This window comes from Clostridioides sp. ZZV14-6153, from assembly GCF_020657855.1.
Classification (GTDB): domain Bacteria; phylum Bacillota; class Clostridia; order Peptostreptococcales; family Peptostreptococcaceae; genus Clostridioides.
On sequence record NZ_JAGWCZ010000008.1, the window covers coordinates 57,672 to 115,342 of the forward strand.

General features: G+C 26.8%; 46 protein-coding genes, 1 CRISPR repeat array and 1 other annotated feature (2 of these 48 cut by a window edge). Of the genes, 10 read left to right on the top strand and 36 right to left on the bottom strand.

The genetic code is table 11. The features are described from left to right. The 5 genes from KGF46_RS11430 to KGF46_RS11450 all read right to left on the bottom strand — a co-directional run. On the bottom strand, window positions 1–1,243 hold the 5' portion of the coding sequence (locus tag KGF46_RS11430) for a sensor histidine kinase (RefSeq protein ID WP_227829420.1). The gene continues 35 nt to the left of window position 1, outside the view; only the first 1,243 of its 1,278 coding nucleotides appear in the window; the start codon lies at window positions 1,241–1,243; its stop codon lies beyond the left edge, outside the window. Next, window positions 1,227–1,895: a response regulator transcription factor gene (locus KGF46_RS11435; RefSeq protein ID WP_227434765.1), complete on the bottom strand. Its 669-nt coding sequence runs from the start codon at window positions 1,893–1,895 to the stop codon at window positions 1,227–1,229. Before KGF46_RS11435 ends, KGF46_RS11430 begins: the two co-directional genes overlap by 17 nt. Window positions 1,896–2,050: 155 nt before the next feature. After that, window positions 2,051–4,549: a heavy metal translocating P-type ATPase gene (locus KGF46_RS11440; RefSeq protein ID WP_227829421.1), complete on the bottom strand. Its 2,499-nt coding sequence runs from the start codon at window positions 4,547–4,549 to the stop codon at window positions 2,051–2,053. A 310-nt stretch (window positions 4,550–4,859) separates the two neighbouring features. Next, window positions 4,860–5,051 (bottom strand): DUF1450 domain-containing protein, encoded by a 192-nt coding sequence (locus tag KGF46_RS11445; RefSeq protein ID WP_227829422.1) that lies wholly within the window; start codon window positions 5,049–5,051, stop codon window positions 4,860–4,862. A 118-nt stretch (window positions 5,052–5,169) separates the two neighbouring features. Further along, the gene (locus KGF46_RS11450; protein WP_227829423.1) at window positions 5,170–5,412 is read right to left on the bottom strand and encodes a hypothetical protein; all 243 of its coding nucleotides are present in this window, start codon (window positions 5,410–5,412) and stop codon (window positions 5,170–5,172) included. A gap of 214 nt (window positions 5,413–5,626) precedes the next feature. Here KGF46_RS11450 and typA point away from each other — a divergent pair, with 214 nt between their 5' ends. Further along, window positions 5,627–7,450: a translational GTPase TypA gene (gene typA / locus KGF46_RS11455; protein ID WP_227829424.1), complete on the top strand. Its 1,824-nt coding sequence runs from the start codon at window positions 5,627–5,629 to the stop codon at window positions 7,448–7,450. A 93-nt stretch (window positions 7,451–7,543) separates the two neighbouring features. Here the strand turns inward: typA and trxB are convergent, their stop codons facing one another. Beyond that, window positions 7,544–8,452 (bottom strand): thioredoxin-disulfide reductase, encoded by a 909-nt coding sequence (gene trxB / locus KGF46_RS11460; RefSeq protein WP_227829425.1) that lies wholly within the window; start codon window positions 8,450–8,452, stop codon window positions 7,544–7,546. 855 nt (window positions 8,453–9,307) lie between these two features. Next, window positions 9,308–9,537: a binding site (T-box leader), on the top strand. A 106-nt stretch (window positions 9,538–9,643) separates the two neighbouring features. On the opposite strand from trxB, the gene thrC reads away from it, so the two are divergent. The 3 genes from thrC to KGF46_RS11475 all read left to right on the top strand — a co-directional run bounded on the left by thrC (window position 9,644) and on the right by KGF46_RS11475 (window position 13,213). Further along, a complete protein-coding gene (gene thrC, locus KGF46_RS11465; protein WP_227850299.1) occupies window positions 9,644–11,125 on the top strand; it encodes a threonine synthase in 1,482 nt (493 codons plus the stop codon). A gap of 9 nt (window positions 11,126–11,134) precedes the next feature. Then, on the top strand, window positions 11,135–12,028 hold the full coding sequence (thrB, locus tag KGF46_RS11470) for a homoserine kinase (RefSeq protein ID WP_227829427.1): 894 nt from the start codon (window positions 11,135–11,137) through the stop codon (window positions 12,026–12,028). 126 nt (window positions 12,029–12,154) lie between these two features. Next, window positions 12,155–13,213, top strand: a complete 1,059-nt coding sequence (locus tag KGF46_RS11475) for an NAD(P)H-dependent flavin oxidoreductase (protein ID WP_413840491.1) — start codon at window positions 12,155–12,157, stop codon at window positions 13,211–13,213. Between the two features lie 306 nt (window positions 13,214–13,519). Here the strand turns inward: KGF46_RS11475 and KGF46_RS11480 are convergent, their stop codons facing one another. Next, window positions 13,520–14,032: a flavin reductase family protein gene (locus tag KGF46_RS11480; RefSeq protein ID WP_227829428.1), complete on the bottom strand. Its 513-nt coding sequence runs from the start codon at window positions 14,030–14,032 to the stop codon at window positions 13,520–13,522. A gap of 518 nt (window positions 14,033–14,550) precedes the next feature. On the opposite strand from KGF46_RS11480, the gene KGF46_RS11485 reads away from it, so the two are divergent. After that, entirely contained in the window at window positions 14,551–15,486 is a 936-nt protein-coding gene (locus KGF46_RS11485) for a magnesium transporter CorA family protein (protein WP_227434774.1), read from the top strand. Between the two features lie 92 nt (window positions 15,487–15,578). Here the strand turns inward: KGF46_RS11485 and KGF46_RS11490 are convergent, their stop codons facing one another. Further along, entirely contained in the window at window positions 15,579–17,450 is a 1,872-nt protein-coding gene (locus KGF46_RS11490; protein ID WP_227829429.1) for a tetratricopeptide repeat protein, read from the bottom strand. Between the two features lie 191 nt (window positions 17,451–17,641). On the opposite strand from KGF46_RS11490, the gene KGF46_RS11495 reads away from it, so the two are divergent. Both KGF46_RS11495 and KGF46_RS11500 read left to right on the top strand, forming a co-directional pair. Next, window positions 17,642–18,568, top strand: a complete 927-nt coding sequence (locus KGF46_RS11495; RefSeq protein ID WP_227840082.1) for an AEC family transporter — start codon at window positions 17,642–17,644, stop codon at window positions 18,566–18,568. Between the two features lie 138 nt (window positions 18,569–18,706). Continuing rightward, on the top strand, window positions 18,707–18,853 hold the full coding sequence (locus KGF46_RS11500; protein ID WP_227829431.1) for a hypothetical protein: 147 nt from the start codon (window positions 18,707–18,709) through the stop codon (window positions 18,851–18,853). Window positions 18,854–18,968: 115 nt separating this feature from the next. Here the strand turns inward: KGF46_RS11500 and KGF46_RS11505 are convergent, their stop codons facing one another. Both KGF46_RS11505 and KGF46_RS11510 read right to left on the bottom strand, forming a co-directional pair. Beyond that, window positions 18,969–19,493 carry a GNAT family N-acetyltransferase gene (locus KGF46_RS11505; protein WP_227829432.1) on the bottom strand — a complete coding sequence of 175 codons (525 nt, stop codon included), beginning with the start codon at window positions 19,491–19,493 and terminating at the stop codon, window positions 18,969–18,971. A 49-nt stretch (window positions 19,494–19,542) separates the two neighbouring features. Then, entirely contained in the window at window positions 19,543–19,767 is a 225-nt protein-coding gene (locus tag KGF46_RS11510) for a hypothetical protein (protein ID WP_227829433.1), read from the bottom strand. Window positions 19,768–19,964: 197 nt separating this feature from the next. Between KGF46_RS11510 and KGF46_RS11515 the strand changes: the two genes are divergently transcribed. Beyond that, window positions 19,965–21,089 (top strand): DUF3810 domain-containing protein, encoded by a 1,125-nt coding sequence (locus KGF46_RS11515; protein ID WP_227850294.1) that lies wholly within the window; start codon window positions 19,965–19,967, stop codon window positions 21,087–21,089. 394 nt (window positions 21,090–21,483) lie between these two features. Here KGF46_RS11515 and KGF46_RS11520 read toward each other — a convergent pair whose 3' ends face one another. The 15 genes from KGF46_RS11520 to KGF46_RS11590 all read right to left on the bottom strand — a co-directional run bounded on the left by KGF46_RS11520 (window position 21,484) and on the right by KGF46_RS11590 (window position 43,597). After that, window positions 21,484–22,308: a DUF5780 domain-containing protein gene (locus tag KGF46_RS11520; protein ID WP_227829435.1), complete on the bottom strand. Its 825-nt coding sequence runs from the start codon at window positions 22,306–22,308 to the stop codon at window positions 21,484–21,486. A gap of 464 nt (window positions 22,309–22,772) precedes the next feature. Continuing rightward, window positions 22,773–23,063 carry a CRISPR-associated endonuclease Cas2 gene (cas2, locus tag KGF46_RS11525; RefSeq protein WP_227829436.1) on the bottom strand — a complete coding sequence of 97 codons (291 nt, stop codon included), beginning with the start codon at window positions 23,061–23,063 and terminating at the stop codon, window positions 22,773–22,775. 190 nt (window positions 23,064–23,253) lie between these two features. Continuing rightward, window positions 23,254–24,252, bottom strand: coding sequence for a type I-B CRISPR-associated endonuclease Cas1b (gene cas1b / locus KGF46_RS11530; RefSeq protein WP_227829437.1), 999 nt, complete (start codon window positions 24,250–24,252; stop codon window positions 23,254–23,256). Between the two features lie 33 nt (window positions 24,253–24,285). Further along, window positions 24,286–24,780 (bottom strand): CRISPR-associated protein Cas4, encoded by a 495-nt coding sequence (gene cas4 / locus KGF46_RS11535; protein ID WP_227829438.1) that lies wholly within the window; start codon window positions 24,778–24,780, stop codon window positions 24,286–24,288. 132 nt (window positions 24,781–24,912) lie between these two features. After that, a CRISPR array of direct repeats spans window positions 24,913–30,521; the repeat unit is 30 nt; unit sequence ATTTAAATACATCTCATGTTACTGTTTAAC. A 210-nt stretch (window positions 30,522–30,731) separates the two neighbouring features. After that, window positions 30,732–33,299 (bottom strand): CRISPR-associated helicase Cas3', encoded by a 2,568-nt coding sequence (gene cas3 / locus KGF46_RS11540; protein WP_227854554.1) that lies wholly within the window; start codon window positions 33,297–33,299, stop codon window positions 30,732–30,734. A 23-nt stretch (window positions 33,300–33,322) separates the two neighbouring features. Next, window positions 33,323–34,063 (bottom strand): type I-B CRISPR-associated protein Cas5b, encoded by a 741-nt coding sequence (gene cas5b / locus KGF46_RS11545; RefSeq protein ID WP_227830412.1) that lies wholly within the window; start codon window positions 34,061–34,063, stop codon window positions 33,323–33,325. Window position 34,064: 1 nt separating this feature from the next. Next, entirely contained in the window at window positions 34,065–35,054 is a 990-nt protein-coding gene (locus KGF46_RS11550; RefSeq protein ID WP_227830413.1) for a type I CRISPR-associated protein Cas7, read from the bottom strand. Further along, on the bottom strand, window positions 35,047–36,783 hold the full coding sequence (locus KGF46_RS11555; protein ID WP_227830414.1) for a CRISPR-associated protein Cse4: 1,737 nt from the start codon (window positions 36,781–36,783) through the stop codon (window positions 35,047–35,049). The genes KGF46_RS11550 and KGF46_RS11555 overlap by 8 nt, the downstream gene beginning before the upstream one ends. Window positions 36,784–36,794: 11 nt before the next feature. Further along, window positions 36,795–37,490 carry a CRISPR-associated endoribonuclease Cas6 gene (gene cas6 / locus KGF46_RS11560; RefSeq protein ID WP_227830415.1) on the bottom strand — a complete coding sequence of 232 codons (696 nt, stop codon included), beginning with the start codon at window positions 37,488–37,490 and terminating at the stop codon, window positions 36,795–36,797. 368 nt (window positions 37,491–37,858) lie between these two features. After that, on the bottom strand, window positions 37,859–38,914 hold the full coding sequence (ispG, locus tag KGF46_RS11565; RefSeq protein WP_227830416.1) for a flavodoxin-dependent (E)-4-hydroxy-3-methylbut-2-enyl-diphosphate synthase: 1,056 nt from the start codon (window positions 38,912–38,914) through the stop codon (window positions 37,859–37,861). A 176-nt stretch (window positions 38,915–39,090) separates the two neighbouring features. Beyond that, window positions 39,091–40,095: an RIP metalloprotease RseP gene (rseP, locus tag KGF46_RS11570; protein ID WP_227830417.1), complete on the bottom strand. Its 1,005-nt coding sequence runs from the start codon at window positions 40,093–40,095 to the stop codon at window positions 39,091–39,093. 12 nt (window positions 40,096–40,107) lie between these two features. Continuing rightward, a complete protein-coding gene (locus KGF46_RS11575) occupies window positions 40,108–41,262 on the bottom strand; it encodes a 1-deoxy-D-xylulose-5-phosphate reductoisomerase (RefSeq protein ID WP_227830418.1) in 1,155 nt (384 codons plus the stop codon). A 258-nt stretch (window positions 41,263–41,520) separates the two neighbouring features. Further along, complete coding sequence (locus tag KGF46_RS11580; RefSeq protein WP_227830419.1) at window positions 41,521–41,724, bottom strand: helix-turn-helix domain-containing protein; 204 nt, start codon at window positions 41,722–41,724, stop codon at window positions 41,521–41,523. 192 nt (window positions 41,725–41,916) lie between these two features. After that, complete coding sequence (locus KGF46_RS11585; RefSeq protein WP_227830420.1) at window positions 41,917–43,020, bottom strand: 4Fe-4S dicluster domain-containing protein; 1,104 nt, start codon at window positions 43,018–43,020, stop codon at window positions 41,917–41,919. Between the two features lies 1 nt (window position 43,021). Beyond that, window positions 43,022–43,597, bottom strand: coding sequence for a TetR/AcrR family transcriptional regulator (locus KGF46_RS11590; protein WP_227830421.1), 576 nt, complete (start codon window positions 43,595–43,597; stop codon window positions 43,022–43,024). Window positions 43,598–43,951: 354 nt separating this feature from the next. Here KGF46_RS11590 and KGF46_RS11595 point away from each other — a divergent pair, with 354 nt between their 5' ends. Continuing rightward, on the top strand, window positions 43,952–44,341 hold the full coding sequence (locus tag KGF46_RS11595) for a hypothetical protein (protein WP_227830422.1): 390 nt from the start codon (window positions 43,952–43,954) through the stop codon (window positions 44,339–44,341). 710 nt (window positions 44,342–45,051) lie between these two features. Here KGF46_RS11595 and KGF46_RS11600 read toward each other — a convergent pair. The 11 genes from KGF46_RS11600 to KGF46_RS11650 form a co-directional block, all read right to left on the bottom strand. Beyond that, entirely contained in the window at window positions 45,052–48,087 is a 3,036-nt protein-coding gene (locus KGF46_RS11600) for a diguanylate cyclase domain-containing protein (RefSeq protein WP_227861985.1), read from the bottom strand. A gap of 618 nt (window positions 48,088–48,705) precedes the next feature. Then, window positions 48,706–49,485 (bottom strand): phosphatidate cytidylyltransferase, encoded by a 780-nt coding sequence (locus KGF46_RS11605; RefSeq protein ID WP_227434788.1) that lies wholly within the window; start codon window positions 49,483–49,485, stop codon window positions 48,706–48,708. Between the two features lie 12 nt (window positions 49,486–49,497). After that, window positions 49,498–50,232: an isoprenyl transferase gene (locus KGF46_RS11610; RefSeq protein ID WP_227434789.1), complete on the bottom strand. Its 735-nt coding sequence runs from the start codon at window positions 50,230–50,232 to the stop codon at window positions 49,498–49,500. A gap of 28 nt (window positions 50,233–50,260) precedes the next feature. Beyond that, window positions 50,261–50,464: a hypothetical protein gene (locus KGF46_RS11615; protein WP_227829504.1), complete on the bottom strand. Its 204-nt coding sequence runs from the start codon at window positions 50,462–50,464 to the stop codon at window positions 50,261–50,263. A gap of 2 nt (window positions 50,465–50,466) precedes the next feature. After that, window positions 50,467–51,024, bottom strand: coding sequence for a ribosome recycling factor (gene frr / locus KGF46_RS11620; RefSeq protein ID WP_227829505.1), 558 nt, complete (start codon window positions 51,022–51,024; stop codon window positions 50,467–50,469). A 25-nt stretch (window positions 51,025–51,049) separates the two neighbouring features. Beyond that, a complete protein-coding gene (pyrH, locus tag KGF46_RS11625) occupies window positions 51,050–51,754 on the bottom strand; it encodes a UMP kinase (protein WP_227829506.1) in 705 nt (234 codons plus the stop codon). An 83-nt stretch (window positions 51,755–51,837) separates the two neighbouring features. After that, entirely contained in the window at window positions 51,838–52,749 is a 912-nt protein-coding gene (gene tsf / locus KGF46_RS11630; protein WP_021384993.1) for a translation elongation factor Ts, read from the bottom strand. Window positions 52,750–52,827: 78 nt separating this feature from the next. After that, window positions 52,828–53,541: a 30S ribosomal protein S2 gene (gene rpsB, locus KGF46_RS11635; protein WP_003424537.1), complete on the bottom strand. Its 714-nt coding sequence runs from the start codon at window positions 53,539–53,541 to the stop codon at window positions 52,828–52,830. Window positions 53,542–53,747: 206 nt separating this feature from the next. Next, window positions 53,748–54,932 (bottom strand): D-alanyl-D-alanine carboxypeptidase family protein, encoded by a 1,185-nt coding sequence (locus KGF46_RS11640; protein ID WP_227829563.1) that lies wholly within the window; start codon window positions 54,930–54,932, stop codon window positions 53,748–53,750. Window positions 54,933–55,035: 103 nt separating this feature from the next. Continuing rightward, window positions 55,036–56,094, bottom strand: coding sequence for a potassium channel family protein (locus KGF46_RS11645; RefSeq protein ID WP_227829507.1), 1,059 nt, complete (start codon window positions 56,092–56,094; stop codon window positions 55,036–55,038). 204 nt (window positions 56,095–56,298) lie between these two features. Continuing rightward, window positions 56,299–56,946, bottom strand: a complete 648-nt coding sequence (locus tag KGF46_RS11650; protein WP_227829508.1) for a helix-turn-helix domain-containing protein — start codon at window positions 56,944–56,946, stop codon at window positions 56,299–56,301. A 183-nt stretch (window positions 56,947–57,129) separates the two neighbouring features. On the opposite strand from KGF46_RS11650, the gene ytaF reads away from it, so the two are divergent. Further along, on the top strand, window positions 57,130–57,671 hold the 5' portion of the coding sequence (gene ytaF, locus KGF46_RS11655; RefSeq protein ID WP_227829509.1) for a sporulation membrane protein YtaF. It continues 82 nt past the right edge of the window; the window shows 542 of its 624 coding nt (coding positions 1–542); its start codon is at window positions 57,130–57,132; its stop codon lies beyond the right edge, outside the window.

A 57,671-nucleotide genomic window follows, 5' to 3' on the forward strand; every position in this document is an offset into this window, starting at 1 on the left:
TTTCCTTATTTTTTATACTATATTCAAACCCATGAGTTTTAAAAATTTGACTGACTATATAAAGACCCAGTCCACTTCCTCCAGTTTTTCTTGAACGAGATTTTTCTATTCTATAAAATGGATTAAATATCTCTTCTAAGTAACGTTTCTCTATAGTTACACCAGTATTTTCAATTTCTAAAATAACTCTTTGATTAGAAGTTTTTTTGTTTATTCGACTGTTTTTATCATAAAGTCTAATTATAAGCTCTGAGCCTTCAGGAGAATATTTTATAGCATTATTTATTATATTATTAATTGCTTTAGTTATTCTCTCTTGGTCTGCCTTAATTTCTAGGTTTTCTTCTATTTGCAAAATAGTTTTCATATGTTTTTCTTCTATTAAAAATACTTGTCTTTTTACCAATCTATTTAAAAGTTCACTTATATTTATAGATACTAGTTTTAAATCTTTTTCTAGTATTTCTGATTTTGAAACCTCTATCATCTCATTTACTAAATCTTTTAGCTCTTGTGTACATTCATATGATTTTTTCAAGTAAGTATCCCTATCTTTATACTTACCTACACTATAAATCATTCCTTCAATTTGACCACTTATTATGGTTATTGGAGTTTTTAATTCATGTGATATAGTTGCAACAAAATCCTTTCTTCTATATTCCTGTTCTCTTTCACTCTCTATTATATTTATAAGAGGTTTTGTTATTACGATTGAATATATATATGCTCCAATAATTGCTATTAATATCGCTATTGATATAATGTATGGCATTAACTTTCTTATGACTTCATTTGCTTCATCAATTGGCTGTAATGGCATAACAAGTTCTAAACTATATGGTCCGTCTTTTGAGTCTTTTGTATATATAGGTATAGATGTTCTATACTCATCTTCAATACTATTAATCATATACTTACTATATCTTAAAATAACTACTTCATTTTTACCATATACAATTTTTCCTTGGTTATCTTTTAATAAAATAGCAAGGTTTTGGTCTTTAGCCATATAATAAAGTCTTTCTTCTAAAGTATATGTATCAAAGTGAATTGAACTATCTACTAGAGACTTTAAGCTTTCTTGAAGAGACTCAATTTTATACTCATGATAATATGATGGCAATAAAAAATATAAAATTAGATATATTATTAAAGCTAATGCTATTAATAATGATGTTGTTATGGAAAATAATTTATACTTTATACTTAATTTTTCCCACTTATCAAATATCCTTCTCAAGTGTGTATCCTATTCCTTTTACAGTTTTAATATATGGTAATGATATTTTTTTTCTTATATTTTTTATATGTGCATCAACAATTCTAGTATCTCCATAATAATCATAACCCCATATACTATCTAAAAGACCTTCCCTAGTTATAACCTGTGGATATTTTTCTATCAAAGCTTTCAATATATTAAATTCTTTTAATGTAAGTTCTATAGGCTCTCCATCTATCTCAGCAATATATGTGTTTAAATCTAACTTTAATTTTTCAAAAACTATAAACTTATCATTTATCGTTTTGTTGCTTCTTCTCAAGATAGCTTCTACTCTTTTAATGAGAAGATTAAATGAAAATGGTTTTGTTATATAATCATCGCATTCTAAATCAAATCCCTTAAGTTGATCTCCTTCATCGTTTAAAGCAGTCAAAAATATAATTGGAACACTTGATGATTTTCTTATCATTTTACAAACTCCATAACCATCTAAGTTTGGCATCATTATATCTAATATTACTAAGTCATAACTTCCTTGCTTAAATTTTTGTATACCTTCTAATCCATCATTTGCTGACTCGACCTGATAGCCTTCTGCACTTAAAAACTCTGATATTAATTCTTGTATGTTTGAATCGTCTTCGATTACAAGTATTGACGAGTTCATCCTATCAATCCTTTCTATTTTAAAATTTCCTATATTACTTATATTTTATCTCATTGTTGTGAATTTTACATGAAAAAAGAGCTATCTTAATTTGTAAATTAATCCTTTTAATTAAAGATAGCTCTTTTAAATACATTTTTGCTTAATTTATTGTTCTAATTTTTTTTATATGCTTTGAAATTTTTAAGTCTAAGTGCATTTGAAACCACTGAAACTGAACTTAAACTCATAGCTGCTGCTGCAATCATTGGATTTAAAAGAGGTCCTCCAAAGATATACAATAATCCTGCTGCTACAGGTATACCAATTGTATTATATCCAAATGCCCAAAATAGGTTTTGCTTTATATTTTTTATAGTTTCATTACTAAGTTTAATCGCAGTTGGAACATCCATCAAATCACTCTTCATAAGCACTATATCTGCAGACTCAATTGCTACATCTGTTCCACTTCCTATTGCTATGCCTATATCAGCTTTTGCAAGAGCTGGTGCATCATTTATTCCATCTCCTACCATTGCAACAAACTTACCTTGATTTTGCAATTTTTCAACTTCTTTTGACTTATCTTCTGGTAAAACCTCTGCTAATACCATATCTATACCTACTTGACTTGCTATAGCATTTGCAGTCTTAACATTATCTCCAGTTACCATCGCAACTTTTATTCCCATATTATGAAGAATATCTATTGCCTTTTTACTACTTTCTTTAACCACATCTGCAACTGCAATTATTCCTGATAAATTTCCATCTACAGCAATATACATAGGTGTCTTACCTTGACTTGCCAGTATATTAGATTTTTCCTCTAAATCTTTAAGGTTGATATTATTGTCGTTCATAAGTTTTCTATTTCCAAGTAATATATTTTCATTATTTATAGTAACTTGTATACCAGCACCTGGTATAGCTTTAAAGTTATCAACTTTTTCAATCTGTATATTTTTATCTTCCCCATATCTAACTATTGCTTCTCCTAGAGGATGTTCTGAACCTTTCTCTGCACTTGAAGCAATCTTAATTAGGTATTCTTCTTTCACATTATTTAACACAATATCTGTTACTTTTGGTTTTCCTTCTGTTATTGTACCTGTTTTATCAAATATTACTGTATTTACTTTGTGAGCAGATTCTAGTGCTTCCCCACCTTTTATCAGTATCCCATTTTCTGCACCTTTTCCAGTTCCAACCATTATAGCAGTTGGTGTAGCCAATCCTAATGCACAAGGGCAAGCAATTACAAGTATTGATATGAATATAGTAAGTACAAATACTATGTCTTTTCCACCCACTAAAAACCACAGTAATGATGAGACTATAGCTATTGCAATTACTATTGGTACAAAATATCCAGAAACAGTATCAGCAAGTTTAGCAATAGGTGCTTTTGTCCCCTGTGCATCTTCAACTAATTTTATTATTTGAGCAAGAGCTGTATCTCCACCAATTTTTTCAGCTTTAAATTTAATAACACCATTTTTATTTATACTAGCACCTGTAACTTTACTTCCAATATTTTTTTCTACTGGTATACTTTCACCTGTAAGCATAGATTCATCAACTGATGTATATCCCTCTATTACAACTCCATCTACTGGTATTTTAGTCCCTGGTTTTACTAGTATTATATCTCCTATTTCAACTTCTTCTATAGGAGTCTCTATTTCTTTACCATCAACTATTACTATTGCAGTTTTAGGTTGTAGCCCCATAAGTTTTTTAATTGCTTCTGATGTTTTTCCTTTTGATTTTGATTCTAAATATTTACCAAGTAATATAAGTGCTATTATTATTCCTGCGCTTTCATAATACAACTGATGATGGTGCATACCCTGAATTTGTCCATTTGCTATTTGTATTGTTGTGTATAGACTATATAAAAATGCTGCCAATGTACCAATTGCAACTAAAGAATCCATATTAGGACTTAAAGAAAAAAGTGCTTTAAAGCCATTTATATAAAATTTATATCCAGCTATCATTACTGGTATTACTAAAATCAATTGGGCTAACGCATAATTTAGAGTATTTGTCATGGGATTTAGAATTTCTGGTAAAGGCCATGGTCCTATAGGTTTTATTATCATAGGACCCATTGCTATATAAAACAAAGGTACTGCAAATACTATTGCAACTATGAATTTAATAAATAAAGTATTCATTTCTTTTTCTTTTCTTACTTTATCTTCATCTACATCAACTTTGTTTTTTACTTCTTCTATTGGTTTATAACCAGCTTTTTCTATAGCTGCTTTTATCTGAGATAATTTTACTTTTGATGGATTATAGTCTATATTAGCTTTATCTGTTGCAATATTTACACTAATACTTTCTACTCCATCCAATTTTTTTACTACTCTCTCTACAGCTTTTGCACAAGCTGCACATGTCATTCCATCAATTTTCATATCAATTTTTTTATTACTTTCTTCCTTTATAATTCCATATCCAGCTTTTTCTACAACTTGTTTTATATCATCAAAGCTAACTTTAGAATTATCATATTCTATCTTAAGTTTTTCAGTAGCTATATTTACGCTTTGGTCATATACTCCATCTAATTTCTTAGTTACTCTTTCTACCGCCTTTGCACAAGCTGCACATGTCATACCTGTGATTTTATAATTTTCTACTATTTTATTTGAACTCATAATAAACTCTTCCTCTCTTTCAATATATTTTCAATTAATTTGTATGTTTTATCTTGATATGTAATATTGATAAATTCTTTATTTGGAAATCTATAGTATTTATTATACCCCCTATAGGTATATTTAATCAATATTTTTTTAATAAATAAATTTAATTTAGTTATATTTATTTGTATTTAATAGAAAAGTATACTCATAATTAAATATATACATAAAAAGAGAGCACATAAATTGCTAAATACTTACTCAATTTATATGCTCTCTTTTATATAATTTATTTTCTACTGTAGTTTTTTCTTACATGTATATTTTATTTCTTACATGCTTCAAAAAATTCTTCCTCTGTTTCTTTTATTTCAAGCTCATTATCTATTATTCCTACAGCTTCCTTTTTAAATGCTCTACATTGACCTATACAACCAGTCTTCACATTTTCTTCTCCAACTAAAGTTTTTAACTTATTTACATCCACATTTGAACAGTTTGGACATACTCTTATCATATTTAAGTTCCTCCTTAATTAATGTCTAATTAATACTGTTATACCCAAATATAAGTTTTATAAATTTTTTTTTATAATAAATTATTTCCATGTATTCCAATTTATATCAATTTTATTATTACATGTATGGAGGTATCTGTTGTTTTCTTACTATCTCCAATTCTTTAACTTCTATAAGCTTAACTACATTTACTTTATAGTTTTCTTTAGATTTTATATATAAAACATCTTCTTCTATTTTTTTACCCTCAATAAACTTTTTAGACCATCTTAAAAGTTCATCAAAATTATCTACTTCTTCTTTTATGAAAGTATCACTTTCACTGTTAAAATATTTAATGATTATTTTAGTTACTTCCAATATATATCATCCTCTACTTTTAAATTAGTATTTTCATTTATAAATTTATTATTTGTCTAAAAAAATTTTTTAAACAAAATAAATTTATATATTTGAAATCAACATTTTTACCTAATTTGAATTATATTAATGCATTTTAATCTATTTTTCCTTGTACCTAATAATATATTGTGATATAATTAATAAGTTATTTTAATCGAAGGGAGCAACAAAAATGTCACAAAAACATAAAATTATAAATATCGCAGTTATTGCCCACGTTGATGCAGGAAAATCAACACTAGTTGATGCTTTCCTTTCTCAAAGTGGTGTTTTTAGAGAAAATGAAGTAGTTAAAGACTGCGTTATGGACAGTAACGACCTTGAGAAAGAAAGAGGCATAACTATATATTCAAAAAACTGTGCAATAAACTATCAAGACTATAAAATAAATATAGTTGATACACCAGGACATAGCGACTTTTCTTCTGAAGTTGAACGTGTTATGAAAACTGTTGACACAGTTATTTTACTAGTTGATGCAAGCGAAGGCCCAATGCCTCAAACTAGATTTGTTTTACAAAAATCTTTAGAGTTCGGTTTAAAACCAATACTATTTATCAATAAGATTGATAAAAAAGACCAAAGAGCGGAAGAAGTAGTTAATGAAGTTTTCGATTTATTTGTAGACTTAAATGCAACAGACGAACAATGTGAGTTCCCTATAATATATGGAATAGCTAAACAAGGTATAGCTAAACTTGAAATGGATGATGACAGTGAAGACCTATCTCCACTATTTAAAACTATTGTAAATCATGTTGAAGCTTATCCTGATTACGACAATGAATCTCTACAATTCCAAATATCAGCTCTTGCATATGATGATTATGTAGGTAGACTTGGTATAGGTAGAATCTATAAAGGAACACTTAAAAACAATGAACAAGTTGCTATTTGTAGAGAAGGTTCTGTTGTATCTAGAGGAAAAGTATCAAGACTTTCTGTATATGAAGGTTTAAAACAAGTTGAAGTGAATGAAGCTACTAGCGGAGAAATAGTTGTTATATCTGGTATTCCTGATATATCTATAGGAGAAACTCTATGTGATTTAGATAATCCACTTCCTATGGAAATGATAAAAATAGAAGAACCTACTCTTTCTATGAACTTCTTAGTAAATGATTCTCCATTTGTTGGAAAAAGCGGAAAATTCGTTACAACTAGACATTTAAAAGACAGACTTGAAAAAGAACTTGAAGTAAATGTAGGACTTAAAGTTGAACCTCTTGATACTACTGATGGGTATAAAGTTTCTGGACGTGGAGAACTTCACTTATCTATACTTCTTGAAAATATGAGACGTGAAGGTTATGAAGTTGGTGTTTCTAAGCCTGAAGTTTTAATGCATAAAGAAGATGGAAAATTAATGGAACCAGTAGAAAGAGTTATTGTAAACTGTCCAGAAGTTTATTCAGGTACTATTATAAATGAATTGAACATGAGAAAAGGTATGATGGAGTCTATGTCAATAGAAGGAGACTATGTAAAAATAGAATTCTTAGCTCCTACTCGTGGTCTTTTAGGATATAGAAGTGAGTTTATAAATGCTACTCGTGGAGAAGGTACTCTAGTTCGTTCATTCGAAAAATTTGAAGAATTTAAGGGTGAAATACCTTCAAGAGGAAATGGTGTCTTAATAGCACAAGGACCTGGTGTTACTATGGGATATTCTCTTAATGCTTTAAGTGATAGAGCTACGATGTTTGTAGACCCTGGTGTAGAAGTTTATGAAGGTATGATAATTGGTATGAATTCTAGAAAAGATGACATGGTAGTTAATCCTTGTAAAAACAAGAAAATGAGTAACGTACGTGCTTCTGGTTCAGATGATGCTATAAAATTATCACCTCCTAGAATATTCACTCTTGAGGAAGCATTAGAATTTATAGAAGATGATGAATTAGTTGAAATTACACCAGATTCTATAAGACTTAGAAAAAGATTATTAAATGAACATGATAGATTGAGATATAATAAGTCTAGACAAGGTAAATAAATTATAATATCTATTTACTAAAATGGCCATATAATACTTAAAGATATATTTTCTTTATAGTGTTATATGGCTATTTTTATTTAAAAGCTATATTTATTCAATATTTATATAGTTAGCAGCTTGAACAGCTGCAATAGCACCATCTGAGGCTGCTGTTATTATTTGACGTAAAAACTTAGTTCTACTATCTCCTGCTACATATACACCTTCAACTGATGTTGTACAAGATTCATCTGAAACTATATACCCACCTTCATCTAACTCAAGAACATTTTCAAACATTTTATTGTTAGGCTTAAGTCCTATAGCAATGAAAATACCACTTACATCTATAGTTCTTTTCTCCTCAGTTTTTAAGTCTTTTACTTCTATTCTTGATACTGTCTTTTCACCTTCTATTTTTTCTACACCATGACTGTAAAGTATCTCAATATTTTTTCTTGCCTTTACTGACTTTTCTAATACTTCTTCACCTCTAAAATCATCTCTTCTGTGAATTAAGTACACTTTTGTACAATTATTAGCTAAAAATAAAGCATCTTCTAATGCAGTATTTCCTCCACCAACTATTGCAACTTCTTTATTCTTAAAAAAGGCTCCATCACATGTTGCACAATAAGATACTCCTCTACCTGTAAACTCTTTTTCTCCAACACATCCTAATTTACGTCTTTCGACTCCATTTGCAAGGATAACAGCCTTTGCTTTATGCTCTCCTGATGCTGTTTTAACAATTTTTACTTTACCTTCTAAATTTATCTCTTCTACTTCATCAAACTGAATATCAACACCCTGAGCGACTGCTTGATTATATATGTTAGTAGAAAACTCTATACCAGAAATTTTTTGAACTGCTGGATAATTTTCTACCTCAGATGTACTTGCAACTTGACCTCCATAAATATTTTTTTCAAAGACTGTTACACTTAAACCAGATCTCATAGCATAAATTGCTGAAGTTAAACCTGCTGGTCCAGCACCAATTACAATAATATCTACCATGACAATTTACCTCTCTTTATATTATTATTTCTTATATATTATTCTCATTATTATTATACTTTACTATTATTATCCATATATACTATAAACAAAACATTATTTTTTGTTAGTTTATAGAAAAGATTAATTTGAAAACTGATAGCTATAAATAAAACATCATTTTTTATATATTAACTTTATTTAATAAATATATAAAAAAACTGTAAATAAAAAGTAATTTTTACTTACAGTTCTACTTATTTATATAATTTAAAACCTTATTGGTTATCATTTACAGTGTCTTCTAATATATTGCTTTCTGATATATATGATAGAATTGAAAGTCCATACATAACCAAAACTAATGCTGCTGTTATAAGTACTATTCCCATATTTAATACCTCCTTTTGTTTACAGTATACTCTTATTATGTGAAATACTTGTGAATTTAATTTGAACATATTTGTAATTTTACAATAGTATTTTTTTCAAATTAAAAATTATATACTTTGATTAAGTCAATTACAATTAATTGTTTAAATATTAACGCTATTCATCTATATTTATATGATATACCATATAATTACATTTTTCAAATTAAAGTTTTGTAAACTTTTTTTGTAATATAGTGTAGTATGAAATTGTAATATTACAGATATGTAACTCTTATCTTCTAATTAGTTTTTATTAAAATCCCCTTCATTTCTATGAAAATCCAAGTTTTTATAGATTTAAAAAGGTTAAAAAAATATCCCATTAAAAGTCAATTTGATTACAATTTTTTTACATTTTAAAAAATAATTTTTCCAAATTTTTATATTAATACTTGACTTTGTCTGTTTTATATTCTAGAATAATTAATAATATTAAGAATATTGAAAGGCTTTGATTAGGAAGAGTAAATCTGAATCGGTTACCAGAGAAGGAAACTATTAGCTGAAAAGTTTCTTTAACTAGAAAGATTGAAAACTACCTAGGAGCTTCTATCTGAAGTTATCTTATGATTTTAGTAGGAATAGACGTTTTACTACTTACGTTAAAGTATCAAGTGGATTTTTTAAAATCAATTTGGGTGGAACCGCGGGAAACAGATTCTCGTCCCTTTTTTAGGGATGAGGGTCTTTTTTTATTACCTAAATTCAGTTTTTAAAATATTCTGTATCTAGTTTAATTAGCTAATTAAAAATTTAAAATATATGGAGGATTATAGAAATGTATTATTCAAGTACAAGAGGCACCAAAGAAAAAGTAACTGCATCACAAGCAATAATAAAAGGAATTTCAAACGATGGTGGTCTTTATGTTCCAAGTGAATTTCCAAATGTAAAAAATGAACTTATAGATTTAGTAAATTTAACTTATTCCCAAATAGCATTTTTTGTACTTAGCAAATTTTTATGCGATTTTACTGAATCTGAGATTAAGGATTGTATAACAAATGCATATGACGAAAAATTTGATTGTACTAGTATAGCTCCATTAAATAAAGTAAATGATGCTTATTTCTTGGAATTATATCATGGTCCAACTTTAGCATTTAAGGATATGGCACTTACTATAATGCCTCATCTTCTTAAAACATCTATTAAAAAAGATAATTTAGAAAAAGATGTTGTAATTCTTACTGCTACATCTGGAGATACAGGAAAAGCAGCACTTGAAGGTTTTAAAGACATAGACAAGATAAAAATAATTGTATTCTTTCCAGAAGATGGTGTAAGTGCAGTGCAAAAACTTCAGATGAAGACCCAAACTGGAAAAAATACATATGTAGTTGGCATAAAAGGAAATTTTGACGATGCACAATCTGGTGTAAAGAGAATTTTCTCTGATAAGGAATTTAATGAAAAACTATTAGATAGTAATTATATCTTATCTTCTGCTAATTCAATTAACATAGGAAGACTTCTTCCTCAAGTTGCATACTATTTTTATTCATATATGAAATTGGTAGATAGTGATGAAATAAAGTTAAATGACAAAATAAATTTTGTAGTCCCAACTGGTAACTTTGGTAATATTTTAGCTGGATATTATGCTAAACAAATGGGGCTTCCAATAAATAAATTGATATGTGCATCAAATGACAACAATGTGCTTTATGATTTCTTTAAAACTGGTATATATGATAAGAATAGAGCATTGAAATTGACTTCTTCACCTTCTATGGATATATTAATTTCAAGTAATTTAGAAAGATTATTATTTGAAATATCAAATAGAAATACTGAAATTGTAAGCAGACTTCTATCTGACCTTAATTACGATGGAGTTTATAAAATAAATGAAGATATGAAAAAGAATCTGACTTCATTCTATGGTGAATATTCTAATGAGGAAGAAGTTAAAAACACGATAAATAATGTCTTTAAAAATTACAATTATTTAATCGATACTCATACTGCTGTTGCATATAATTGTTATGAAAAATACAAAAAAGAAACTTCTGATGACACAAAAACTGTTGTTGTAAGTACTGCAAGCCCATTTAAGTTTTCTGAAGATGTTTTAAAATCTATAGACTCCAATTTTGGAAATCTTGATGATTTCGCCATAATAGATAGATTATCAAGTATTGCTAAGGTAGATATACCAAAACCTATTAGAAATCTTCAAAATGCAGAAATACTACATAAAGATATTTATGAAAAAGATGAATTAAAAATAGCTATAGCAAAATTCTTAAAGGTATAGGTGATTATTATGTTAGAAATTATAGTTCCTGCAACAAGTGCAAATATAGGTCCAGGATTTGATTGTCTTGGAATTGCTTTAAATATATATAATAAATTTTATGTTGAAGAAATTGAAAGCGGTCTTGAAATAGAAGGTTGTGAAGATGCCTACAAAAATGAAAATAATTTAGTTTATACATCTATGAAATACTTCTTTGATAGAGTTAAGCCAGCTAAAATACCTGCTGGTATCAAAATAAAAATCCAAAGTGATGTCCCTATATGTAGAGGTCTTGGTAGTAGTGCCTCTTGTATAGTTGCTGGTGTTATAGCTGCAAATGCTCTATCAAATGCTAATTTAGATAAATGCCAGTTGTTAAATATAGCTTCAGAAATAGAGGGACATCCAGATAATGTTGCTCCTGCTATTTTAGGTAATATGGTTGTTTCTGTTACTGATAATGACAATATACACTACGATATTATAGAAATCCCTAATGAACTCAAATTTTGTGCAATGATACCTAATTTCAAACTGTCAACTGAAAAAGCTAGAGGTGTTTTACCAAAAGAAATACCATATTCTGATGGAGTGTTTAATGTTAGTAGAGTCGCTTTACTCGTGTCTGCTCTGTTAAACAAAAACTTTGACCTTCTTAAAGTAGCTTGTCAAGATAAATTGCATCAAGATTATAGGGGTACTTTAATTGAAAACTACAGTGATATTGTTAAAAAATCTGAACAATTAAATAGTATTGGCGTATTCTTAAGTGGAGCTGGACCTACTATAATGGCTTTAATAAAAGAAAATGATGATAATTTCGTGCATAATATGAGAGATTATCTATCAAACTTAAACTCTAATTGGGAAATAAAAGAGTTGTGTTGTGATTCTAAAGGAGCAGTTTTAAATATTCTATAATTATTGTCTCACATATAAAATATAACTACTCTTTTATTATAATTTGTAGTATAATAATTAGGACTAGGTAATAATATTAAGTATTATAATCTAGTTCTTTAAACATGTTTACATTGAGGAGGGATTATCATAAAAGAGTTAATAATTGGAGATTTAGTTGCAAAAGTTCCTATAATTCAAGGTGGAATGGGCGTTGGTATATCTAGATCATCACTTGCTGGTGCTGTTGCTAAGCTTGGTGGTGTTGGTGTAGTTTCTGGAGTTCAAATTGGTTATGATGAGGAAGATTTTGAGACTAACACTATAAATGCAAATTTAAGAGCTATAAAAAAACATATTTCCAGAGCGAAAGAAATTTCAAATGGTGGCATTATTGGCATTAATTTCATGGTAGCTATGAAAGAATATGAAACATATGTAAAAGAAGCTGTTAAAGCTGGTGTAGACCTTATAATATCTGGGGCTGGACTTCCTAATAAACTACCATCTTTAGTAAAAGGAAGTAATGTAAAAATAGCACCTATAGTTTCTACTGCAAAAGCTGCTAGTGTAATCTTAAAAATGTGGGATAGAAAAGAGAAAACTACTGCTGACTTAATAGTTGTTGAAGGTCCAAAAGCTGGTGGTCATCTTGGATACTCTAATGAGGAGCTTGATAACATAGATTCTATAGACTATGATAAGGAATTTGTTGAGATATTAAAAGTTGCAAATAATTATGGAGAAAAATTTGGTAAGAACATTCCAGTTGTTGCTGCTGGTGGTATAACTTCTAGTAGTGATGTAAAAAAATATATCGATATGGGAGCAAGTGGTGTACAAGTTGGTACAAGATTTGTTGCTACTTATGAATGTGATGCACATGAAAACTTTAAAATGGCATATATAAATGCTACAGAAGAAGATGTACACATAGTTAAAAGCCCTGTAGGTCTTCCTGGACGTGCTATAAGAAATAAATTTATAGAAGAAGTTAAAACAAATCGTCCAGAGATAAAAAAATGTTACAACTGTTTGATTCCTTGCAATCCAAAAGAAACACCATACTGTATTTCTCAAGCATTAATTAATGCTGTTAAAGGAGATGTGGAAAATTCACTTTTATTCTGTGGAAATAATGCGTATAAAATTAATAAGTTAAGCTCTGTTGAAGATGTTATCAATGAATTAATTTCTGAATTATAATTTGAAAACTTACAAATTAAAATTTTATCAAGCTAAGGATTTTTAAATATGTTACTAATCAATCTATATTAACATATTTATATCCTTAGCTTCTTTATATTCTCATCTTTATTAGATACTATATAAATATAATTTACACCATTATTAATATTGTATTTAAAAATTTCACTTGCTCTTACTCAATTTATTTTCCATCAACTGTAGAAAATCTCATCTATAAAAACTCAATCACTTACATATCATAATTAAATTTTCTTTGCTTTCTATAATACTAATTACTGATATAATCCTATCATTACATATTATTTAATCTTCTTTTACAAGTACATTTGTTATCTCAGCTACATATAGAGTATGATAATCTTTTTTTGGATACCATCTTCCATCTATCTCTTCATCAATAAAACATTGTGGGTCAATTTTTTGGCAGTGCATTTTTTTACATATAATAGCCAACTTTGCCTCTTTAAAATAAGGTGTATCATTTAAATGTTCTACATTAAATCCTGTTTTAGATATTTTATCCTCTTCTCTACCAGACACTTTACCACAATAAGAAAGTTCTTTACGAAAATCTTCGTCAAAAAAAGTAAGAGAAAATGTATCTGTACTATCTATAAATTCTTTAGTATAACGTTGTGGTCTTATTACTACAAAAGCAACATTTTTACCCCACATAACTCCAAGTCCACCCCAACTAGCAGTCATTGTATTTACTTTACCTTCTTTTTCAGCTGTTATCAATGTCCAGTCTTTACCTATCAACTTAAATGGATTGCTTTTAATTTCCTCTGACATAATCTCTTTAAATTCACTCATATCTCTAATAACCTCTCATTCTCTTATATTGATAATACTTTTATTTTCATCATAAATTATTACTAGAATTTACTTTGGAAAATAAAGTATCTTCTATTAAAATATATTATAAAGGAGTAAGGATATAGATGCCTATTCATTTTCTAATATATTTAATATTTTCACTCAGAATATATATATACTTTATATAGTCTAAATATGACTATTACGTTTTACATGTAAATTATGTCAAAAATATCATTTAACTAAATCAAAACTTGATTTATATACCTGGAAAAGGTATTATATTAAAGAGTGCTTAAAATACTTCTTTTGTATATAGGCATGTATAAAATAATAAATAAGGAGAGTGATGAGCAATGGATACTAGTCCGTTGCGGAGAGAATTTTTTACAATTTCATCACTTAATAATATCTAAATTTAAAACTAATACGATATTCAGTTATATAAATTAGTTAATTAATAGATACTATTAAATGATGAGATTTATATAAAACTGAATAAAGGATGTGTTGCCATGATAAGATATTACAAAACTATAGATTCAAAATTAGAGAAACTTAGTTTTTTTGAAGATGGCTGTTGGATAAATCTTGTTGAACCTAATCATAGTGAAATCAACGAAATTTCTAATTTATTAAATATAGATGTAGAAAGTATAGAATCTGCACTAGATGAAGAAGAGCGCTCAAGAATAGATGTTGAAGACAATCATACTCTTATACTTATAGATATACCAGTAGACGAAAGTGACTCTAATTCTTCTCATTATACTACAATACCTTTAGGTATTATAATAACTCAAGAAGCTATTATAACAGTTTGTAATGCACAGACTAAGATTTTAAATGACTTTATAGTTGGTCATATTAAAGATTTTTTTACATTTAAAAAAACTCGCTTCTTGCTTCAAATTCTTCACAAAAATGCAGCTTATTACTTGCATTACTTAAGAAAAATAAATAAAATGACAATCATAATAGAGCGAGAAATTTACAAATCTATGAAAAACAAAGAACTAGTACAACTATTGGAATTAGAAAAGTCTTTGGTATACTTCTCTACCTCTTTAAAATCCAATGAGTTGGTCTTAAACAAGATGGTTAGAACTGCTGGTATAAAGAAATATCCAGATGATGAAGACCTCTTAGAAGATGTTATAGTCGAAAATAGACAGGCTCTTGATATGGCTAAAATATATGGAGATATATTGAGTAGAATTATGGATGCTTTCAGTGCAATTATAAGTAATAATCAAAATAATGTTATGCAATTTTTAACAGTAGTTACACTAATTTTCTCAATACCTACAATAATATCAGGATTCTTTGGTATGAATGTTATCAATATGCCATTTTCTGATAACCCAAATGGATTTTGGATAATTATGCTCATTACTTCTATAATATGCATAATAATTACATTTTTTATGTCAAGAAACAAGCTATTATAAAAATTAATAAGAGAAAGCCATTAGAGTTAATTAATTTACATTTACTCCAATGGCTTTTATTTATTTTAAAAACACTCTTTTTATCAGGTTTTTTAATTATCATATTCTTCATCTATACTCATTTCAGTTTCAAGACCTTCTAGCATTGAATCTAAGCTTTCTTTTATGTTCAATATATAAATTGGAACATACTCTTCTTCATCAACTATTTCTTCTTGTAATTTAAATGGTGGAATTAATACTTCATCAAAGTTTATATTTAGTTTAGGGAAATCTTCTATTATTTCTCCACAGTTATCATATTCTTCATCTGCTAGAGAAATATACATATCTAAACTTTTTTTGTAGTAAAGTCCTGCAAGCATATATTCACACTTCTTACTCCCAAATTTAATACCTTCTTTATAATATTTTTCAGCTTCTGCATCATCATTTAATTTTAAATAAATTTGCCCTAAATTATATATTGATTCGACACAACCTTGTGCTCTAGCCTTCTCATACCAGTATTTAGAATTAACATAATCTTTGTAAAACATATCATAAATAAGTCCTACCATGTGTTGAGCATATACATTATTTTCATTAGCAGGTGCGTCAAGCATCATTTTAGATTCTTCTAGTTTTCCTTCTCTAAAATAAATTCTACCTAAATGTATACGTGCATTCATATGATTTTTACTACTTGCCATCTCAAAGTACTTTCTAGCATTTTTAGTATTTCCTAAACTCTCATATATACATCCCAATCTATAGCTAGATTTGGTATCTCCATTTTCAGATGCTTTTTTATACCAACTTATAGCTTCTTCTATGTTATTTAAATCTTCATATATATTCCCTAATTTTATTTGACAAGATACATTATTTGGAATTCTAGAATAATACGAAACTGCTTTTTCTATATCTTGATTTTGATAATATAAGTCTCCAAGATTCTCAAGAGAACTTTTACATCCAACAGCTATAGCATCTTCATAGTACTTTATAGCATTTTCATAATCTTTTTCTTCAAAATATATACCTGCTAAATTGTTTTTAGCTTCTGTTATATCATCTTCTGCTGCCATTTTATAATAAGTCTTTGCTTTTTCTATCTCATTTTCTCTATTATATAAATTTGCAAGTCTATATTTAGAAAGTGTGTGATTTTTTTCTATTGCTTTTTCATAATAATAAATTGCGTCTCCTAATTCTTCTTTTCTATCATATACATATGCAAGTCTATACTCAGATTTTACATCTTCTCTATCTGCACTCTTTTTATAATATCTCTCTGCTTCTTCCAAATTATCATTGATTTCCATAATCATACCTAAGTTAAAACAACCCTTCATATGACCTGACTTATACAATTGCTTATATAGACTTACTGTGGACTTATTGTCCTTCTTCTTTCCATTTAATATTGCTAGATTATATTTCGCATCATCATCTAAAAGTACAGAACCTTTTTTATAATATTCATATGCCTCATCATCTTTTTCTAAAAATGTATACAATACTCCTAGGTTAAAACAAGCTTTCCCAAGATTATTATCTGCTGCTTCTTTTAACCACTTTTCGCATCTTATAAAATCTTTCATTTTAAAATGACATACACCTAAATTATTTTGTGCTTGTAAGTATCCTATAGTAGCTATTTTCTCATACCAGTATATAGCATACTCATATCCATCTAATCTATAATACATATTACCTAAATCAAATGCAGCATCTTCACTTCCATTCTTATATGCCATTGAATACCATTTTTCTGCTTCTTTAAATTGCTTTTTATTTTCATATATATTTCCCAAAGTATATTGAGATTTTACATAATTATCTAATGCTGCACTTTTATATAATTCTATTGCACTTTCTGTCTTTCCCATCTTTTCAAAAAGAGCTCCCTTAGTATGTATAACTTTTGGGTCACTAGATATATTTTTTATTTTTCTTATAGAAAATTTTGTGTTTTTCATTATTCGCTACCTACCCATTTTATAAAATATATTCTCTCAAACATTATTATACATTATAAACCATAATTAATGCTATAATATTGAATTTTTACCTTTTGTCACTATATTGTAATATTGAATTTTAAATTTTATAATCATTAGATTTTATTATTGAGTTGGTATATAATGTATATATAGGGGGGGGACATTTTATGAATTTCAGCAATATTTTTATTCAAGTTGCAGTTTTATTTATAATTATTTTAGTAGGATATTTTGTCAGAAAATTCAACTTATTAGATGAACACTGTACATCTAAACTTTCAAATTTGACAATGACTATTTTTTTACCATCTATGATAATTAGTTCTATGCAGATTAACTTTGATAATAAAATGATACAAAAAATACTACTATTATTATTTATATCTTTAGTTATGTATATAGTTTCTATTATAATTGCTTTTTTGTTAAAATACATTTTAAAATGTGAAGATGCAAAAGACCTGGGGATATATCAGTATATAGTCGTTTTTTCAAATGTAGCTTTCATGGGTTATCCTGTAATTGAAGCAGTTCTAGGCCATGAGGCTATATTCTACACTGCTATTTTTAATCTACCATTTAACTTGTTTTCTTTTACTTTGGGAATTTACTTATTATCTAAAGGGAGCACCACTAAAGGATTTTCAATGAAATCACTTATAAGCCCTGCTACAATAGCAGTAGTTATTGGTTTATTTTTATTTATAACAGGACTTAGATTACCTCAGTTTATAAATGATCCACTTAAGATGTTAGGAAACATGACTACACCAATATCGATGATTATTATTGGTAGTTTGCTTGCTAATTCTTCAGCAATAGATTGTTTTGTAAATAAAAGATTATATCTAGTTACTATTGTAAGATTATTAGTACTTCCTGTGATTATATACTTTATTCTAAAAGGGTGGGTTAATGATAAAATGATTTTAGCTATACCAGTAGTAATTTCTTCTATGCCTGCTGCTGCAAATACTGCTATATTTGCCAATCAATATGACTCTAATGTAACATTAGCCTCACAATGTGTATTTTTTACGACATTATTTTCAATTATATCAATACCTTTTATAAGTATTTTTTTACTATCTTGATTTATTCTTTTATGTATTATATAATAATAGACTCAATAAATTACAAATATAAACAATTTATTATAGTATATTGATGGAATTTTTTCCTAGATATTTGTCAATAATATCTATATGTATGATAGAATAGGAGGCTTAAATATGGATATAGATTTAATCTTTAAAGTAGTATTTGCTATAGTTGCTATAGGCGTTTCTGTAAAAATTATAAAAACCGTTGCTAGTCTAGCTTTTAAGGTAGCTTTGATATTGCTAATAATTCTATTTGTATATAGAATGTTTTTATAAATTTTCGATAATAACGTTTTTAAAATATAATAGGGAAGTAATATTAAATTATCTTTAATGAAAATTCTTTATTAATAGATAATCTACTACACTTCTCTATTTTTATTGGAATGAGTTAAATTAAATCTTTATTATATCTTCCCATCATATAAACATCTTCAAATTTTCCATCTCTAATTACAGCATATTTTTTAGTTCCTTCTATTTCAAATCCCAGTTTTTTGTATAAATTTAGCCCCTTTTCATTGTCTACAATTACCTCTAATCCTACTCTCATCAACTTAATCCAATTGTCTGCTATGTCTAAAAGTTGTTCCATAAGCTTTTGACCTACTCCCATACCATGATACTTTTCATCAACAGTTATTCCTAGTTCTGCACTATGTCTTAATCTTGGAGATGGATTCACATGTAAACCAGCAAAACCGATTACATTTTTTTCTCCATCATTATCAATTTCAGCCACAAGCATATAATCATTTTCACCTAGAGAATCTAGCATAGCTATAGTTTTATCCAGTCTATCACTCATTAATGCTAGTGTATTTCTCATAACATTATATGCTCTTCTCATTTCATTAATCGATTGTGCATCTTCCCTTCTTACTGGTCTTATTATTATATCTAATGCTTTACTCATACTGGATTCCCCCTTATATCCCTCATTTTAAATTAATACTTTATAATTTTTATTTTATACTGCTTAAATCTATGTATGCTTCTATCTGAGGTATATATATCATATTATCTTTTATATGTGTACTTCCAAACTCTTTTAGTTCAGTGCCTTCTTTATCTTTAGTTATTTTGTATTTAATTGATTCTTCTCCTTCGTTTACTTCAGCATGAAAAAACATCCCTTCATATTGTTTAAATCTAAAATTAAAATTATCTTTAGTAAGCTTTATTATCATAATATTTTTTACTCCTTATACAATTAATATTTTTAATTATTATTAGTTATACATAAATTGTTTATTCATATGAATATATTATAACTTATCATTTATTTAGTATAAAGCCATAAATATAAATAACTATACCTATGTTACAATCTAACTTTAATTGATATATAATATATTTATATAAATTAAAGTCTGTGAGGTGAAATATGAGTAAAAAAGTAAAATATTTTTCTTTAATCCTTTTTCCGATTGCTTTATTTTTAAATTTCATAGCAAGTAAAATTCCAAATATTGTTGAAAAATATTACTCTCAAGCCATAGATAAAAAAATTGTACAACTATTAAGTAAAGTTTCAGGAATATTTCCATTTTCTATCTACGAAATTACAATGTACATAATAGTTATATCTATTTTTTTATTTTTATGTTCTATCGTATTTACAATTTTCAAGAAGAATAGAAATTTAAAGACATTTTTAAAGAATTCTATTTTAAACATATTATCTATTTTATCAATAGTTTATTTTCTTTTCGTAGTACTTTGGGGTATAAACTACGATAGAGTTCCACTTGAGAGCACCCTTATCAACCAATATAATTTAAAAAACAACGATTCTGCCCAATCAAAGCAACATAGTACTAAAGAACTTTCTGAATTATATAAATTTTTGGTAACTAAAGCAAATGAAACTAGAAAACTTACACTACAAGATAAAAATGGAGTTGTAAAGTCTAATACAGATTATAAAGGTGTCATAAATAGAGCTCAATTAGGATATGATAAAATTTCAGATATTTTACCTAGTGTTAGTGGTAGTTACTCTAAGCCAAAGTATGTTATTTCATCACATCTTATGTGCTATACAGGAATAACTGGTATATATTTTCCATTTACAGGTGAGGCAAATGTTAATATTGCAATCCCTGACTTATATATTCCTTGTACAGTTGGTCATGAAATGGCACATCAGAGAGGATTTGCTAGTGAAGATGAAGCTAACTTTATAGGTTATCTTGCTTCCATAAAACACCCTGATATTGATTTTAATTATTCTGGCTATGTTTTGGCCTTAAATTATACAGCTTCTGCTTTAAGTAAAGTTGATTATAATGCTTATGTTGATATTTCTGCTGGCATTTCAGAGCTGGTTCGAAGGGATTTAAAAAATGAGAGTGAATTTTGGCAAAGATATGAAGGTAAAATTAATAAAATTTCCAATGGATTTAATAATTCTTATTTAAAAGCTAATGGTATCTCTGAAGGAACTCAAAGTTATGGCAAAATGGTTGATTTATTGCTAACTTATTATGAATTATATCCATATAATTAAAGATACTCATAAAGAATACTAAAATTGATAAAACATTGTTATTTATTATCTAATTTTCTATTATTTAATAGTTTATTTTTTTATAAATTCATTATAAAAAAATAAACTATTCTTAAGTATTTACTATATGTATACTTATAATACAAGGAAAATTTATAGTATATATTCTTAAGTATATTCTAAATTAAGTATCATTCATTATCTTTTTATCTAAAAAAAAGCATATACCAAAGTCTGATATATACCTATAATCTTATGTATATCTGTCTATAATATTTATTTTCACAATTAAAATACCTCTGTAAAAATATCTATTTACATTATAAAAATAAGTATTTAACTTTCTTAGAACCAACTAAGTGTATACCTAAATTTATCTTATTAGTTTTAAATATTACTTATAGTAATTTTCTAATACACTAGTAGAAACTGATTTTCCTTGAAAATCTTTCGCCCAACTCTCATATTCTGAATTTTTCCATACACTGCCATCACTAAATGTTACTTGTTTTACACATGATATGATATACTTCACATCATGCTTTCCAGTTGATTGGTTCCATTTATCAAATAATAGATTTTCATTATTTTGTGTCTTATTTGGAACTATTGCATTTTGCTTTGCATATTCTTTCTCCATTTGCTGCCACTCTTTCAACCATTTTTCTACCCATGCTTTACCTTGTTGCTTTTCAAACATACTTATTATATCCTTTGGTGGTGATTGTTGTATTCTTCTATAAGTATGTGCATATGCTTTCTTAGATACAGGAGATATTCCTGCCACAATACCATAATCTACACCATCTGTACTAAATCCAACACTTCCTACCTCTCCATTTGTCGCAACATTTTGAGCATCCCAATATAGTTCAAGTGGTTTTCCGTTTTTATCATATGCAAGACACACAATTTCATAATCCATGATTGCCTTTTTACTGTTGTTCTTAAAACTTATAACATTGCTAGGCCAATGATATGGACTATCATCAAATTGTATTTTGCTATTGTTTATGGCTAGTGGAAGATTTTTGTTATTGGCAATACCTTTGCTGTTTGAAGTGTCTAAAACTTTTTGTGTTGTAGTATTTTTTGCGTTTGCTAAGTATACACTTGATTTTTCTGAATTGGTTGTGTTAAGAGAAAAGGCTGTTGTCGTACCAGTAACCAATAAAGCAATAACCAAAATGGGCAAGCTAGATATTTTTTTATATCCCATAGTTTTTTCTCCTTTCTTAGATTAATTTTTACTAAAACATTTTATAAAATGCGTTAATATCTATGTTAACAGAATACATCAATAGCTTTAGTAACTAAGTACTACCATAAATAGTAATCATATTATAATACTACTGTTGTAATTTTCATTTTACTAAACACAATTTTATTATAATATATATAAAATAGATTTTTGTACTCACTTATATGATTGAATTAGAATATATAAAACTTATTGAAGAATATGCTGTTAAAAAACAAGGGATATTTAAAATATGGTAAAAAATTTACATACAAATACAATTTATGAAATATTAGAAGCGGAGCTTTATAATCATTTAGATGATAATAGCTATCACAATAAGAATAAATATTTCCAAGTTCAATACCCTTAACTATTATCTAAATTTACTATCCTTTAATAATTTATTATCTTTGTTTTTATGAATATAATAAGTAAATTATTTATAATATTAAATTTTCACAATTACTATTATTACCTATTATTTCTTCCTCAAATATATTAGAATTCATTAATTTTATTATACATACAAAGTCATTATCTTTATCTACAATATTTTCTAAATCATGTTTCAAGTTCATAATTTTAGATGGAGTTATTTCTCCTCTAAAAACTGATTTTTGAAAATGATAAAGATACTTTTTACATATTTTAAAAACTTTATTTACTCTTTTTTCTCCTACGTCATAAACTACAAATACATAATTATAATTTAAATTACTTTTCTTTTTCATATGTAATATATTATCTAAACTGAAAATATATAAAATGTCAATAACTCAAATTTTCAGCTTTTTCTCCTTTCATATTTTGGAATATCTTCAAAAGTTTCAATTTTTAATTTGTCTTGTTTTAATTATTATATAATGACATCACTATTATGGTTATATTTTTAATATATTAAAATTTTTTTCTTTTCTAAAATCATAGACTATCTTTTATATTGTAAGGAATAAAGTTTTTTTCTTCCATTATGCATTTCAACATTTTATAAGCATCTAATTTTATACAGGTTTTTAAACTTACTTTACGTTTTAATTTTGGATGCTCTTTTACAGATTCTAACCTTTCTTCTAAGGAATTTATAAAAAGCTGTTTTCCTTCATCATTTAAAATACAATAATTCAATTTTTTATCAAAATGTTTTTCAACATTTATTTTTCTATTATTAACTAGATCAAATATAGTTTTAAATGTTACTGCATGTTTAAAATTTTCACTTAAGTCTAGGCTTAAAGAAAATCTACTTTCACTTGGTTCATGTAAGAAACTTATACTTTGATTTAGATGGGTATTATATATAGCAGTTACAGTTTTAGCATATAATATACTATTTCCAAATGATATCATAGCATTTAGAGGATTATCTGGGGGTCTCTTAACTCTTTTATTAAAAATAAATTCCTCTCTTAAAATATACTTAAAAGAAGAGTAAAATGTTTGCCAAATATCTCCTTCAACTGATAATATTTCTTTTATATTATTCGATTTTTTTAATTTATTTAGAGAATCTTTTTTTAGATATGATAATAATGGTTGTATTTCTGAATTTCCATGTTTATAATAATGTGATAATGTATTTATTGTGTTAATCCTTATACCATTAACTATAGATTTTGCTATTTCTTCTCTTCTACTTTCAAAGGTTTTTACCTGAGCTACGGTTACCTTTCCACTTATCAAAAATTCTTTAGGATAAAAGGTTCCGCTATATCCACCATAGTAATTAAAAAAATGAACAACAATATTTGCTCTCGATAAAAAATCAAGTAACTTAGAATTTAATGATACTTCATTTAAACAAAATATTTCACTAGTATTTTCTACTGGTATGTACACATTCTTTCCATTTTTTCTAAAGCATATTGAATTGTCTTTTCTTGAAAGCTCTCCCATTGAGCCAATGTATTTTGTCTTTCCCAATAATAACACCTCCTTATATGTCATTATCTAATTTTATATATAACAATACTCATAATAAGCGCATTTTTTACACCCTTTTTTTAAATCTGGATATGGTGCTTTATCACTATTTATTAAATCGATAATTTCCTTTTCTATAGATACAAGCTGTTTTTCAGTTTCTTCACTCAAATCTACAAAAACTATTTTTTTGTCGGTTTTATTTTTTTCTATAAATTCAATTTTTCCTTTTCTAACAATTCCTTTTTCTTTTAATATTTTTAAATATAAAAGAACTTGCCATTTGACAGCTTCTACATCAGCATCAGACTTTTTAATCTCTACTAAATATTCTTTTGTTAATTTATCTATCTTTATATTTTCAATTGCAATTTCTTTATGTTTTGAATTTTTTTCTTTCAGTTCATGAAGAATCCTACCTATTTTTACATCTTCACTATTTTCTTCTAGGTTTATTCTATTGCCAAGTAGCCAACATTGTCTTTTACAATGGAAATAGTAATTTATTAAAGTTCCTGTAAGCTTCATAATATCACCTATTTATTTGATTATTTATATATAAGTATATCATATATTGTCTTATTCAGAATATTAAAATTTATAATTTTACAATATAATTTACTATAAAATTATTTTTATTTAATTTAATATTGTATAATAATTTAAATACATCTCATGTTACTGTTTAACCTAGGCAAAAGATATACAAGAGGTTTTATAATTAAATTTAAATACATCTCATGTTACTGTTTAACATTTAGTTTTGTCTGTTTTGCCAGATAGTCCTTTTTATTTAAATACATCTCATGTTACTATTTAACAGGACAAAGTTATAATACTTGGAGAAATGTTTATTGATTTAAATACATCTCATGTTACTGTTTAACACAATAATTTCGTTTTTCTTCTCTACCTGTTTTAGATTTAAATACATCTCATGTTACTGTTTAACTAAAAATCAATGGGTTTGGACTGGAATTAATATTTATTTAAATACATCTCATGTTACTGTTTAACGTTAGGCAAAATCATTGAAACTACATCTATAAAAATTTAAATACATCTCATGTTACTGTTTAACTTAATAGCTGGGCAGATATTTACCCATACAATAAAAATTTAAATACATCTCATGTTACTGTTTAACCGATTCACCTTTTCTATATCTTGAAAATTTTGTTGAATTTAAATACATCTCATGTTACTGTTTAACAAGTCAGAATTAATTATAATGAAATTTATTTGGAAATTTAAATACATCTCATGTTACTGTTTAACATGTATGGAAAATGTTAATAAGTAGGTGGTAAACCGATTTAAATACATCTCATGTTACTGTTTAACTAAACCATCATCATCTGTTTTTATTTTTACTCTGTATTTAAATACATCTCATGTTACTGTTTAACTAGTTCGAGAAATAGTATTTATAGCTTCATCAGCTATTTAAATACATCTCATGTTAATGTTTAACCATTTTCTGCATCTGTAGCAACTATTTTTAATGTGATTTAAATACATCTCATGTTACTGTTTAACAGCAATGGGACTCACTTCTGCGTCTGAACCATTGTAATTTAAATACATCTCATGTTACTGTTTAACTTCTTTAATATAAGAACATGAACAATACCGCAACCAGATTTAAATACATCTCATGTTACTGTTTAACGCTTGCGCTATGCTTGGTTTTAATGCATCGTATATTTATTTAAATACATCTCATGTTACTGTTTAACCCCCCCACAAATCAGGATAATATTTCCTTAAAGTTCATTTAAATACATCTCATGTTACTGTTTAACAGAAGCAAGTTTGAATAATACATTGGTGGAGTTATCATTTAAATACATCTCATGTTACTGTTTAACTGCAATATAATGAATAAGAAAGGTGGTAATTTGAAAATTTAAATACATCTCATGTTACTGTTTAACGGAATTGTGGTAATCAAATATATTTACTTACGAATGAATTTAAATACATCTCATGTTACTGTTTAACTAATTACAGCAATTTAGAATGTAGTTGATAGAAATGATTTAAATACATCTCATGTTACTGTTTAACTTTTGGTGGTGTTAATATAAAAAGTTTAAAAGATTGATTTAAATACATCTCATGTTACTGTTTAACATACCTTCTGCAATATAATCTTCTAATTCTAAAATTATTTAAATACATCTCATGTTACTGTTTAACCTTTCTTATATAATGAACCATTTCCAAGTTGTTTCATTTAAATACATCTCATGTTACTGTTTAACCTGCTTCGATTCCTTCAAATCTAGTAAACTTTAACAATTTAAATACATCTCATGTTACTGTTTAACTCCTATAGACAATATAAAAGAATTTATTCCATCAGAATTTAAATACATCTCATGTTACTGTTTAACAAACTATATGCAAATTTATACTTAGAATTTAACTGATTTAAATACATCTCATGTTACTGTTTAACAGGAGCAAATCAAGTTTATAAACAATTTAAGGATGGATTTAAATACATCTCATGTTACTGTTTAACCTTACTTGGTTCTTGCCTTACATCAAAATTTATAATATTTAAATACATCTCATGTTACTGTTTAACATGTCAAATTATATATAATCCTCGTTCAACTCTTTCATTTAAATACATCTCATGTTACTGTTTAACACTGAAACAATTAATTGTATTTAAATACATCTCATGTTACTGTTTAACCCTCTTATAAATAGTAAAAACTATGACCTAATAATATTTAAATACATCTCATGTTACTGTTTAACACTTTTGGACTTTTAGAAAAATTGTGTTTACTCCAGTATTTAAATACATCTCATGTTACTGTTTAACCATCTAAGATATGATATAATAAAAACAAGGAAATAAATTTAAATACATCTCATGTTACTGTTTAACGAGGATAATATAAAAGCTACTGTTTTGGTAGGCTTATTTAAATACATCTCATGTTACTGTTTAACAAAAGGTTTTATGTAAAATATATGGAGGAATAAATAATTTAAATACATCTCATGTTACTGTTTAACTTTAAAATATAACTTAAAAGACTATAGTAATTTAAATTTAAATACATCTCATGTTACTGTTTAACTGAATTTTTGGACAATCTTATTTTAAATTCTTTGAAATTTAAATACATCTCATGTTACTGTTTAACCTTAGAAAACAAGTTAGATGCACTTTTAAAATTGAAATTTAAATACATCTCATGTTACTGTTTAACACTTTATCCCCTCCTTTTTTATATTTGATAATATAATTTAAATACATCTCATGTTACTGTTTAACAGAAATAGAAATTTTAAAAAAACAAGATAACTATAGATTTAAATACATCTCATGTTACTGTTTAACCAAAAAAGCACCTCCTTTACAAACTTTTTATATTTAATTTAAATACATCTCATGTTACTGTTTAACTAAACAAGTCTAACGACATCATATATATCATCTTTAGATTTAAATACATCTCATGTTACTGTTTAACTTATTCATTTAATACTGAGGGAGATATGGAACTGGCGTATTTAAATACATCTCATGTTACTGTTTAACATAAAAAGTAATATCTAAAATAGTTTTATAACCTATTTAAATACATCTCATGTTACTGTTTAACAAGTTAATGATAAACCACTTTAAAAAATTTAACAACATTTAAATACATCTCATGTTACTGTTTAACGAATTTTATACAGCATATACTCCATATCAAGCAGAAATTTAAATACATCTCATGTTACTGTTTAACCTATTACTCCACCAATAATCGAAGGAGCAGGAGATAAATTTAAATACATCTCATGTTACTGTTTAACAAGTCATTCTGATCTAAAGTAAGTTATTATTTAAAAATTTAAATACATCTCATGTTACTGTTTAACAATTAAGAAACAAATTCAAAACTAGAGAAATAAGAGTATTTAAATACATCTCATGTTACTGTTTAACTCTTTATCCCAAGAAACGCCCCTAACTTTAGTTTTATTTAAATACATCTCATGTTACTGTTTAACTATCTCTATTTAAAGAAGCAACATAACCAGCACTTTATTTAAATACATCTCATGTTACTGTTTAACAGAGAATCAAGTTGAACGGAATCGAGGGTTAAACTTATTTAAATACATCTCATGTTACTGTTTAACTTAGCCAAATTACCACCCCCAAAGAAGTCAAAGCATATTTAAATACATCTCATGTTACTGTTTAACAGAGTTTGATTTTCGGGAGCATTAGAAGAAAAATCAATTTAAATACATCTCATGTTACTGTTTAACATATCAATAACTTGTTTAAAATGAATACTAGACTCAATTTAAATACATCTCATGTTACTGTTTAACGAGATAATAAAGACTATATCTTTATACATGTACATAAATTTAAATACATCTCATGTTACTGTTTAACGGAGGAGAATAATTCTTCAAATCAATAGTAGAACCTATTTAAATACATCTCATGTTACTGTTTAACTCGAAAACAATATTATCTTTAACAGAATTAATTAAAATTTAAATACATCTCATGTTACTGTTTAACTTTTATTTATTCAAATATCATAGCAGTATCATAAAGTATTTAAATACATCTCATGTTACTGTTTAACACTTCACTCATATTTTTATCAACTGTATCAAACATTATTTAAATACATCTCATGTTACTGTTTAACAGGAATCAATTTTACCCTATTTGGAACTATTGCTTCATTTAAATACATCTCATGTTACTGTTTAACGCATTGCAGCAGAATCTTTTCCTCCACTAAAACTTGATTTAAATACATCTCATGTTACTGTTTAACAGGTTTGGGTGTACAAATGTATTAAAACCAATAGAATTTAAATACATCTCATGTTACTGTTTAACTTATATCTCATCCTTTCTATCATCAATTAATATATATTTAAATACATCTCATGTTACTGTTTAACAAACTAAATTAGGCTTAAAGGCTAAAGAATCTACAGATTTAAATACATCTCATGTTACTGTTTAACATAATATTATAACACAAATAATTGATAGGAGTGTGTATTTAAATACATCTCATGTTACTGTTTAACGTCAGCTTTGAATGTTGCTTGTGTGGAGTTATAAGAATTTAAATACATCTCATGTTACTGTTTAACTAGTTGAATATTTCTCAAAATCATCACTGGTTACTATTTAAATACATCTCATGTTACTGTTTAACTGTTACAGAGAAACAAATAGAAGAAAATCAAGTTGAATTTAAATACATCTCATGTTACTGTTTAACGCGTTTGTAAAATAAACAATATAAGCAATATTACAAATTTAAATACATCTCATGTTACTGTTTAACTTTGTAACTAGGTAAGTCCAAACAGAAATACCCCAATTTAAATACATCTCATGTTACTGTTTAACTTTATTCGACAATAAAAAAAGAGACAGTTATCCTCAATTTAAATACATCTCATGTTACTGTTTAACCGGCAAAACAAATATGGTATAGATATACTTACTATAATTTAAATACATCTCATGTTACTGTTTAACACGTAAAAAAGTAAAGCTTATAAATGCAAAAACAGGATTTAAATACATCTCATGTTACTGTTTAACTTACCGAACATGTCAGCATCATTTGCAATGTCTATATTTAAATACATCTCATGTTACTGTTTAACAGTTGATAATTCTATTAAAGATAGTTTTAACGTTGTATTTAAATACATCTCATGTTACTGTTTAACTACAAGTTGTTTTGCAGATGCTCCTGCCGTTTTTGCATTTAAATACATCTCATGTTACTGTTTAACCATCTCCTAATCAACAATTACAAAGATTTAGAATCATTTAAATACATCTCATGTTACTGTTTAACCTTGTTCCACATTTGCCAATACCATCTGTCACCTCTATTTAAATACATCTCATGTTACTGTTTAACTGATGCAGATTGTACTGGTGCATTTGGATCATCAAAATTTAAATACATCTCATGTTACTGTTTAACCATTGCTTGGAGTAATGTTATTTTAGCTTTACCACTATTTAAATACATCTCATGTTACTGTTTAACTTTATATAGCCAGTAAAATGATACTTAACTTTAGATATTTAAATACATCTCATGTTACTGTTTAACGATATGCTAAAAAGAAAAAATATAGTAAAGAAGAATATTTAAATACATCTCATGTTACTGTTTAACTTTGTCAGTTGAATGTCAGTAATACCATGCTTTTACATTTAAATACATCTCATGTTACTGTTTAACCACTGTAAAAGCAATATCTCTTAAAAGTATATTGCTTTTAAACACATTGAAAAGACTGATATATAGATTTTTTATCCCAGCTAATCATAAAAAATCTATAAAAGTTGTAAAATATTTAAATTTCAATACTTATAAACTACTCTTCATTAATTAACTTGGGATAAATTTTAATTACACTATACTATATATCCTATTTATAATCTAAACCTACTATATATACTCATGTTCTACATTTTCATTAAATTTGCTTCTATCAAATTTACCATCTGTAAAATACTGTTCACCATCATCAATATAAAAAATATCTCCTATATAATCATTAAATGAATTATCAAATTTACGAAGTTTATACGTAAAATAATCTAATTTTTCCATAATGTCAGACATCTTTACTCTTTTTTCAGAATACTCAATATCATTATTTTTCAATAGAGAAACATAATCTTCCCAAACATCACTTCCTACAACTATATTTCCAGATTCATCTTCTACTTGAGTGTTCAAAAAAATTGTATAATCTCTTAATTTATCTATCAATGTCATCCTTTCATTTACTGATTTAAAATCTAATTTACCTACAATATCATTTGTAAAAACATCTATATTTTCGTCATTATGTTTATTTTTATTTTCTTCTATTCTAGCTATTATTTTGTCATAGTACTTTTCAAAATCTTTTTCTAAAATAATTTCTCTATTGCTCTCCTCATTCAGGGTTAAATTTTTCTCTTTTCTAATATCTTTCCTATATATCTCTTTTGCATCATCTAAATTAAAAAAATAAACTTTTGAATCTAATTTTTTACAAGACCTATTTATCCTTCCCAAAAATTGTTCGTCTGAATCAATTATAGATATATCTTTAAATCCCAAATCCATATCTATATCCACTCCAGCTTCTACAACTTGTGTAGCAACTAAGATTACAGATCCTATATCTTTAATTTTATTTATTATTTTTTTTCTCTCTAGTTTATTATCATCTCCTGTTATCAAATAAATGCTTTCTGACTTATCCTTCAGCTTTTCTTTAATATTCTTATAAAATTTTAATGCTGATGATTTCTTTATAAACTCTATTAGTATCTTATTATATCTTTCTGATTCCTCTACAACCTTTTTTACTATTTCTTCAATAGAATTAACTTCTGAATTTAACATTTCAAAACTTATATTTACTCTATCTTTAAAAAGTGGATTCTTAAAATACTTATCTCTGTACCTTACTAAATAAGCAAAATTATCATCATTACATCCTAATTTATTTAATCTAGGTAAAGTTGCAGACATTATAATAATTTTTATATTTAATATTTCAGCATACTTTTCTAAGAATAAAATAATCTCTTTCCATATCTCATTTTTATAACTTTGTATCTCATCTAATATAACTACACTATTTATCATATGTATCAATGGGAAACTTTCTTCTCTTGAAACTCCAAATAAATAATTAAAAAAACCTATGTTAGTAGTAAGTACTATAGGATAGTGTAAAAACTGTTTATTTAGCAAGGATTTTTCATAGTCAATTTTTTGTTTTGTGCTATACTCTTTAACATCTTTATTATCTTCTTCTTCATCATATGTCTGTATCGGAGTTATAGAATTTATAACCACAACATCCTTTTCTATATCTTTAACAGAATTAAACAAATCATTTATAAATATACTTTTAGTTTGTTCTATTAATGTATTAAATGGAAATATATAAAATATTTTAATTAATGATTGATTTAATTCTATAAATTTTAATGCTAAATTTATAGATGTAACAGTTTTTCCACTTCCAGTAGGTGCTTCTAAGTAAAATATATTTTTACTTAGATTATATGTCATTGTTTCTTCAGCTTCTATACTCATCTCTGTTCTCAATTTATTTATATCATTATCTTCATATGGACATTTTTCATCGTTATTTAGATATTCTCTGTACCTATTCATATTTTCATATATTTTAGATTTTTTAAATACATCATAATATTTATTATGATTATCAATAGTCCCAAAATCATCTATAGATTTTCCACTATTATATTCTGATGTGGCATAAAAGTCACAAGATGTAATAATTGCAAACATTAATTTTGAATATATATATAAGTCTATATCTAAACCATCTTTTATAAAACTATCATCCAAATACTTATATGTATCACTAATTATTTTTTTAATAGTTTTTGAAGTTGATTTAATCTCTAAATTATAATTATGTATAAATAAATCTTTAAAATTATCTTCAATATTTATAAATTCATTCTCAAAAGAAGATAAAAATTCCCTAAATGATTTCAAGACTCCATGGTGCTTTGATATTACATATGTATTTATCATTAAAAACAACTTCAATAGCTTTTTCTCTTCAACATCAGCTTTCTTTAACTTTTCAAAATAATAATCAAAATACAATATAGACGAAATAAAAGAATGTTTAGTATATCTTGTTGAAATACTTTTAAAATTTTTGTTGTTCATTTTTACAGATTGAAATGAAACATTAATTTTACCTAAATCATGCATGTAAACCATATTTAACATAAGTTCTCTATAAAAATCCTTACTTAAATAAGAGTTATTTTTAAAGAATTTATCTTCTATTCTTTTTAAACAAGATTCTAAATCTCTTTTGATACATAATTTCATAAAGTATGAGTATACCAAATCTGAATGTTCTTTCAAAGTTTCTGGAGATTTGTCCTTATTTATATGTGCATAAATATTTTGATAATTATTTACATTGCTATTTATATCAAATAATTCAACTTTTTCAAAATACATATATTCCTCCTAGATTCATAAATTTAAATAAACATTAAATTCATATCCCTTACTTCATATACATCTTTTTTACTAAGCAATTTAACTGGTATATTAGTAAATATTATGGTTTCTAAAATATATTGATTAGTTATTCTATCTAACTTACAAGGAAGCTTCTCTTGATACTTAAAAGGTTCTTCATAATCATCGTCATCATCAAAATCATATTTTTCAAATTCAAAATCTTCCCTTGTAAAAAAACTATCTATTCTATCAACACTTTCTGATTTATAAACATCAATAATTAGTTCAATTCCACTTATATTTGCTATATGGTCGTTTTTTCCTAAATAAGGTATGTAAACAAATTTATTAGATAAAAATCTATTTTTCAGATCTCTACAAATATCTGTATCTTCTAATTGTATATATATATCCCAACTAGGATTTTCAAGCCATTGCTCTTTTACTATTAGATTTCCCCCTTTTTCTTCTGAAGCATATCCTACAGAATTATTAAATCTCTGAATCTTTTTATCTATATATCCAAATTCATTTTTGGGAACTATCGATATTTTTATATTCTCAAGTTCAGAGTAGAATTCAGGATATTCATCATCTTTAGTCTGTTGATTATATCCCTTAAGTCCCAAGCAAGATCCCAAAATTCCCATAAGTGCGACTTTATGTATATTTCCATAAGTAAAACAGACTATACTATTTACATCTGGCTTTTTAAAAAATGCAGTTCTCCCACTTAAGTTAAACTTTAAGACTTCCATCTTATACCTCTTTTCTTGTAAATATGTTTATAAACTTTACTTTATCTAATTTTGATGCTATTTTCTCTTTTGAAGGTTTTATTTCTGTTTTATATGGATTGTAATATATTTCTATACTATTAATTTCTTCTCCTAAGTCAATCATTAAGTCAATCATATTTAAAGAAATCAAATCATTTTCACTTTCTTTCTTTTTAAATGCTATATATTGAGTTAAATCTGGTAAATATACTTCTTCATTTGTTTCAATAAATATTGCAAATTCATTTTCACATCCGATTTTTGAATTTGTATTAAATGCAGTCGCACTCACTAAAGCAACTTCTTTAAATTTTTTATAATCATTTTCAGTATACCCCTCAGTCACACCCATACTAACAAAAGCTTCATAGGCCTTTGGATTTATTGAAAAAGGATAAAAATAATGAGCTTCATCACTAACTATTTTTTTACCTAAAGTAGTTGAATTAGCATCTTCCTTTTCTTCTTCATTTGTCGATTTTTTCTTATCTTTGGCTTTCGGGTCTCTAAATGGAGAAAGTATTTGTTGCTCTTCAACATTGCTATCTTCATACTTATTAAATCCTTGACCAATTTGTACTGCTCCTGTAATTCCTATATTATTTCCTACTTCTGCAAATGTAGCTCCAAAGTTTTTGACATCAATAGCTTTAAATAAATTTTCTAACACATTTTGTTGATTTTTTTCTACCTTTAAATCTTCTATATCAAACAATTCTTCATATCTCTCTTTTAGCGACTTTGGTCTGACTTTGATTTCTCCTTTCTTAGATTCATCTATTTTTAATGACTTTATATATAATACTTTTTCACCTTCATTTTCCCACATTTTCTTCATGGGAAATTTAAGAGCTTTGTCACTTCCAAAAATTTCTCCTGTTGATATAGTTTTTGGATATCCAGAAAAATCAGCATTCCAATTTGACATTACAGATTTTATTCCTAACACCCCATATACTCTTTTATTCATCTTCTTTCTCCTCTCCTTTTGTATATATTAAATTAGAATATAGGTAACCACCTATTAATAAATCCCCATTAATTTTTTTATCTTCTACTTCATATCCTACAATCATAGCATATAAATTATCAACTCTCTTACTACCATAATCTATGGCATAATTATATTTTTTAAACAACTTCCTTATCTCTAGCATAAGCTTTTCCTTATTTCGTGCATTTAATATAGGATTAATTAGAGAATGATTCTTATTTTTTGATGATTTATTTTTAGATATAAGATATGAAGCTAATTGTCCAATTGCAAAATAGTATTCTTCATCACTTTGTATACATTGTGTTTGTTTAGAATTTATTTTTTCAAATAAAGATTCACTAATACATTTTATTTTATCTGCCATTTTATATCCTCCATAAAAATAATTTATTATAGCTATTCTTAAGTTATACTGTTCCTTGGCTCTTACATAGTTATTGTTTTTTATAGAATTTTTAATTATATCCATAGAATATTTTGAAAAAGTTTGTCTTACTATATTATCCCTACCTTTATAAAACCATGTATATAACCCGTCTCTATTTCTAACAAATATATCTCTTAGAATTAAATCATTTAAGTTTATTTCTTTAACTTCTCTGAAATAACTATTACACATAAATTTATTAAAATATATAGTATCAATAGTTTTTTCTAATTTTTTAAGATTATTAATATATCCTACTTCTAAACTTGGATTTAAACCATACTTGTCATATTCTATTGGTATTACAAACTTTACATTTATTTTTTTTATTTTAGTATTTAAATTTACCACAGTATCAAAATCATGTATCTCTAATTCTTTCTCTTTTTTTATTCTCAGTATATAGCCACTAAATTCGTTTGGTATATCAGTTTTCCTATGAATTCCTTTTTCACTACTTATATATACTACCTCTTCTCCATTAGCAGCTTTATTCATTAAATAATCAAAAAAAGCCTTTTGTAAGAAAACTTCGTCTTCACTAACCAGATAAGGTGTTGAATTCTTTCTTGTTTTTAATTTTAAAAACGGCTTTTTTTCACTTAATTGCATATTGTCGTTTGGTAACCCATAAGTCTTACCATCAATAATTATATTGAAGTAGTTTTTATTGTATATATTTGGATGTAAATATTTTTGATTTTCTCTATTGTATAAATCTATTTTTTCATCAAAAAATATTTTCAAATAATTTTTATCTTTTTTATTATTTTCAACTAGAGTAAATATATTATCTTTTATCCATGTTCTTATTTTATTTAATTTTTTTTCATCTACTTTACCATATTCCTTTTCCATTAAATCATAAATCTCTTTTTTTCTTTTATCAGATTTATATTTGATTCTTGGATTTAATAAAGCATCATAATAATTATCAATAATGTCTTCTGTAAGTTTTACATTATTATTCTTATTAGGTTTTAAGTTTTCCTTTTTTACAAAAAATGAAAGATAATTATTACTATGTATTAGTTTTTTTGAATCAATTGGTTTATCTATAGACACCAGTTTTGATAGATAATCTAACTCACAAAATTTACTATATATTTGTGTAGTATTGTCTACATCATTTTTTGAGATTTCTAATTTTTCTATTTTTGAAAAATCTTTTACCAATATATACGTTCCATAAGATAAAACATAGCTATCAGTTATCAAGCTATTACCTGTAGATTTATATTCTTTTTCAAAAATCTCTAAACAATCCTTTAACAAATCTTCACCTCCTATAACCATCTATAGTTTACAAAACCAAATCCACGAGAATTAATTTCTCCAACCCCAACTCCAAGTGCAAAGTTTGCAATTTCTTGAGCCATATCATTTTCTGATACTTTAAAACTTATTTTATCTCCAAGTAAGGATATATTTTTGTATTTCATGGAAATAGGTTTTTTGTTTATAAACTTAATCATATTAAATAATTCAAAGTTTTCATCTATTTTACTGTTGGTAAATTCATTGTATTTTTTTATTAAATTTTCCCTAATCCTATTTTCTAAATCTTCTACTGTTTTACTACTCCTCCAATATCCATCCTCAAATTTAGCTATTATTGGAGTAATCGAATAAATACTTTCAATATGTTTTTTAGGTAAAACTTTTTTACTCATTGTAATAACCTTTATTTTATTAGAGTATTGATTTTTTAAATTGTTCATAAAATATATTCCCAATTCACTATCAACTGTTCTAATAATAAAAGTATATATACAATCCTTCTTATAAACCTTATCTTTTTCTAAAGGATACAGTAAATTAAAAGAATAATTTTTAAATTTATTCTCATTGTGAAATTCCTTATATTTTTCTTCCATAACTAATGTATTATCTATTAATTTACGTATTTCTTTGGCTGTATTATCTAAAGCAATATTTTCAAAAAGATATACTTTTACAGATAATTCTATACATTTAATCAATTGACAACGCTCCTAACTTTATGATAATCCATATTAATGGATTAAATATATTAAAATTTTTATATCTATCTAATAACAATAAATCATAAAATACAACTTCTATTTATAAAATTCTTTATTTTTTAACCTTTTCCTTTAATTTTTTTTATTCTTTATTCGACAAACAAAAATGTATACTTTTAATATATAGTATTACAAGCACTTCAATAATTTAAATATAAGTTTAAATTATTGAAGTGCTTGTAATACTCCTTATAAATTATTAAATTAATAAAATTCAAAACAGCTAGATAATTAAATACTATAAATAAAATTTATTTCAAAAGTATTTAATCATCTAGCTGTTTAATATGTTTTAAATACATACTCTATAACTTATCAATTTCATCCAGTAACTCATCAACCAATTTGTCACCATTAATCATTCTTACAATTTCGCCTTTTTTAAATAAAAGACCTTCACCCTTACCACCAGCAATACCTATATCAGCTTCTCTAGCCTCACCAGGTCCGTTTACAGCACAACCCATAATTGCAACAGTAATATCTTTTTCCATACTACCAATCTTATCTTCAACTTCATTTACAACACTAATTAAATCTATATTACATCTACCACATGTAGGACATGATATAACTTTAATCTTATCATTTAAAAGACCCAAACTTCTTAAAATCTGTTTACCAACAACAACCTCTTCAACAGGGTCACCTGTCAAAGATATTCTGACAGTATCTCCAATTCCTTTAAGAAGAAGTGCTCCCACACCTATAGAAGACTTTATTGTTCCTTTATGAATACTTCCAGATTCAGTAATTCCAACATGAAGAGGGTAATCAACTTTTTTTGATATTAATTCATATGCATCAACAGTTTTATAAATATCAGATGATTTTAGAGAAATAACTATATTATAAAAACCTAAATCTTCAAGAATCTTAATATGCCCCATTGCACTTTCAACTAATGCTTCAGCAGTTGCAGAGCCATATTTTTTTAAAATTTCTTTTTCTAGAGAGCCCCCATTGACACCAATTCTAATTTTCAAATTTTTTTCCTTGCATTTCTCAACAACCATTCTAACTCTTTCTATGTTCCCGATATTACCAGGATTTATTCTAACACCATCTACACCTTGTTCTATAGCTTCAAGTGCTAACTTATAATCAAAATGTATATCAGCAATAACAGGTATATTTACACTAGATTTTATCTTTCTTATATTTTTAGCTGCTTCCATATCAGGAACAGCAACTCTAACTATATCACAACCAGCTTCTTCTAATCTTTTTATTTGAGCTATTGTACCCTCTGCATCTCTTGTATCAGTGTTTGTCATAGATTGTATGCTTATAGGATTTTCGCCTCCTATTTTTACACTCCCAACACTAACTTCTCTTGTCTTTCTTCTCTCGTAACTCATATTTCACCTCTATATATTATTTTATATTAAAATCATTCAATATCTAAAAAAATACTACAAACTACATATATATTATAAATTAAAAAGCTATATAGTTAAACAGCTAAGAATAAATTTAATCTTTTAAAACTAATTTATTCTCACTTAAAACTACATAGCCTTTTTAAACTTTATAATTATTGAAATAACCTTAATATATCTTTATATGTTATAAAAAGCATAAATAACATTAAGGCCCCAAATCCAACTACATTTATCATACCTTCTTTATTTGGGTCAAGTTTTTTACCGCCTCTAACAGCTTCTAATAATAACATAAGTATTCTCCAACCATCAAGAGCTGGTATTGGTAATAAGTTTACTATACCTAAATTTAAACTTATTACAGCTGCCAAATATACTACATTTATAATACCTGTTTGAGCTGCATCTGATACCATACCAATAACGCCTACTGGTCCTGCAACAGCATTACCAATTCCTCCTGGTACACGTCCTGTAACCATTTGACCTAAGAATGTTAACATCTGTTTTGTCATATCCACAGTAGTTTTACATGCATTCACTATTGAGCCAAAGAAATCTTTTTCTCTTTGTGGCTGAATTCCTATTTCATACTTTCCATTGTTATCCTTAGGAGTTACATTTACAACTTTATCGCTTCCATCCCTAGTTATACTAAGCTTCAATTCTCCACCAGAAGAAGTATTTATCATATTTGCAACTTCATCCCAAGTCTTAACAGAATTACCATTTATTTTATTTATCTTATCTCCTTCTTGAAGTCCTACTGTTTGGGCAGGAGTATTGGGCATTATTTTCCCAAGTGTAGTAGTTGGAGAACCTATATACAAAAACACTGGTACTAAAAGTACTGCTGCCAATATTATATTAAATATTGGTCCTGCCACAATAGTACTAAATCTTTGTAATATAGATTTATTTCCAAAAGAATTTGGACTTATTTGTTCTTCGTCTTCACCCTCCATACTTACATATCCACCAATTGGAAGAGCTCTTATGGAATACTCTGTATCTTTTTTTACACTATATATCTTAGGTCCCATACCTATAGAAAACTCATTTACCTTAATCCCACTTCTTTTTGCAAATATAAAATGTCCTAATTCATGTATTAATACAATTATACTAAATAGTATTAATGCAGCTATTATAGTCATAAATTCACCTTCCTATTTTTTTATCAGATTTTCAACATAAGCTCTACTCCATCTATCTGTTTCCAAAATTTGTTCTAACGTTGGTTTACTTATGCTTTTATGAACCTCTAAAGTTTTCTCTATGTAATATGGTATGTCATAGAAACCAATTTTATCCTCTAAAAATTCACTTACTAAAACTTCATTTGCAGAATTTAAAACAGAAGAATAAGTTCCACCCATCTTTAGACATTCATAAGCTAATTTTAAACATGGAAAAGTCTCTAAGTCTGGTTCTTCAAAAGTTAAAGTATTAAATTTTGCAAAATTCATTCTTTCAAAACTACTTTCCATCCTATCTGGATATGTAAGGGCATACTGTATAGGCAACCTCATATCTGGACATCCTAATTGTGCAATTATAGAGCTATCTGTATACTGTACCATTGAGTGAATTATACTTTGTGGATGAACCACTACATCTATATTTTCTTGTTTTACTCCAAATAGCCATCTAGCTTCTATTACTTCTAGTCCTTTATTCATAAGCGTTGAAGAATCAATGCTTATTTTTCTACCCATACTCCAGTTTGGATGCTTTAAAGCTTCATTTTTAGTTATATTTAAAAGTTCTTCTTTTTTCTTTCCTCTGAACGGTCCACCAGAAGCTGTAAGTATTATTTTTTCTATATTTTTATTATTCTCTCCATTTAAACACTGAAATATAGCACTATGTTCACTATCAACAGGAAGAATATTTACATTATATTTTTTTGCCTCTGCCATTACAAGCTCGCCAGCAGTTACTAATGTCTCTTTATTCGCTAATGCTATGTCAATTCCCTTTTTTATGGCGCAAAGTGTTGGAACTAATCCTATCATTCCCACAACAGCAGTTAAAAGTACATCAATTTCATCTAACGATGATATTATTTTTAATCCTTCCATCCCTGTTAAAACTTCTATCTCTATATTTTGTGGCAATATTTCCTTTAATTTTAATGCTTTACTTTCCTCAAAAACTGTTACATATTTAGGTCTAAATTCTACAATTTGTTCAAGTAGTAATTCAATACTACTATTAGCTGATATTGCAACTACTTCAAACTTGTCTCTATTTTCTCTAACTACATCTAAAGTTTGCTTACCTATAGAGCCTGTAGAACCTAAAATTGATATTTTTTTCATATGATAATCCTTTCTAATAATAAATATACCCTACCAAGACATTATAACACTACTAAAACAATTATTTTTACTATTCACAAAAACTTCATATAATTACTGGAAAAATATATTTAGTTTACATTATAGCATTACTCTTTAATTTTAATTTATTCACATATAGTTACTTTTATTTTTAATCCAGTAAAGCTCTATCTATTAAATTAAACCTTAGCTATTCTTTATGTGTTTTTACAATATTATTAAAATATTTTAGCATCATTAAACATCCTTTTTTATTTCTACAACATCTTCTATTTTACAGTCTAGTGCTAAACATATCTTTTCCATTGTATCCATAGAAACAGACTTATCATTTCCTAATCTACCTAAAACAGAAATACTTATACCTGATATATTTACAAATTCCATCTTTTTTATTTTTCTATCAATTAGCAATTTCCACAATGGAGTGTATGAAATCATTTTATCACCTCTTCTAAAATCTATTTTATCATATTTTATCTATTTTGAAAAATTTTCATCTTTTTCGATAAATAATCCCTTATTCAAAATCAGCTAAGACCATGCTCTCTCAATATTGATAAATAAATTCATTTTCATATAACAATAAATAGCACCTATCAAAAATCAGGTGCTATTTAATATTTAAATTTATTAATCAATTTGATAATCTTCCATAACATATTCAGAGACATTCTTTGATGCTTTACAATAGTATGTACAGCTTCCACAATGTATACATCTTTCAGGATGATACGAAGATAATAGAACATCATAATTATTATCTATCATTTGTACAATTTTTGATATATTGACTTTTGCAGGACATTTTCTTGTACACACACCACATTTTTTACATTTATTTTTATTGCTTATGTTTGATGGTTTAGAATATGCAGCAAAATTTCCAAAATACGAAAAATCATCTTTTTCTGTTGCTTCAAAACAGGACATTACTCCATTACCTTTATATAATAATTTATCTTCATTTTCTTTAAATGTATTTTTTAAAATATTTGAGATATTATCTGTTGGATATATGTATGCTACTCTAGCACTTCCATTGGATAAGTCAGCTATAGTAATAAAACGTCCTGTATCATAACATTTATTTATAATTTTACATATTTGATATACACTTTGAAGATTTAATACTAAAATACCATTATTTACTGGAAATTCATTTTTCTCTAAACTTATACCAAGTACCTGTTGTATAAGGAAATGCTCTTCTCCCATAGGATATCGTGATGAAACTATTTTAAGAGAAAAACTACCATCCGTTTCTAATCTTTTATTTTTAGATACCATAATTACATCTTGCAAACCAAGTGCTTCTTTTAAATAATAAATAGAATGAACTATCTCTGAATATCTATTTTCCAATATCCATTCATCATGGACAAGCCCAGGGTCACATTCAACAGCATTAATCAATAATATCTTCTTGTCTAATTCTAATGAACAAAACTTTTTGATTTTTTCTGATATAAAAAAACTATTTCCACTCATACCAGTAATCTTTACTTTCTCAAGTTCTGCAATCAATTCATCTCTTGTAATATTTGTTGTAAAATCTGACATTCTTAATTCTTTTCCAATTAACTCAGGTGAAGATAGAGCAACCACCTTACCTAGATAATTTTTTACGATTTTCCTATTACCCTTTCCATATTTTTGTTTTTCTTTCTTTTGAATTGTCTTTAATTTATAATTATTTTTAACTATTTTCTTATTTATAAGAGATTGACTGTGCATACTATTCTCCCTCCTTAAAATTTTCTAAGTAAAAATATTCAACATGCATCCTAAATAATTCCATTAATTTTTCTACATCATACTTTGCTGTGTGGTATAGAAAAAATGGAGCATATAATTCCATTGCAAGCACTTCTGGATTTTTTGAAATCATTATCCCATCTTCTATTAATTTTTCAAAAGTTAGTTTCTGAGAAGTTATTGGAAACTCAATAAAAAAATCATTAAAAATTTGAGCCATTTTCTCGTTTTTGAATTGCTCAATAAGAAGAACTCTACGAAACATCACCATCCACTCATCGTTAATTTGAAAATCAAACATTGAAATACACACTTGAACAAAGCTTTCCATGTTAACACATATAGAATTTTGTGCATAATCACACTGTTTTAAAAAATGTGCCTTAGATTTTTCTACAATATCATCAAATATAGCTTGCTTACTTGGGTAATGTTTATACAAGGCACTATTACTTACACCAACAGCATCCGCTATACTTCTTATAGACACTGCATCAAAGCCCTTTACTGAAAATAATTTCATAGATTCATTTAATATTTTTTCCTTTGTATTCATAATTTAACTCCTCTTCGCAAAATAAGGTGAGCGATTGCTCACTTTTATTATAGTAACCAATCGCTCACCTTGTCAATAGTTTTTTATTTTATACTGTTTTAAGTTTTCAAAAATATGTCTTAAAATAATCTGTATCTACTTAAAAAGCTTTACAGAAAATTATACTTATTATTTATTAGCTTTAAGTAATGATAGAAGTAATTTCTTCTGATTATAAATTTACATAATCATTAGCCCAAGTTAATATAACATTCCAAAAAATAAAAAACATCAATGTTACTATTTTATATAAATATGCTAAAATAAAACGAAGTAATGGATTAAAAAACTATACTATTAATAGAGGGTAATTAAATGAAGCAGAGTGAAAAAAGAGAAAATGAATTTATAAAAAATAGATGGACTTTAGCTGTCATAGAAAAAGAAAAAAAGGTTACTCGTATCATTCGTTACTTACTAACAACACTTGCTATCATTGCTCTATTTACTCCTGTAAAAATCAAATTTTCCATCTATATATTTATATTATTGTTCAATTGGATGATGTATTTATGGCTATATCCTAAAATGCTAATAGAAATGCCTAAAACAAAAGAACTCAGAAAGTATCATATACCATTTCCTCTAACTACATGTATATTATCTATGTTAGTTCTACTTTTATCAACAAACACCTTAAATACACCAAATAATGAAAGATTTAGTTTTGCTGGAATTTACATGATAGTATTGATAAAGAAATAAATCCTTCTCGCTCTGGGAACGATTACTATCTTAAAATAAATGTAAAGAATAAAATAAAAAAAATGAAAGTTTCTAATAATATGTATGATTCGACAAATAAAAACAACTCAATTCAACTTTGTAAAAGAAAAAGTATCTTTGGTTATGAATACTGGACATTGTACAAATAACATAATTACATTATTAATAAAATCAAATTGAAATCAACTTAGTTATTATATAAACATTTTATTCTTACGATTATTAATATAAATAAAACCACTAAGAAAAAGCATTAGCTCCCTTACTAATGCTTTTATCTATTGCTAATTTTGATTACAAATTTTTTAATTCTTCTAGCATGCTATGTACTTATTATACTTTTACAATATTTATATTATTTTTCAGTCACATATTTATTAAAAAATTCTTTTTCTTCTATACGATGTGACATTTCAATAATGCACTTAATAATACTGTAGACTTTTTCACGATTAAAGGTTTCTTTAAGTAAGCTTTTATTAATGCTTTAAGCTTTTCTAAAATTGAATTAACTGGTTCTGATATTTCATTAAAAGCATTTTCAGTTACCTCAATTATAATGTATCTATAATAACTAATCACTTATTAAAGGTGATTAGAATACTTTGTAGTTATATGTGTTTGTCTTAAATAGTTCCATCATTTGTATACTAAAATAAACCCAATTCTTGAGAATATTGATTATACTTTTAGATAGAAAACATACAATATGTATTTTTACCTTCTTCTTTTGCTCTATACAAAGCACCATCTGCACGATGATATAACTCATAAAACTGTTTACCATCTTCTGGATATATAGAAATACCTATACTTACACTTATTTCAAAACTTAACTCATCATATGTAAACGTAGTATCTAATCTTTTTAATATATCATGACCTTTTTTTTGTAGGCTTTCTTTTTCTCCATTATACTCCATAAATGCTATAAATTCATCGCCTCCAACACGGCCAACAATATCTGTTGTCCTAAAGTTACTTTTCAAACATTTCGCTAACTCAATTAAGATTTTATCTCCAAATACATGCCCCATAGTATCATTAACATCCTTAAAATTATCTACATCAATCATAAATAAAGCATAATTCTTATTTTCATCACATGATAGCAACATGTGTCTTATCTTTTCCTCAGTAGTACTTTTATTTAGTAACCCTGTCATTAAATCATTTTGAGATTGCTCAATTAACTTATTGTACTCTCTCTTTTCTTCATCAATATTTCTTATTTTCCCTAGTATTGATATAGTAGTATCCCCAATCTTATCAGGTTCATTGAACACTATAGAACACCATAGATGTATATCACCTTTAGAACGTATACGTATCTCTATTTCTTCTGGTTTGTTACCAACATGTGCTTCTTCTAAAGCATCAAGTAAAATCTTATGATCTTCTTCATAAATATTTGATAACTGTTCATCAATTGTTCCTCTTGGTTCTATCCCAAATATACTATAATAATTATCAGAAAATGTTATTGTATCATACTTAAAACTATATTCAAATAAAACATCACCCCACTGTTTTAAAGCCCTCTGATAACGATTGACCAGTCTATTAGATTTTTTATCACTTTTTTCACAAGTTGCATCTGTTACATCTACAATACTTGAATAAAAGTACTTCTTTCCATCTTTATCACTTTTACATAACCTAGAAATGGTTTCTAAATAAATTAAACGATTATCTTTACATCTAATACGATAGTGAAGTGTAACTATATCTTCAGAATTAACTTGACTTATCATATCGCCAAGTACAATTTTTCTATCTTCTTCAATAATTAAATTGATATACTTTCCATCAAACTTACTTTTAATTTCTTTTTCTGTATAACCTATCAAGGATACAAAGCTAGGAGAAATATAATCTAAAGTAAAATTTTCATCAAAACGAATACATTTTACACAAGCAGGAATATTATCCAAAACTCTTCTGTATTTCCAATATGATTCTTCCATCTCTAAAGACCTTTTCTTAAGCCTATCATTTTCTATTATGACTACAATTAAACTTTTAGAACCCTGCTTACCTTTTACTACATTGCCTGTTCCAAGTATCCATATAGGAGTTCCATCAGATTTTAATACCCTAAATTCAATTGTAACTATATCACTAATTCCAAGTTGCCTTCTAATTTCATAATTCACATATTCTATATCCTCTGGGTGGACAAATCCTAATGCTTGATTTTTAAATTTTTCTTCCATCTCTTTGACAGTATAACCTAACATCCTTCTATAGCCTTCATTACATGTAAGAAAAGTAAATTCAGGGTCCATTCCTACTTGAAATATGCCTGCATAGGCATTATCAACCAATTCCTTTATATTCATTGGATGTGTTGGAGTAAATACAGAATATACCATACTTTTTTCTTTTTCTATAGAGATGTCTTTTGATATAATATCTTCTTGATAATTAAGAGACTCAAAATTTTTTTTAAAGTAATACTCATAAAATTCACTTGCATTTATAGGCTCATTATAATAAAATCCCTGCAATATTTCTGGTCTCATCTGTTCAATTATTTTTAAAGTTTCTTTATTTTCAATTCCTTCAACATAAACTGACATATTCATACTATGACATAAATTAATAATTTGAGATACAATTTTTTGGTCTATTACATCATATGTAATACGATTTAAAAGAGTATGATTAATTTTCAAAGAATCAGCACTTAACTCACGAAAAATTTCTAAAGATGAATGTTTTGCTCCAAAACTGTCAAATGTAATCCTAATACCTTGACTGCGAAGAAAGTCAAAAGAATTCCTTATTTCTTCTATTTTTTTTATGTTATCATTTTCTGTTAATTCCAATGTAATTAGAGATGGAGATATACCCTCTTCCTTTATAGTATCTAAAATAAAAAACTTGAAGCTAGGTTCTTCAAGCTGCTGATATGACACATTTATATTCATCTTGAAATTTGGCATATACTTTATCCATATTTTTAATTGTTTTAAAGCTGTTTTAATCACCCATTGGCTAACTTTATCCATAAGACCAGAAGACTCTAAAAAAGGTATAAATTCAGTTGGTCCAAGTTTCATTTCAAAATTAGGATTTTTCCAGCGAAGTAATACTTCGCATCCATACAGTTTCTTGCTATTAGTAAAAATAAGTGGTTGATAATTTAAATAAAATCCTTTAAAATTATTTAAGACACTTTCTCTTAGATACTCTATCAACTGTATAGAATACTGCGAAAAAGTTAGCTCATCTTTTGAATAGACAATTAATGTTCTTTTGCCTTGCTTTTTTGCTCTTTCAAATGTAACACGTGCATTTTGATACAATGTATCACAATCTATACCATCTTTTGGATAAAAGCAAATACTTCCTGATATCGTGAATGAAATAGCATGTCCATTAATCTGTTTTATACATTGTGCTATATCTTGAAATCTATTAAAGAGTTTTGTTAATTCATAACAATCTCCATTTGGATACAAAATTCCAAAACCATTTCCATCTAATCTATATAAACTTATGTTTTCAGGTAAAAAAGGTAAAATAGATTTAGAAAATTTTTTCAAAACCCTATCTCCAAATGAATAAGAATATAAGTTATTAATCTGTTCGAAATCATCAATTCCAATAAACATAATACCATATGGCTTTTTCTGAGTTTCTAAACTTGAAAGCATCATTCTAAAATTGTAATTTCCCTTTAAATTTGTTAATTTGTCTATAATATTATTAGTTAACATGTCTATTAATCCATCCTCCTTAAATTACTTTAACTTTTTGAAATAAACATTTCTCTATTATTTTTTTAATTCCAATCATATTTTCTAGTTCTGAAAATTTTTATATGCATAATAAATTCTTACCTAATTCAAAAGTTATTTTTATACTGGTATACTTTAAATTACATCATCAACTTGATGATATTGAAGATGGAGTACCTAATATATTTCAATAAACAATTAAAATATATTATTTATTGAGAATTTAACTATTTGAATCTATTTTATCATATTTTGGAAATATTTTCCTTTATTTTGAGATATCACTTAAATTATACCCCTACTTATCAAATAAAATCAATAATATACTTATTACTGATTAATTATATATAAAAATAAAATTTATAAATTGAGAATAAATCAGTTATATTTAGATATATAGCTTATAAAAAGATAATATATTTAAAAATGTCGAAATTATTAAATAAAAAAAGATTTTTTACAATATTTTCTAAATTATAAAAAAAATGAAAATAGCCATGTAACTAAATACTCACAGAATTCTTCTGCTTTTTAAAAGTTACATAGCTATTTTCATTACTAGCAATTATAGACTGCCTTTTTAAAACCAACCAATCTTTATCTAATAAAAAATTTAATAGTATTATATACAAAAGGCGCTACTAATATAACACTATCGAATCTATCTAATATACCCCCATGACCAGGTATTATCTTTCCATAATCCTTTATCCCTACATATCTCTTTATTGAAGATGCAAATAAATCTCCCAATTGAGCTATTATACTTCCTATGCTTCCTATTATAGCCAATTGAAGCAAATCAATACCAAATAAATACCCAAATAAAATACAACAAAGTGTACTTCCTATTATTCCTCCAATAGCTCCTTCTACAGTCTTTTTAGGACTCACTTTAGGAATTAACTTATGTTTGCCAAGTAAATAGCCACTAAAATATGCAAATATATCTGTCATAAAAGATATTACAAATATAAGCCATACATAGATATTTCCTCTTTCAAAGCTATTTATAGTTATAACTATAAAATCTAAAAATACTCCTATATAAAAAACTCCTAAAAATGTAATCGAAACATCTATAACATTGCTTTTGCCCATCAACATATAAATTATACTTGCTAAAAATAAAATGAAAAGCACTGCATAAGTATATTCCAATGGTAAGTTAAAAATATTTTTTACAGCTAAATAAATAGAAAATATATACCCTATAATAAATATTGGATGTATATCTTTTATTTTAAATGCTTTATAAAATTCATGTAATGCAATATAAACTATTGCCATCTCAGCTATATAAAGAGGTATCCCTCCATATACAACAAATAGAAATAATGGAACCAGAGCTAGTGAAGCAATAATTCTTGTAAGCATAAAATAATCTCCTTACTTAAGTCCTCCAAATCTTCTATCTCTTTTTTGATATAAATATATAGCCTTTTGTAATTCTTCTTTATTGAAATCAGGCCAATGTATATCAGTAAAGTAAAACTCAGAATAAGCAACTTCCCAAAGTAAAAAGTTACTCAATCTTTGTTCTCCACTTGTTCTTATGACCAAGTCTGGATCTGGTATAGACTTTGTGCTTAAATAGTTTTTTATAATATCTTCATCAATATTGTTTATATCTATTTTACCACTTTCACAATTTTTTACTATATCTATAAGAGCATTTTTTATATCTGCCCTACTTCCATAGTTCAATGCTAAATTTAAGTTAACTCCTGTATTGTCTTTTGTCATTTCCTTAGCTGAATTTAATTCTCTTATACAAGTTTTTGGTAAAGCACTTATCTCTCCTATAGCTGTTACTTTTACATTGTTTTGATGCAGTTCAGCTATTTCATTTCTTAAGTATGTAGATAATAAGTTCATAAGTGTATCAACTTCAAGTTTTGGTCTTTTCCAATTTTCTGTTGAAAATGCATATAGTGTCAAGTGCTTAACACCTAAATTTGAACATTCTTTAACTATATCTCTTATAGTTTCTACTCCAGCCTTATGTCCTGCAGTTCTTGGAAGAAATCTGGATTTTGCCCATCTTCCATTCCCATCCATTATAATAGCAATATGAGTAGGTATGTTATTTAAGTCTATGTCATACATGATGTTGTTATTCATATTTTGCCTCCAATATTGTTCTGACTCCTTAAATTAAGGAGTCAGAAAAGTATGTGATTATTAGTTCTACACTATCACCTATCTCAGATATTTTTATAACTCTAGGAACTACAAGTTTATCTTTATCCTTTTTACCTTCAATAGATTTTATGGTATAAGCTACATTTCGTTCATCAAAATATTGTTTTACCTCATCTATATGAAGACCTAAAAGGTTATAATATTTTTTCAATATTATACCTCCATTATATCCTTTTCTTTTTTAGCTAATAATGCATCTATTTCTTTTATAAATTTATCAGTCATTTTTTGAACTTCATCTTGTGCTTTCTTTAATTCATCTTCTGTTATTTCTCCGCCTTTTTCCATTTTCTTAATTTTTTCATTGGCGTCTCTTCTTTCATTTCTTATTCTAACTTTAAATTCTTCTGAAGCTTTACTAGCTTTTTTAGCTAATTCTTTTCTTCTTTCTTCTGTTAAAGCAGGTACAGAAAGTCTTATAACTTCACCATCATTTGATGGATTTAATCCTAAATCTGAGTTAGCTATAGCTTTTTCTATTTCGTGCATAGCAGATTTGTCCCAAGGAGATATCATTAATATTCTTGGCTCGGGTACAGATATAGCACCAATTTGATTTATTGGAGTTGGAGTTCCATAATAATCAACTCTTATTTTGTCTAACATTTGTGCATTAGCTCTTCCTGCTCTTATAGTTCCAAATTCGAACTTTAAAGCATCAATTGTCCCATTCATTTTCTCTTCTAATTGCTTATGTATTTCTAGTTTCATAATTTTACTCCTCCTTCATTCTTCATTATTTTACAGTAGTTCCTATATTTTCACCTTTTACTGCTCTTATTATATTCTCTGTTGTAAGCTCAAATACCTTTATTGGAATCTTATTATCCATACATAAAGATGTAGCTGTAGAATCCATAACTTTTAACTCTTTTTGTATAACTTCCATATGACTTAACTCTGTAAATTTCTTAGCATCTGCATGTACTTTTGGATCCTTGTCATATACTGCATCAACATTTTTAGCTAACAAGATAACTTCTGCTTCCATTTCAGCAGCACGTAAAGCAGCAGTTGTATCTGTTGTAAAGTAAGGGTTTCCAGTTCCTGCACCAAATATAACAACTCTTTCCTTTTCTAAATGTCTAACTGCTCTTCTTCTTATATATGGTTCTGCAATTTGTCTCATGTCTATAGCAGTTTGAACTCTTGTAGCAACGTCTATATTTTCTAGTGCATCTTGTAATGCCATTGCATTCATAACTGTAGCTAACATACCTATATAGTCAGCAGTAGTTCTATCCATTCCTTCGCTAGTTCTACCTCTCCAGAAGTTTCCACCACCTACAACTACAGCCACTTCAACACCTATTTCTTGTATTTTTTTAATAGCAATAGCAATATCATTAACTACATCATTATTTATACCAAAACCTCTTGCTCCCGCTAATGCTTCTCCACTTAATTTTAACAATACCCTTTTGTACATTGGTTTATCCATCAGAAACCTCCTATTTCAATCCTTCATATCCATTTTTTCTATTTTTTAAAAAAGAGAACACCTGCGTGTTCTCTCTTTGGTTATTATTTAAGTTGCTTAGCAACTTCTTCTGCAAAGTTTTCTTCTCTCTTTTGTATACCTTCACCAACTTCGAATCTCACAACTTTAACAACTTTTATATCAGAACCTACTGCTTTAGCAACATCAGCTACTAATTGTTTAACAGTTATATCTGGATTTTTAACGAAAGTTTGCTCTAATAAACAAACCTCTTTTAATTCTTTTTCTAATCTTCCTTTAACCATTTTTTCAACTATATTAGCTGGCTTTCCTTCATTTAATGCTTGTTGAGTTAATACTTCTGTTTCATGTGCTATGTATTCAGCATCTACTTCATCTCTTGAAACGTATTTAGGATTCATAGCAGCAACTTGCATAGCTACATCTTTACCTAATTCTAAAACTTTAGCATCTCTAGCTTCTGTTTCCATTTCAACAAGAACACCTATTTTTCCACCACCGTGGATATATCCAGCAACTTGTCCATTAGTTACAACTTTAGCAAATCTTCTAAAGTCTAATTTTTCACCTATTTTTGCAACTCTATTATTTAAAACTTCTTGTAAAGTTATTCCTTCTCTATGAGTTTCACCTAATAAAGAAGCGATATCTTCTTTATCAGTAGCTAATGCCATACAAGCAGCATCTTTAACGAACACTTTGAAGTCTTCATTTTTAGCAACGAAATCTGTTTCTGAGTTAACTTCTACCATAGAAGCAACTGTGTTATCATCGTTCATTTCTATTGCAACTAGACCTTCAGCAGCAACTCTACCAGCTTTTTTAGCAGCTTTTGATAATCCTTTTTCTCTTAATAAATCTACTGCTTTTTCCATATTTCCTTCAGCTTCTTGTAAAGCTTTCTTGCAGTCCATCATTCCTGCGCCTGTACTTTCTCTTAACTCTTTTACCATTTGAGCAGTTATATTAGCCATTTTTTAAGTTTCCTCCTACTTATTCTATTCCATATTATAAATGGTAAGGGCAACCCTTACCATTTAATTGTCAAATTATTATTCTTGGTCTTCAGCTACTTCTTCTTCAGCACCTTGTCTACCTTCAATTACAGCTGTTGCCATAGCACCAGTTATTAATTTTACGGCTCTTATTGCATCATCATTTCCTGGTATAGCAAAGTCTAATTGTTCTGGATCACAGTTTGTATCAACTATACCAACTACTGGTATACCTAATCTGTGAGCTTCTTGAATAGCTATGTTTTCTTTTCTTGGGTCAACTACGAACATTGCACCTGGTAATTCAGGCATGTCTTTTATTCCACCTAAGTACTTTTCTAGTTTTTCTTTTTCAGCTCTTAATTTTATAACTTCTTTTTTAGGAAGAACGTTAAATACGCCTTCTTCTTCCATTTTTTCTAATTCTCTTAATTTATTTATTCTAGTTTTTATAGTTTTGTGGTTTGTTAACATTCCACCTAACCATCTTTCATTAACAAAGTACATTCCGCATCTTTCAGCTTCATCTTTTATCGCATCTTGAGCTTGTTTCTTAGTTCCTACGAATAAGATTGGCTTTCCTGTTTCAGCTACTTCTTTAGTGAACTTGTAAGCTTCTTCAACTTTTTTAACTGTTTTTTGTAAGTCGATTATATATATTCCATTTCTTTCTGTGAATATATACTTAGCCATTTTAGGGTTCCATCTTCTTGTTTGGTGACCGAAGTGAACACCTGCTTCTAATAATTGTTTCATTGATATTACTGACATATTTACCTCCTGGTTTTATACCTCCAGCTTGATCTTCTCCCTAAAAAACCATGTAATAGGCACCTTTTAAGGATCCCAATGCTGTGTGTGATTTATTTTATTTTTTCACCTCTAGTAGTATATCATAGAGGTGAAAAAATAACAATATTTTTTCCATATTTTCTATTTTTATATTTTTTTGTATATTTTATACCATTTTTTTGAATTTAATTTGCAAATTTCATTTTTAATTTTGTTTTTAATGGTATATTATCAACACTATTATCACTAACTATATCTACACTTCCAAGTAAATCACCTGAGCTAGTGTAATATTTTATAGTACCCATAGTATCACCTTTTTTAACAGGATACTCCATATTTTTAATTTTTACTTCGGATTTTATATTTTCATCATTTTTTAATATTGTATAAAGTTCATTTTTGGCTTTCAAAGTAACCTCTAATTCTTTCATTCCTTTTATATATCTCTTACCAATAAAGCTATCTTTATCAATTACTTTTTTCATATTAAAATTCTCTTTTCCATATTTTAACATGGCCAAAGAAGAAGATATTCTTTTATCTTTATGATTAGCACCTAATACAACGCCTATTACTCTACGTTTTTTCTCATTTTTATCATTCTTATTAACAATCATAGAAAATGATAAACAATAACCAGCATTCCCAGTGTACCCTGTTTTTATACCATCAACTTCAGGTATAATTCTCAATAGTGCATTTGTATTGCTTTTTTCAAAGCTTCTATCTGAGTTTGTATAGGTTTCCATATCAGTTATAGCTGTTACTTGCTTTTCATAATGGTCAAACATGTATTTTCCAAGAATAGATATATCTCTTGCAGTAGATATATTTTCTTTTGCTGGTTTTTTTGGATTACTTAAATCATATATTGGAAGACCATTTGGATTTAAAAAATGGGTATTAGTCATTCCTATTTCTTTTGCTTTTTTGTTCATCCTATCTACAAATGCTTCTTTAGATTTACAAATATGTTTTGCTATAGCAATTGCGGCATCATTTCCTGATACAATCATAAGACCTCTCATAAGTTCTATAAGTGGCACTTCCTCACCAACTCTTAGTTTATAGCTTGAACCTTTCACTGAAGCAATGGACTTGTCTATCTTTATTATGTCAGTTTCTTTTACTTCTTTATTTTCAATAGCCTCTATTGCAAGTAAAAAAGTCATCATCTTACTTAAACTTGCTAAAGGTACCTTCATATCAGGTTCTTTACCATACAAGACTCTACCTGTTTCTTGGTCTATAAGTATAGATGTTTTTGAGTATTTGTCTACGGATTTTTCATCAGCATATGAATAATTTGGTATTATAAATGCTAGAATCAGAGTTAATGTTAAAATTTTTTTTATTCCGTTTTTCAATTTTTTCACCTTCTTGGATTATTAAGTATATTTATATTTAAATTTTCCCTCTTTAGTCCAATTTATATCTAGTAATTAATACCTATCCATATTTACACAGATATTATCTTATCATTCTCTTAATAATCACAGATGCCCAAATTGCTCCTATTGTAACTCCTAAAAATACTTCTATACCTGCTAAAGCTTTACCAATCAAACTTGTAGCAACCATATCTCCGTATCCTACTGTACTAAATGTAGCCATACTAAAATACCACAAATCTATATACGTTTTAAAAATTTCACTTGCTGAATAATTACCTAAGTTATTTATATTTAAAGTTATAAGTGTACTGTTTGAACTTTCTATACCTACAAATAGATATAATAGGGCAAAACTACTTATTATAGCTATAATCACAAATAATATATTCCATGGTTTTTCTCCATAACCTGTAGTATAGTGCGCTATTTGGTCAAAAAACTTTTCAACTAAATAACTGCTGAGAGTTGGATAATCAGAGCGTTTTATCATTTTACTACTATAAATTCTTTCCTTATAATAGTAAGGTCCTATCATCTCATAATCTCCAATTTTTGTAGCTTGATTTCTAGCTATTCTATAATTTATTTTTCCATGCTTGCATTCACTTTTTCCATACTCCACATTTTTAAGTATAAATTTTGTACACATACTAAAAATTATTCCATCCATTCTTGGAAAATTTTCTACCTTATTAACTACTAAATCAGGCCCTTTAAATTTTACTTTTTCAAATATCTTATCATTTATATATACCTTATTAAACTTTGTTTTATTAAAATCACAATTTTCTAAAAATACACAAGCATTAAAAAATACCTGACCCCTAAAATCTGTATAATTAAAAATAACATTTTTTTTAAAAAGATATTTTCTAAAATTTGCTTCTTGTTTAAATATTGTTTCAGAAAAATTTAATAATTTATAGTCATAAGTTAATATTTCTTCTGCATTAAATTTATTTTCAAATATAAAGCCATTAAATTCATTTATTTCTTCCTTATATATATTGTCCATCATTAGTTTTATATCTTCACTAGATTTATTTTCTTTATGAAAAATACAATATCCAGAAGAATCTGCTTCTCTATGACATTTTTTTCTTTCATCTATTTTAGATATCCATTTGCAATTCATAAATATCCTCCAGTACAAAAAAATTATCACTATTTTGTATTAGTTTGGATATTATTTTATTTTATATACTTAAATACATACAAAATATATATTAAATTGTTTATTTTAAAATTTTCAAGTTATTTCTCATTAGATGAACAGTAAAATTTATCTATACTCAACACCTTTGCTTGTCATCTTCATTAAAGTAGTATAATTACAAAACTACTTATCTTTTCTAAGTAGTTTTGTAACCATATTTAATGCTACTAAGTCATCCATAAATCCTATTGGAAATACAAAGTCTGGAATAACATCTGTTGATATAACAAAGTAAAGCAACATACTTCCAATTAATAAATATTTCTTTATTCCTAATTTTCCTGTACAAAATTCAGCATACATATCTCTCAGCCTATCTGTAAATTGACCTTGTTTTTCTATGGAATCTATTTTTTTACTAAAATTATCAAAAAGTAATTTTTTCCCTTCATCTGTTTGAACATATAACTTGCATTTACTTAACTCTTTCTCAATATTTCCGTTGAAATTTTTATCATTAATTAAATTTGCAAATCCTAGTACATCATCAAAGTTACTAAAATCGCTATCTATATTAAAAATTTGTTTATTATTACTGTTTTTAAATTCATATCCTGATGCTTTTAATAGCTCTTCTAAGTTTACATTTAAGTGTATTGCAATCTTTTCTAGGTGATTTATATTTGGTTTTTGTTTATTATTTGCTATTCGAGATATAGTAGATTTATCAATTCCGCTTTTTTTGCTCAATTCTCCCATTGATGTTGACTTTTCTTTTAATAACGTCTTCAATAGATTACCAAAATTCTCAACCTCACTATGTTGCTCCATTATTTTCACCTGCTTTATTATGTTTGGTTTTATATTATATAATATGAGTTTTTTGTTTTTTAGGTGTTGCAAAATGTTGAAATTTTATCAACACTCTATTGGTTTATCTGTAACAATTTATCTCTTTTTACAATACTATAAATATATAAGTACAAAATTTAAGAGAAAGGATGTTAATCTACTGTGATTGAATCAATTTTATTAGTGACTTCTCTTTGTATAGATGCCTTTGTAACAAGTTTTGGATATGGCGTAAATAAAGTTAAAGTTCCTTTATATTCGAATATAATTATTAGTGTGGTTTGTTCAGCAATTTTGGCAATTTCACTTTTTGCAGGTACAATAGCCAGAGACTTCTTACCTCAAAATATAACAATGTTAATATGTTTTTTAATTTTATTTTTATTAGGAAGTGCTCGATTAGTTGAGAGTTTCTTTAAATCTTATTTTAAGAAAAAATCCATACATTCAAAAGATTACAAATTTAATATGCTAGACCTTAAATTAAATTTTAATGTCAGTGTTGAACCTGATACTTTAGATACAAATAAATCTAAAATTCTTAAATCTGCTGAAGCATTTACACTTGCACTTGCTTTAAGCTTAGATGGATTAGCTATTGGATTTGGGAGTGGTCTTGTAGGTGTAAATTATATACAAGTTATCTTGTTTTCTCTAATTTCAAATGTAATAGCAGTATCATTTGGTTGTTTACTAGGAAATGT

What these genes read in the sequence shown, in the direction of transcription:
- KGF46_RS11485 (WP_227434774.1), top strand. Translation starts at nt 14,551, where the DNA reads ATGATAAGATATTACAAAACTATAGATTCAAAATTAGAGAAACTTAGT.
- KGF46_RS11510 (WP_227829433.1), bottom strand. Translation starts at nt 19,767, where the DNA reads ATGATAATAAAGCTTACTAAAGATAATTTTAATTTTAGATTTAAACAA.
- cas4 (WP_227829438.1), bottom strand. Translation starts at nt 24,780, where the DNA reads ATGAAGCTTACAGGAACTTTAATAAATTACTATTTCCATTGTAAAAGA.
- rseP (WP_227830417.1), bottom strand. Translation starts at nt 40,095, where the DNA reads ATGACTATAATAGCTGCATTAATACTATTTAGTATAATTGTATTAATA.
- KGF46_RS11520 (WP_227829435.1), bottom strand. Translation starts at nt 22,308, where the DNA reads ATGGGATATAAAAAAATATCTAGCTTGCCCATTTTGGTTATTGCTTTA.
- KGF46_RS11585 (WP_227830420.1), bottom strand. Translation starts at nt 43,020, where the DNA reads ATGCACAGTCAATCTCTTATAAATAAGAAAATAGTTAAAAATAATTAT.
- KGF46_RS11435 (WP_227434765.1), bottom strand. Translation starts at nt 1,895, where the DNA reads ATGAACTCGTCAATACTTGTAATCGAAGACGATTCAAACATACAAGAA.
- KGF46_RS11595 (WP_227830422.1), top strand. Translation starts at nt 43,952, where the DNA reads ATGAAGCAGAGTGAAAAAAGAGAAAATGAATTTATAAAAAATAGATGG.
- KGF46_RS11505 (WP_227829432.1), bottom strand. Translation starts at nt 19,493, where the DNA reads ATGAGTAAAGCATTAGATATAATAATAAGACCAGTAAGAAGGGAAGAT.
- KGF46_RS11590 (WP_227830421.1), bottom strand. Translation starts at nt 43,597, where the DNA reads ATGAATACAAAGGAAAAAATATTAAATGAATCTATGAAATTATTTTCA.
- KGF46_RS11500 (WP_227829431.1), top strand. Translation starts at nt 18,707, where the DNA reads ATGGATATAGATTTAATCTTTAAAGTAGTATTTGCTATAGTTGCTATA.
- KGF46_RS11515 (WP_227850294.1), top strand. Translation starts at nt 19,965, where the DNA reads ATGAGTAAAAAAGTAAAATATTTTTCTTTAATCCTTTTTCCGATTGCT.
- cas2 (WP_227829436.1), bottom strand. Translation starts at nt 23,063, where the DNA reads ATGAAAAAGAAAAGTAATTTAAATTATAATTATGTATTTGTAGTTTAT.
- thrC (WP_227850299.1), top strand. Translation starts at nt 9,644, where the DNA reads ATGTATTATTCAAGTACAAGAGGCACCAAAGAAAAAGTAACTGCATCA.
- cas5b (WP_227830412.1), bottom strand. Translation starts at nt 34,063, where the DNA reads ATGGAAGTCTTAAAGTTTAACTTAAGTGGGAGAACTGCATTTTTTAAA.
- KGF46_RS11645 (WP_227829507.1), bottom strand. Translation starts at nt 56,094, where the DNA reads ATGAATTGCAAATGGATATCTAAAATAGATGAAAGAAAAAAATGTCAT.
- rpsB (WP_003424537.1), bottom strand. Translation starts at nt 53,541, where the DNA reads ATGTCAGTAATATCAATGAAACAATTATTAGAAGCAGGTGTTCACTTC.
- frr (WP_227829505.1), bottom strand. Translation starts at nt 51,024, where the DNA reads ATGAAACTAGAAATACATAAGCAATTAGAAGAGAAAATGAATGGGACA.
- ispG (WP_227830416.1), bottom strand. Translation starts at nt 38,914, where the DNA reads ATGAGTTACGAGAGAAGAAAGACAAGAGAAGTTAGTGTTGGGAGTGTA.
- KGF46_RS11445 (WP_227829422.1), bottom strand. Translation starts at nt 5,051, where the DNA reads ATGATAAGAGTATGTCCAAACTGTTCAAATGTGGATGTAAATAAGTTA.
- trxB (WP_227829425.1), bottom strand. Translation starts at nt 8,452, where the DNA reads ATGGTAGATATTATTGTAATTGGTGCTGGACCAGCAGGTTTAACTTCA.
- KGF46_RS11440 (WP_227829421.1), bottom strand. Translation starts at nt 4,549, where the DNA reads ATGAGTTCAAATAAAATAGTAGAAAATTATAAAATCACAGGTATGACA.
- KGF46_RS11490 (WP_227829429.1), bottom strand. Translation starts at nt 17,450, where the DNA reads ATGAAAAACACAAAATTTTCTATAAGAAAAATAAAAAATATATCTAGT.
- typA (WP_227829424.1), top strand. Translation starts at nt 5,627, where the DNA reads ATGTCACAAAAACATAAAATTATAAATATCGCAGTTATTGCCCACGTT.
- tsf (WP_021384993.1), bottom strand. Translation starts at nt 52,749, where the DNA reads ATGGCTAATATAACTGCTCAAATGGTAAAAGAGTTAAGAGAAAGTACA.
- KGF46_RS11600 (WP_227861985.1), bottom strand. Translation starts at nt 48,087, where the DNA reads ATGTTAACTAATAATATTATAGACAAATTAACAAATTTAAAGGGAAAT.
- KGF46_RS11605 (WP_227434788.1), bottom strand. Translation starts at nt 49,485, where the DNA reads ATGCTTACAAGAATTATTGCTTCACTAGCTCTGGTTCCATTATTTCTA.
- KGF46_RS11550 (WP_227830413.1), bottom strand. Translation starts at nt 35,054, where the DNA reads ATGAATAAAAGAGTATATGGGGTGTTAGGAATAAAATCTGTAATGTCA.
- KGF46_RS11575 (WP_227830418.1), bottom strand. Translation starts at nt 41,262, where the DNA reads ATGAAAAAAATATCAATTTTAGGTTCTACAGGCTCTATAGGTAAGCAA.
- KGF46_RS11610 (WP_227434789.1), bottom strand. Translation starts at nt 50,232, where the DNA reads ATGAATAACAACATCATGTATGACATAGACTTAAATAACATACCTACT.
- KGF46_RS11480 (WP_227829428.1), bottom strand. Translation starts at nt 14,032, where the DNA reads ATGAGTGAATTTAAAGAGATTATGTCAGAGGAAATTAAAAGCAATCCA.
- pyrH (WP_227829506.1), bottom strand. Translation starts at nt 51,754, where the DNA reads ATGGATAAACCAATGTACAAAAGGGTATTGTTAAAATTAAGTGGAGAA.
- KGF46_RS11495 (WP_227840082.1), top strand. Translation starts at nt 17,642, where the DNA reads ATGAATTTCAGCAATATTTTTATTCAAGTTGCAGTTTTATTTATAATT.
- cas3 (WP_227854554.1), bottom strand. Translation starts at nt 33,299, where the DNA reads ATGTATTTTGAAAAAGTTGAATTATTTGATATAAATAGCAATGTAAAT.
- KGF46_RS11650 (WP_227829508.1), bottom strand. Translation starts at nt 56,946, where the DNA reads ATGGAGCAACATAGTGAGGTTGAGAATTTTGGTAATCTATTGAAGACG.
- KGF46_RS11580 (WP_227830419.1), bottom strand. Translation starts at nt 41,724, where the DNA reads ATGATTTCATACACTCCATTGTGGAAATTGCTAATTGATAGAAAAATA.
- thrB (WP_227829427.1), top strand. Translation starts at nt 11,135, where the DNA reads ATGTTAGAAATTATAGTTCCTGCAACAAGTGCAAATATAGGTCCAGGA.